The 43012-nt window shown below is 61.6% G+C and carries 35 protein-coding genes and 3 tRNA genes; 25 read left to right on the top strand and 13 right to left on the bottom strand.

Annotation, left to right across the window (positions count from 1 at the left end):
* Together AAGA68_23840 and AAGA68_23835 are read left to right on the top strand one after the other, a co-directional pair.
* A partial coding sequence (locus AAGA68_23840) for a hypothetical protein (protein MEM9388106.1) occupies positions 1–276 on the top strand: 276 nt, incomplete at its 5' end.
* 253 nt (positions 277–529) lie between these two features.
* Positions 530–2281, top strand: coding sequence for a DUF3604 domain-containing protein (locus AAGA68_23835; GenBank protein MEM9388105.1), 1752 nt, complete (start codon positions 530–532; stop codon positions 2279–2281).
* 101 nt (positions 2282–2382) lie between these two features.
* On the opposite strand, the gene AAGA68_23830 is transcribed toward AAGA68_23835, so the two are convergent.
* Together AAGA68_23830 and rssA are read right to left on the bottom strand one after the other, a co-directional pair.
* A complete protein-coding gene (locus AAGA68_23830; GenBank protein MEM9388104.1) occupies positions 2383–3141 on the bottom strand; it encodes a flavodoxin family protein in 759 nt (252 codons plus the stop codon).
* A 299-nt stretch (positions 3142–3440) separates the two neighbouring features.
* On the bottom strand, positions 3441–4454 hold the full coding sequence (gene rssA, locus AAGA68_23825) for a patatin-like phospholipase RssA (protein MEM9388103.1): 1014 nt from the start codon (positions 4452–4454) through the stop codon (positions 3441–3443).
* A 146-nt stretch (positions 4455–4600) separates the two neighbouring features.
* Here rssA and AAGA68_23820 point away from each other — a divergent pair, with 146 nt between their 5' ends.
* From AAGA68_23820 to msrB, 7 genes are all read left to right on the top strand, one after another.
* Positions 4601–6157, top strand: coding sequence for a malate synthase A (locus tag AAGA68_23820; protein ID MEM9388102.1), 1557 nt, complete (start codon positions 4601–4603; stop codon positions 6155–6157).
* Positions 6158–6317: 160 nt separating this feature from the next.
* Positions 6318–6962 carry a uracil-DNA glycosylase gene (locus AAGA68_23815; protein ID MEM9388101.1) on the top strand — a complete coding sequence of 215 codons (645 nt, stop codon included), beginning with the start codon at positions 6318–6320 and terminating at the stop codon, positions 6960–6962.
* Positions 6959–8839 (top strand): excinuclease ABC subunit UvrC, encoded by a 1881-nt coding sequence (gene uvrC / locus AAGA68_23810; protein MEM9388100.1) that lies wholly within the window; start codon positions 6959–6961, stop codon positions 8837–8839. The genes AAGA68_23815 and uvrC overlap by 4 nt, the downstream gene beginning before the upstream one ends.
* Positions 8829–9407, top strand: coding sequence for a CDP-diacylglycerol--glycerol-3-phosphate 3-phosphatidyltransferase (gene pgsA / locus AAGA68_23805; protein MEM9388099.1), 579 nt, complete (start codon positions 8829–8831; stop codon positions 9405–9407). The genes uvrC and pgsA overlap by 11 nt, the downstream gene beginning before the upstream one ends.
* 78 nt (positions 9408–9485) lie before the next feature.
* Positions 9486–9561 (top strand) — tRNA-Gly (locus AAGA68_23800).
* 272 nt (positions 9562–9833) lie between these two features.
* Positions 9834–9907: transfer RNA gene (locus AAGA68_23795), tRNA-Cys, on the top strand.
* Between the two features lie 125 nt (positions 9908–10032).
* Positions 10033–10470 (top strand): peptide-methionine (R)-S-oxide reductase MsrB, encoded by a 438-nt coding sequence (gene msrB / locus AAGA68_23790; GenBank protein ID MEM9388098.1) that lies wholly within the window; start codon positions 10033–10035, stop codon positions 10468–10470.
* A 46-nt stretch (positions 10471–10516) separates the two neighbouring features.
* Here msrB and AAGA68_23785 read toward each other — a convergent pair whose 3' ends face one another.
* The 8 genes from AAGA68_23785 to prpB form a co-directional block, all read right to left on the bottom strand.
* Positions 10517–12229, bottom strand: a complete 1713-nt coding sequence (locus tag AAGA68_23785; protein MEM9388097.1) for a S8 family serine peptidase — start codon at positions 12227–12229, stop codon at positions 10517–10519.
* Between the two features lie 173 nt (positions 12230–12402).
* The gene (locus AAGA68_23780; protein ID MEM9388096.1) at positions 12403–13437 is read right to left on the bottom strand and encodes a cyclopropane-fatty-acyl-phospholipid synthase family protein; all 1035 of its coding nucleotides are present in this window, start codon (positions 13435–13437) and stop codon (positions 12403–12405) included.
* 12 nt (positions 13438–13449) lie between these two features.
* Entirely contained in the window at positions 13450–14766 is a 1317-nt protein-coding gene (locus AAGA68_23775; protein ID MEM9388095.1) for a cyclopropane-fatty-acyl-phospholipid synthase family protein, read from the bottom strand.
* Positions 14766–15557 carry a DUF1365 domain-containing protein gene (locus AAGA68_23770; protein ID MEM9388094.1) on the bottom strand — a complete coding sequence of 264 codons (792 nt, stop codon included), beginning with the start codon at positions 15555–15557 and terminating at the stop codon, positions 14766–14768. The genes AAGA68_23775 and AAGA68_23770 overlap by 1 nt, the downstream gene beginning before the upstream one ends.
* On the bottom strand, positions 15526–16803 hold the full coding sequence (locus AAGA68_23765; GenBank protein ID MEM9388093.1) for an FAD-dependent oxidoreductase: 1278 nt from the start codon (positions 16801–16803) through the stop codon (positions 15526–15528). The genes AAGA68_23770 and AAGA68_23765 overlap by 32 nt, the downstream gene beginning before the upstream one ends.
* Complete coding sequence (locus tag AAGA68_23760) at positions 16800–17732, bottom strand: acyl-CoA desaturase (protein MEM9388092.1); 933 nt, start codon at positions 17730–17732, stop codon at positions 16800–16802. The genes AAGA68_23765 and AAGA68_23760 overlap by 4 nt, the downstream gene beginning before the upstream one ends.
* 1140 nt (positions 17733–18872) lie before the next feature.
* Complete coding sequence (gene prpC / locus AAGA68_23755) at positions 18873–20003, bottom strand: 2-methylcitrate synthase (protein MEM9388091.1); 1131 nt, start codon at positions 20001–20003, stop codon at positions 18873–18875.
* A 3-nt stretch (positions 20004–20006) separates the two neighbouring features.
* Positions 20007–20903 (bottom strand): methylisocitrate lyase, encoded by an 897-nt coding sequence (prpB, locus tag AAGA68_23750; GenBank protein ID MEM9388090.1) that lies wholly within the window; start codon positions 20901–20903, stop codon positions 20007–20009.
* A 133-nt stretch (positions 20904–21036) separates the two neighbouring features.
* Between prpB and AAGA68_23745 the strand changes: the two genes are divergently transcribed.
* The 6 genes from AAGA68_23745 (at position 21037) to AAGA68_23720 (ending at position 27325) form a co-directional block, all read left to right on the top strand.
* On the top strand, positions 21037–24498 hold the full coding sequence (locus AAGA68_23745; GenBank protein ID MEM9388089.1) for a pyruvate carboxylase: 3462 nt from the start codon (positions 21037–21039) through the stop codon (positions 24496–24498).
* A gap of 209 nt (positions 24499–24707) precedes the next feature.
* Positions 24708–25499: a hypothetical protein gene (locus AAGA68_23740; GenBank protein ID MEM9388088.1), complete on the top strand. Its 792-nt coding sequence runs from the start codon at positions 24708–24710 to the stop codon at positions 25497–25499.
* Positions 25500–25684: 185 nt separating this feature from the next.
* Entirely contained in the window at positions 25685–26290 is a 606-nt protein-coding gene (locus tag AAGA68_23735) for an ATP/GTP-binding protein (protein ID MEM9388087.1), read from the top strand.
* Positions 26287–26709: a roadblock/LC7 domain-containing protein gene (locus tag AAGA68_23730; protein ID MEM9388086.1), complete on the top strand. Its 423-nt coding sequence runs from the start codon at positions 26287–26289 to the stop codon at positions 26707–26709. The genes AAGA68_23735 and AAGA68_23730 overlap by 4 nt, the downstream gene beginning before the upstream one ends.
* 37 nt (positions 26710–26746) lie before the next feature.
* Positions 26747–27106 (top strand): roadblock/LC7 domain-containing protein, encoded by a 360-nt coding sequence (locus AAGA68_23725; GenBank protein MEM9388085.1) that lies wholly within the window; start codon positions 26747–26749, stop codon positions 27104–27106.
* Positions 27107–27238: 132 nt separating this feature from the next.
* A tRNA-Leu gene (locus AAGA68_23720) sits at positions 27239–27325 on the top strand.
* A 1525-nt stretch (positions 27326–28850) separates the two neighbouring features.
* Here AAGA68_23720 and AAGA68_23715 read toward each other — a convergent pair.
* Positions 28851–29183: a hypothetical protein gene (locus tag AAGA68_23715; GenBank protein MEM9388084.1), complete on the bottom strand. Its 333-nt coding sequence runs from the start codon at positions 29181–29183 to the stop codon at positions 28851–28853.
* 358 nt (positions 29184–29541) lie between these two features.
* On the opposite strand from AAGA68_23715, the gene AAGA68_23710 reads away from it, so the two are divergent.
* Complete coding sequence (locus tag AAGA68_23710; GenBank protein MEM9388083.1) at positions 29542–29991, top strand: hypothetical protein; 450 nt, start codon at positions 29542–29544, stop codon at positions 29989–29991.
* 79 nt (positions 29992–30070) lie between these two features.
* Here the strand turns inward: AAGA68_23710 and AAGA68_23705 are convergent, their stop codons facing one another.
* Entirely contained in the window at positions 30071–30349 is a 279-nt protein-coding gene (locus AAGA68_23705) for a hypothetical protein (GenBank protein MEM9388082.1), read from the bottom strand.
* Positions 30350–30616: 267 nt separating this feature from the next.
* Between AAGA68_23705 and AAGA68_23700 the strand changes: the two genes are divergently transcribed.
* From AAGA68_23700 to AAGA68_23670, 7 genes are all read left to right on the top strand, one after another.
* Entirely contained in the window at positions 30617–31684 is a 1068-nt protein-coding gene (locus AAGA68_23700) for a hypothetical protein (GenBank protein MEM9388081.1), read from the top strand.
* Between the two features lie 63 nt (positions 31685–31747).
* Complete coding sequence (locus tag AAGA68_23695; protein ID MEM9388080.1) at positions 31748–33082, top strand: hypothetical protein; 1335 nt, start codon at positions 31748–31750, stop codon at positions 33080–33082.
* Between the two features lie 3 nt (positions 33083–33085).
* On the top strand, positions 33086–34717 hold the full coding sequence (locus AAGA68_23690; GenBank protein MEM9388079.1) for a type IV secretory system conjugative DNA transfer family protein: 1632 nt from the start codon (positions 33086–33088) through the stop codon (positions 34715–34717).
* Positions 34718–34775: 58 nt separating this feature from the next.
* A complete protein-coding gene (locus AAGA68_23685; GenBank protein ID MEM9388078.1) occupies positions 34776–36677 on the top strand; it encodes an AAA family ATPase in 1902 nt (633 codons plus the stop codon).
* Positions 36674–38389, top strand: a complete 1716-nt coding sequence (locus AAGA68_23680) for an ATP-dependent helicase (protein ID MEM9388077.1) — start codon at positions 36674–36676, stop codon at positions 38387–38389. The genes AAGA68_23685 and AAGA68_23680 overlap by 4 nt, the downstream gene beginning before the upstream one ends.
* Positions 38390–39283: 894 nt before the next feature.
* Complete coding sequence (locus tag AAGA68_23675; GenBank protein ID MEM9388076.1) at positions 39284–39532, top strand: hypothetical protein; 249 nt, start codon at positions 39284–39286, stop codon at positions 39530–39532.
* Between the two features lie 31 nt (positions 39533–39563).
* A complete protein-coding gene (locus AAGA68_23670; GenBank protein MEM9388075.1) occupies positions 39564–40214 on the top strand; it encodes a DNA methyltransferase in 651 nt (216 codons plus the stop codon).
* Positions 40215–40265: 51 nt separating this feature from the next.
* Here the strand turns inward: AAGA68_23670 and AAGA68_23665 are convergent, their stop codons facing one another.
* On the bottom strand, positions 40266–40652 hold the full coding sequence (locus AAGA68_23665; protein ID MEM9388074.1) for a YegP family protein: 387 nt from the start codon (positions 40650–40652) through the stop codon (positions 40266–40268).
* Positions 40653–41333: 681 nt separating this feature from the next.
* Between AAGA68_23665 and AAGA68_23660 the strand changes: the two genes are divergently transcribed.
* Positions 41334–41678, top strand: coding sequence for a hypothetical protein (locus AAGA68_23660; protein MEM9388073.1), 345 nt, complete (start codon positions 41334–41336; stop codon positions 41676–41678).
* A 378-nt stretch (positions 41679–42056) separates the two neighbouring features.
* Positions 42057–42302 carry a hypothetical protein gene (locus AAGA68_23655; protein MEM9388072.1) on the top strand — a complete coding sequence of 82 codons (246 nt, stop codon included), beginning with the start codon at positions 42057–42059 and terminating at the stop codon, positions 42300–42302.
* Positions 42303–43012 lie beyond the last annotated feature (710 nt).

Genomic DNA, 43012 nt, shown 5'->3' with positions numbered 1-43012 from the left:
GCGTACCTAGTGGGCCGCTTGGAAAATATGGTAACGCTCAGTCTGCGTAGGGGCAGCGTCAGCATGGCGCGTCGCGCAGCCAATGGCTTTGCCATTGGAAAGCGTTGCAACGCCGCGGACGCTGCCCCTACGCAGACCCGAAGGGCGAGTAGCACGGGCGCCATCGCGGCGTTCGTCAAATGCAGCCATAGCTCGGCTATGGCTGCAATCGACCGCCTTGCCCTGGCGCCCGTGCTACTCGCTGAGCGTCACCTTAGTTACCAAGCGGCCCACTAGTCACGCTGCGGGGCGCATCGCAAAGCCCCTGGTAGCATCGGAGCGGCGGGACACCTGAATCGAACGCAAGGCGCTGGTTGTCTTGAGGCTTCGGCGTTAAGTCGGCAGTGATTGAGGTCGATGGGGCCGTCGCTGTCGGAAACATGCGTCTTGGCCGTCCGTAGAATGACGGACGCGATGCGGCAACACTTGAGATGTGTCCGCATACGCGAACGCCATAACAACGAGCAACGGACGGCCCGAGACCTACCCCATGCACCCGATACGAAGACCTTCATGCCCGTGCGCTGCAGGCGTACTGCTGGCTATCGCATTCACGAGCGTTGCCCACGATCCAGGGCTAGCACTCGACGTTCCGGCGACACCCGCACAGGTTGGCGCCGACTGTGCCGATCACAACCCTCTGCGCAACGTGTATTTCGGCGATCTGCACATTCACTCGGAGCTCTCCCATGACGCCTGGGTGTTTGGCACGCTAAACGGACCGGGGCAGGTTTACGCGCAGAGCGCCGACACCCTGGATTTCGCAGCAGTCACCGACCACGCTAGGTATCTCGCAGAGGTCAGCATGTGTAAGGATCCCGGCTCGCTTGCCTACCAGCATCCAGGCTGCGTGGAGTACCGCCAGGGCATTCTCAATCCCCTCAACCTGAACAGAATCTGCAAGGCGAGCGAGCCCGCCGTAGACCCGGCCACGTGCGATCGCGTTTCGCGCAAGGTCTGGCGCCGCATCAAGTTCCAAGCGGACGCGGCCAACGACCCCTGCGAGTTCACCACCTTCACTGCTTACGAATACACCCTAGGGTCACAGTTCAACGGCGGCAGCCTGCATCGTAATGTCTACTACGTCGGTGATGTTACGCCTAGGGTCGCGCACGACTCGTGGGACTACCGCTCGCGTGAGGCCTTGTGGTCAGCGCTGGAAGCTGAGTGTCTCGACGTGGCCGGCTGTGAGGTCATCGCCATCGCGCACAACCCCAACCAGAGCGAAGGCCTGGAGTTCGACAGCACCGACCTAACCGCCGACGTGGCCGAACAACGCCGACGCTTCGAGCCCCTAGTGGAGGTCTTCCAGCACAAGGGCAGTTCCGAATGCCATCCGACCTTGGCCGACGACGATTCGGAGTGCGCCTTCGAGCAGCCACCGGTGGATCGCCTGCTGCCGCCTGGCACGGATGAAGTGCCGCCAGGCTCCTTCGTCCGCACTGCCCTAAAGGACGGATTAGCGTTAGAGTCAGCGCTGGGCGTGAATCCCTTTCAGGTTGGGTTTATCGCCAGCACTGACTCCCACAACGGCATCGGCGGCACCACGGAGGAGGCCCTCTACTCGGGTAACTCCGGCGACCGCGACGACACGCCCCTGCGCCGCCTCGACGGCCCCTCCGCCTATTACAACGCGGGTGGCCTCACGGGCATCTGGGCCGAGGAGAACACGCGTGAGGCTTTGTTTGCCTCCCTCACGCAACGTGAGACCTTCGCTACCAGTGGTACGCGGTTGACCGTGCGCAGCTTCGCGGGCGAGAGCTTCGAAGAGGAGCTGTGTGGCGCATCGGATCTCCTGCAGCAGGCCTACGCAAATGGGGTGCCCATGGGAGGCGAGCTTTCCGAGCTCTCGGGCGCCGCCCCGGCCATCTTGCTGCTTGCCGAGGCCGACCCGGCGAGCGCGCCAATCCAGGAAGTGCAGATTGTGAAGGGATGGTATTCGGGCGGTGAGACGCACGAGCAAGTGATTCGGCTGGCGACCTACGCGCCCGGGCAGGAGGTCGCTGCCGACTGCCAGGTCTGGCGCGATCCGCAATTCGATCCTCTCGCGCCCGCCTTCTACTACCCGCGGGTCTTTGAAGCGCCAACGCCGAGATGGAGCACCCTTGACTGCGCAGCCGTGAACGCAGACTGCGATCGCCCAGAGGAGCTACCAGAGCCCTTCGCCGTGTGCTGTGACGGCAGCGTGCCGGAGACCATTCGTGAGCGCGCCTGGGGCTCACCGATCTGGTACTCGCCCTAGGCCAGTACGCGCACCTGCGATCATCGCCGCCTCGCTTAAGCGCCTGGACGTCTCGCTCTGGCGGGGGCTCGGCCAGGCCGTGTCGAGCACCCCACTTGGCCCTAACGCTTGTGCTCCGGACTCTGAAAATCAGAGTGGCATCCCGCCGCCCACACCTCCGGCTGATTGCCGTGGGCGGGAATGCCGCCCGCGTCCTTCAGCATTCTCGCCAGGTGCAGGCAGTTCCATACCAGGAACGTAGTGTTCCTGTTGGTGAAATCATTCTCCGGGCCGCCAGAGCCTTCGTCCATGTAGGAAGGGCCAGGGCCCGCTTCGCCCATCCACCCGGCGTCCGCCTGAGGTGGCACCGTGTAGCCGATGTGGGAGAGGGAGAAGAGAACGTTCATAGCGCAGTGCTTAACGCCGTCCTCGTTGCCGGTGATGAGCGTAGCGCCCACCTTGCCGTAGTCTCGGTACTGCCCCTTGTCGTTGAAGCTGTGTGTGTAGCCGTACATGCGCTCCAGAACGCGATTGCACACAGAGCTCTTCTCGCCGAGCCACACGGACGTGCCGATGATCAGGATGTCGCAGGCATCGACCTTGGCCTGGATGTTGGGCCAGTCATCGCGCGCGTAGCCGTCGACGCCGGTGTAGTCGTGGCCAAGGCCTGCCGGTAGCTCGTAGTCAACAGGGCGCAGGATCTCGGTCTTGACTCCGTTCGCCTCGAATACCCCTTGGGCAACGCGCAGCAAGCCCTCAGTGTGTGACAAGTTGGGGCTGCGCGTGAGCGTGCAGTTGAGCATCAACACGCTCAGGTCGCCGTAGGTGGCGGGCGCCTTCTGGCACTGCTCGCCTCTGATTCTCTCGTGCTGTTCGCTCATTGTGGTTGCCCCCGTTCATTGAGTGTGTGGTGCTCGGCAGCGCGATCTGCGCTGCGGACACCCGCTGCTGGGTCGCTATAGTCGATCCTAGAACCCATCAGTTCAATACCCGGTGCAGTGGCATGCGGGCGCGGCTTGGGTGGTGGGCACTTCGGCGCGTACGGCAGCTCCACGGATGGCAGGGCAGCGAGCGCTTCGAGGAACATCGAAACGGCGCCTTGGCCGCCGCTCACGATTTTGGGACCTAGCGGTTCTAGGGGCTGTTTGGTGCGGCAGGCCCGCACGAGGGCATCGCGTCCCTAGGCATTGGTTGGCGTGACGTCGTCATCTTGGTCGGCCGCCGAACGCTCGATGCTTGCGTCCTTCTTAACTGAGCCGAGCAGATTTCTAAGGTAATCGAGCTCTTCGGCCACCCGGTCGGTGGCCCGAAGGCCCTCGTCGATCGCCGGTTCGGCCTTGTGGAAATCCAAGATCTGCATACCACCGAGACGTGGGTTGATCTGCACGACGGGAGGCTCACCCGCCATCCGGCTGCGCGTGATGCGGTCCTGCATGATGGCGATCGTACCGGCCATCACGTCGAAGAGTGAGGGTTGCGCTGCTTTGTCTGCCTTGGCGTTGCCCCCGCTCGGCAGGAGGTTGCCGAGCATGTCTCCGAGACGCTCGAGTATCTCCCTTTCATCGCGCCGTTCCGCTTCGCGGGCGCTGGCAGTCGCTGACGGGGCGGGGCGCTCCTCGCGTTCGCGGCGATGTACGTCGAGCCCATCGGTGTTGAGGTTGACTGCGATCACCAGGTCCGCCCCTAGGGCGTGGCAGAGGGAGACGGGCACTGGATTGACCACTCCGCCGTCGATCAGCCAGCGACCGTCGCGCTGCACGGGCACGAACAGTCCGGGGAGGCCGCTGGAGGCGCGCACGGCGTCGAGCATAGAGCCCTGGCGCAGCCAGACTTCGCCGCCCGTTTGCAAATCCGTCGCCACAGCGCCGAAGCCGATAGGGAGCGATTCGATCGGATGATCTTCCAGCAGGCCGCTGATCGTGCTCATCAGCTTGTTGCCGGCGATAAACCCGCCGCGCCCGAGAGTGGTGTCGAACATGGTGAGCACATCGAGCCAGCGCAGCTTTGCGATCCACTCCTCGAGCACCGTGAGCTGGCCGCTGGCGTAGGCGGCGCCCACCAACGAGCCGATCGAGGCCCCCGTGACCACCTGCGGGCGCAGGCCGATCTCCTCCAGGCGGCGAATCACGCCGATGTGAGCCCAACCGCGCGCGGCGCCCGATCCAAGGGCCAGCCCCAGCTTCAGTGCTGTCATAAAAAGTGCTCGGAACCTCTTGATTTTCCGGAGTGACTGGTGTGCGACGCGGCCTAGCCACAGTTTTTGACAAGCTGCGAAGCGGCCAAGGATAATCGAGCGGCTGCGAACGCGGCACCCCTCCGATTTAACTCTAATGAGGCGCTATGGCCACTTGCGAAATGCGCGGGGAATTCAAGCCCGGGTTCGATGCTGTCCTCACTCCGCAGGCGCTGGAGTTCGTCGCTCGGCTGACCGAGCGCTTCGGCAGCCGGGTGGATGAGCTGCTTGCGACGCGCGAGCAGCGGCAGCAAGCCGTAGATGGCGGTGCGCTACCCTCGGTGGCGGTGCGTACGCGCGAGATCCGCGAATTGGACTGGATCATCGCCGATATTCCGGAGGATCTGCTCGATCGTCGCGTTGAGCTGCTTACCCCAGCGCGGCCCCAAGAAGTGCGAGATGCCCTGCGGTCCAGCGTCAGCGTCTGTATCGCCGACCTCGAGGACACGCTCTCGCCCACTTGGGACAACGTGATCCAGGGGCACCGCTGCCTGCAGGGCGCGGCTACCGGCACGCTACTGGACGGCGATGAAGGGGCAGAGCAAACGGAGGTCACCCTAGGCATGCGCCCGCGCGGTTGGCACATGCAGGAGAAGCATCTGTACGTGGGTGGCCGTCCCGTCCCTGCATCGCTCGCGGACTTTGGCCTGTACTTGTTCCACTGTGCTGAGGCACTCACTGGACGAGGCAGCGGACCCTACCTGTCCCTGCCGAAACTCGAGGGCCATCAGGAAGCGCGCCTGTGGGCATCGATCTTCGAGTTTGCCGAAAACGAGTTGGGTCTGCGTCAGTATTGCATCCGGGCAACTGCCTTTATTGAGACGGTGCCAGCGATCTTTGAGATCGACGAGATCCTCTATGTGCTGAAGGACTACCTGGTGGGCCTGGAGTGCGGCCCCGCCGATTACGTGTTCAGCTTCATCAAGACCCTGCACGCCCACCCGGACTTCGTCCTCCCAGACCAGCTGAACTTCGATCGTAGCGCCGAGTTCCTGCAGAGCTACAGCCGCCTTGCGGTGCATACGGCACACCAACGCAGCATCCTCGCCATCGGCGGCACCGCGGCAAGCTTGCAGGAGGGCGCGGCCCACGCGGAGAGTTTCCTCGCCAAAATCCGCGCGCAGAAGCAGCGCGAATTCGAGATGGGCTTCGATGGTACCTGGGTCGCCCAGCCCTCTATGGTCCCGTTGATTACGGAGATCCTCTCCGACCTGATGCCTGGCCCGAATCAGCTCAGCGTGACCGGCGGTGGCGAGGAGATTACCGCAGAGGCGCTCCTGACACCCCCGCAGGGTCCAGTGACGGAGCCCGGGGTGCGCCGGAACATCCGCTTCGCGTTACGCTACCTAGCTGCATGGTTAGGTGGAGAAGGCTGCATTTTCTTCAATAACCGTCGCGAGGATATGGCCACGGCCGAGTCCGCCCGCGCCCAGCTATGGCAGTGGGTGCATCACGATGTCACCCTAGAGACTGGCGAATCGATGGATGAGGCCTGCTTCCGTCGACTACTCGCCGAAGAGGTACCGCTCGCCGCGGGGGATCTAGCTGCCTTGGGCGTAGACAGTGAGCGACTGAGTCTGGCGGCAGACCTGATCAGCGACGTCGTGCTGCGTAAGGACTTCGTGCCGTTCCTATCGGTGCAGGCATACGCTCACCTTCCCTAGTGTCCTGAGTTAGAAGTTCGTTGATGAATCCGCGGCACCTTTTCGCCCCTGAACACGTTGCTCCTCCTCCCGTGGGACCTGCCACGCTCGTCGTCGCGCCGCGCTCAGGGACAAAGACTCGCGTGCGAATTCATCAACGAACTTCCAACCCAGGACACTAGTGACCGCCTTTGACCTGAGCTGCCGGCGTTGCGATCGACTGGCACAGTTTCTCGATAACGTTCGCAACGACTATCCTGACTACCACGCAGCGCCGGTCGCGGCCTTCGGCGTCAAGGTCCCTCGCTTGCTCATCGTCGGCCTCGCGCCGGGCATGCACGGCGCTAACCGCACGGGCCGCCCCTTTACCGGAGATCACGCCGGCACCCTGCTGTACGAGACCCTGCACGCGTACGGTTTCGCCTCCCAAGCGAAGGCTACGTCCGCGCACGACGGCATGGAGCTACTGGGCTGTCGAATCACCAATGCGGTCAAATGCCTACCGCCGTCGAACAAGCCACTTGGCGGCGAGGTGACCAAGTGCAATGGCTATCTGCGCACGGAGCTCTGCCAGCTGCCTTCGCCTGCTGTTGTGCTGGCCTTGGGCGCCATCGCCCATCAGGCGGTGATCAAAGCCATCGGCTTGCGTCAGAAGGATCACCCCTTTGGCCACGCGGCTGAGCACGCGTTGAGCGATGAGCTCACGCTAGTCGACTCCTATCACTGCAGCCGCTACAACACCCAGACTCGGCGCCTCACCCCAGGCATGTTTCGCGAGGTCTTCGCGCGTGTTCGCACGCTGATCGACGGTGGGTCGCGGCGATGAGCGAGCGCCCGGAGGATGGCCAGTCGGATCCGACGACTCTCGCGCTTGGTGTGGCCGAAGACGACACCTTCGAGCTCGAGTCCTTCCTGCGCAGTCTCACTCGCCGCTCCGGCGTGTACCGGATGATCGACGGCAAGGGTGATGTCATCTACGTTGGCAAGGCGCGCAATCTGCGCAACCGGGTGACGAGCTACTTCCGGGGTCAGGCCAGCTCCGGAAAGGTCTTCGCCTTGCGTAAGCATATGGCGCGCATCGAGGTGACCGTCACAGAGACGGAAGCTGAAGCGCTGATGCTCGAGTACAACCTCATCAAGCGTCACCGGCCACGCTTTAACGTGACCCTGCGCGACGACAAGAGCTTCCCCTACGTGCACCTCTCGAGCGACCATGAGTATCCGCGTCTATCGTTCTATCGCGGATCGCGCGCCGGCGCGGGGCGCTACTTCGGCCCATACCCCAACGCGTATGCTGTCCGGGAGACCCTCAGCGTTCTGCAGCGCTTGTTCCAGATCCGGCCGTGCCGCGACAGCTTCTTCCAAAACCGCACCCGCCCTTGTCTGCAGTACCAGATCAAGCGGTGCTCCGGTCCGTGCGTCGGGCTCGTCGATCGCGAGCGCTACGCCCGCGACATCGAGCACGCTGTGATGTTCCTCGAAGGCAATCACGACGAAGTCATCAACGATCTAGTTAGGCGTATGGAAGAGGCAGCGCAAGCTCGCGAGTATGAGCGTGCCGCTCAGTTCCGCGACCAAATCGCGACCCTGCGCAAGGTGCGCGAACGCGATGTGATCGCCGGAGATCGCGGGGACGCGGATGTGATCGCCGTGTACAGCGACGGCCGCGCACACGGTGTCGCCAACATGTTCATCCGCGGCGGTCGCAATCTTGGAACTCGCAACTGGTTCCCCCGAAGTGCAGCGCACGCGGATGCTCGCGAGGTGCTGTCGGCGTTCATCGCGCAGTACTACCTGAGCAACGATGCGCCCGCTGAAATACTCACCGCAATGCCCATTAGCAATGCGTCGTTGCTGGAGGAGGCCTTCGAGCAATCGAGCGGTCACAAGGTGTCGATCCGCTGGCGTTTGCGCGGGGTCCGAGCCCAGTGGGTGGCGGCGGCACGAGCCAATGCGGAGCAGGCGCTCAAGATGCGTCTGGCGAGCACGGCGGGCGTGGCGGCACAGCTCGAGGCCCTGCGCGAACTGGTCGGCTTGGACGAGGCACCGCAACGGATCGAGTGCTTCGATATTAGTCACACGGGCGGTGAGCAAACCGTCGCTTCCTGCGTGGTGTTCGGTAGCGAGGGTCCGTTGAAGAGCGACTACCGCCGCTTCAATATCACCGGCATCACCGGGGGCGATGACTACGCTGCCATGCGCCAGGCACTCACCCGGCGCTACACGCGGGTGAAACGGGGTGAATCGCCGGTGCCGGATCTACTAATCATTGATGGTGGCAAGGGGCAGATGAGTGAGGCGCGCGCCGTCTTGGAAGATCTGCAATTGGAGGAGATCGTCATGCTTGGGGTGGCCAAAGGCCCCACGCGTAAGTCCGGCTTCGAGCAGCTCTACCTCGATGATGCGCAGCGACCGCTCGCGCACCCGGAGGATGGCACCGCCCTACGCTTGATTCAGCAGGTGCGCGACGAAGCCCATCGCTTTGCGATTACCGGCCATCGTCAGCGGCGCTCGGCTGCACGTACCACCTCGGTGCTGGAGCGTATCCACGGCCTCGGCCCGAAGAGGCGGCGGGACCTGCTGCGCCATTTCGGTGGTCTACAGGGCGTAGCCCGGGCCGGCGTTGAAGAGTTGGTGAAGGTGCCGGGTATCAGCTACAAGTTGGCCGCCGCAATCCACGAGACCCTGCGGGATGGTCAATGAGCAGCGCGCCGGTATGAGCCTACCGATGGCGCTCACCTGGGCGCGTATGGGACTGGTGCCCGTGTGCGTATTCCTGTTTTACCTGCCGCTGCCATGGGGGCGCGCAGCGGCCGCGGGCGTCTTCGTGCTTGCGGGCCTCACGGACTGGCTGGATGGCTATCTGGCGCGTCGATGGCAGCAAACAAGCGCATTCGGTGCATTCCTGGATCCGGTGGCGGACAAGGTGATGGTGGCCGTGACGCTGGTGCTCGTGGTACAGGGCGCCGCAGGCGGGACGGTGGCCTTGCTCACCGCACTCGCGGCGATGGCGATCATCGCCCGCGAGTTGATGGTCAGCGCGCTGCGTGAATGGATGGCCACCCGTGGCGCCCGCGACGAGGTGGCGGTTTCCTGGCTCGGCAAGCTCAAGACTGCGGCGCAGATGGTGTCGCTCACTCTCCTACTGTACGGGGGGCCGATGCTGGGCTTGGATAGCCGGACGATCGGACTCCCCGTGCTCCTCCTGGCCACCGTCCTCGCCTACGCCTCCATGGCGGGGTACGTGGGGGCTGCGCGGCGCGCCGGCTAGGAAGCGGTGCCCGGACGCAAAACCGCGTCGTGGTGCTTGACAAGCAGCGCGGTGAAACTAAACTAGCCGGTCTTGCTCGCGGGAATAGCTCAGTTGGTAGAGCACAACCTTGCCAAGGTTGGGGTCGCCAGTTCGAATCTGGTTTCCCGCTCCAAACACAAGCCTCCGGACTCTCAATCCCCGGGGGCTTTTTCTTTTCTCGGTGCAGAACCAGGCCTAGCGCTCGAGCGCCCGGGCTCCCCGCGCGCCCGGGGCTCCCAACAGGTGGATTAGGTAGGCCGCTAATGCGGCGGTTCAAGGGATCGCCCTGTTCCCGCGTCTAGGGGCTTCAGCGACCCGTTGACCCTATTGTGGGATGACGACAGGCGGGTCCTCGGCGGCGGTTGTCAGCCTACGGCGGCTCCGCTATATTCCCGGCTCCGCGCTGGCTGGGTGGCAGAGTGGTTATGCAGCGGCCTGCAAAGCCGTGTACGCCGGTTCGATTCCGACCCCAGCCTCCATTCCCAATCCCGCCTTGACACTCGCTCTGAGCGCTGCGCACTGTGGCGCTTTCGCGTTACCTTGTGGGTGGTCGGCGCCACTTGATGATCAGGGCGCTGACACTAACCGCGAGGGACCCTTGACCATGAGCAAGTATGAGCGCAGCGAGGATGCGATCAAGTCACTGAACTCACAGCAGTTTCAGGTTACTCAGGAGGACGCGACGGAACGCGCATTCCACAATCAGTACTGGGATCATAAGGAGCCCGGTATCTACGTCGACGTGGTGAGCGGCGAACCGCTCTTTGCCTCCGTGCACAAGTACGACTCCGGCTCCGGCTGGCCGAGCTTCTGGCAGCCCTTGGTGGCCGACCACGTGCTCGAGCTGCAAGACCGTAGCCACGGCATGCTCCGCACGGAGGTGCGGTCCAAGCACGGCGATTCCCACCTGGGCCACTTATTCCCTGATGGTCCCAAACCGACGGGTATGCGCTACTGCATCAACTCAGCGTCTCTGCGCTTCGTGGCTGCAAACGACCTGCGGGATGCGGGGTACCAAGAGTTCCTCGCCCTCTTCGAGTAACGGGGGCCGATACCCCCGCTGCCTTGGTGACGTGCGCGAGCGTGGGTCACTCTTGAGGCACCCAGGCGTCGATCGCAGCAGACGACGAGTACAGGTCCTCGCTGCCGTCCAAGCCCTGACTCCATGTGTAACCCTGGCTCCAGGTATAGCCCTGACTCCAGGTGTAGCCCTGACTCCAGGTGTAGCCCTGACTCCAGGTGTAGCCCTGGCTCCAGGTGCAGCCCTGACTCCAGGTGTAGCCATTTCCCTCCAGTGGGGATCCGCTTCCGTCGTGCACGAAGAACGCGCCATCGCCAGTCATGCCCACGGGACCGCCAAAGTGGCGCTCACCAGTGAGGTCCGCTTGGATGTCGAGCCCGGTGTTGGCACAGCCATCAGCGCCGCTAGCAACCGCATCCACCGCATTTACCAATCCGGCCCCCTGTTGGAGCACACTGTAGGCGAGTTCGCCCTCCTCGATGGCGGGGCGGGCCGTGGCCATTAGGCGGCACTTCACCGTATCAGGCGTCAGCCATGGCGCTTCTTCCAACATGAGCGCCACCACGCCGCTGACGACAGCCGCCGCCTGGGAGGTGCCCGACATGCTGAAGTACTCCTCGCTCTTCTTCATGTCCGCAGCATGCGTGCGGGGGATCTTGGCGTCGTAAGGCATCCATGCGGTGACGTGGCCACCGGGAGCTACCAGGTCGGGTTTTACGAATCCCTCATGCGTGGGACCGGCAGAGGAAAAACTAGTGAGGTGATCGTCACTCGTGTCGAAAGGGGTGTAGGCATCGGTGACAGCACCGACCGTGATGATGTACGGCACGTTGCCGGGTACGCCGACCGTCATGGGATCCGGGCCGGTGTTGCCTGCCGAGGCCACTACAACGATACCGGCTTGCCACGCGGCCATGACCGCTTGGTTGAGGGGGTCGTCCCAGTAGTGCGAACGCGGTGTTGCGCTGAACGACAGATTTAACACGCGTATGTTGTACTCATCGCGATTACCGATGACCCAGTCTATGGCGCGGATGACGTCCATGTAGGCGGCGGCGCCGTTCGCATCAAAGGCCTGAATGGCGATAAGGTCTGCCTCCGGTGCGATACCCTCGCTGACACCATCGGCCTCCTTGTCAGCGGCGATGATGCCGGTGAGGTGAGTGCCGTGACCGTTCTCGTCCTTGACCTCCTTTTCAATCTTCGCCGGCTGTTTGGTCGCGTCTACGGTGGCGAGGATTCGCTTGTCGGAGTCCTTCTGCCGATCCTTCCAAAGGCCCGTATCGATGATCGCGATCGTAACGCCCTTGCCCTCGATGCCGGCGGAATGAAGTGTGTCCGCGCCCACCATAAGTGTGTGACCCACCTCCAGATCCGTGAGCTTCTTGTGCGCGTAGTTGCGGGATTTTCCCTCGTACTGCTCGTGCTCCTTTTTCTTCTTCTTGTCTTTCTTGCCGTTGACTTCGACCGACCAGTTTCGAGAAACACTAACGCTTTGCATCGCGGCCAGCGTAGCGTGCGCTTGCGGTGTGAGTGTCGCACCCACGGTGGCGAGGTGGGTGAGCGGCGAGTACCAGCTGCCGCCAGCGCTTGTCACCGCTTGCTTCGCAGCCTCCAGGGTCGGCGCCCTGACGATGTACTGCTGGGCGGAGGTTGCTGGGGCAGCTGGAGGCTGCGCGTTGGGCGGCGTCGCTGTCCCGGCAACAGCGCTGGGAGTGGTCACGGCTAGCAGTAGGGAGACGCCCAGCGCGGTGCTGTAGCGGAGGTGGCGCATGGTCATGGCGATGCTCTCATCAATGAATCGTGATGAAGCGTATTTCACAGCATGAGGCGCTCAGCTGGGCGCCCACAACAGCCGTTGACGCGGGGGGCGCCTGTGAGCGCCGTCCCATAAGCCGTGCGTTAACTTCAGGTCAGCTTTCTATGTCAAGCACGCGCTCGGGCCGGTCGCGGTTAGTCAGGACGTCGAAAGCGATAGTGGCCTACGAGCCACTCCCTCCCATTGTCGTAACCGAAGGTCTCCGCACAGGCCATGAAGAACATGCGCCAGCGTTGGAACCAGCGCGGCGCCTCGTCCATGCCGTACACGTCTTGCAGCACGGGCATGATCAGGTGCTTCTTTCTATCCTGACGCTGTAGCCACGCCTCCGCGGTTCTCTGGTAATGCACGCCGCTCACGCGCCATTGGGCGTCGAGCTTCAGCTTGTCTTGGAAGTGCAGCAGCGTGTCCGCCGCCGGCATCTGGCCGCCGGAGAAGAAATACCTGCCCATCCAGTCGTCCACCCCCTCTTCGTCGACGAACGGGTACAGGTGCTGGGCGTGACAGAAGATATGCACGAAGAGCGTGCCGCTGGGTTTGAGCCAGTCGTGGATGCGCGAAGTGAGGATCTTGTAGTTGCGCACGTGCTCGAACATCTCGATCGAGATGGCTCTGTCGAAGCGCTCCTGTGTGTCGAAGTCGTTTACGTCGCAGGTAATCACCTCCACGTTGTCGAGCTTGCGCAGGGCGGCCTGGTCCAAGATAAACCGGCGCTGGCTGGCGGAGTTTGAGACCGCGGTGATCTTCGCGTTCGGATAATGGGACGCCATCCACAGGGTAATTGAGCCCCAGCCGCAGCCAAGCTCCAAGACACGATCCCCGTCCTGCAGCTGGGCGCGTTCGCAGGTGAGTTCGAGCATGGCGTCTTCCGCGCTGTCGAGATCACCGACGCCGCTCGGCCAGTAGCAGGAGCTGTACTTGAGGTTCTTTCCCAGCACTTGCTGGAAGAAGGCGGCAGGCACCTCATAGTGCTGTTCGTTTGCGCGGTCTGTGTTTATCGCTACGGGACTTGAGCGCAGCGCTTCGATCCGCTCCTGGTAGCGCTCGAACTGGCGCTCCACGCTGCGCACGGTTTCCGTGTGCAGGCGCTGGCGGTTCGCCTGCCAGATACCGAAGCGGATCAGGAAGTCGGGCAGGACGCCGCGTTCAGCCAGATCGATTCCGTTCACGTCACGTGCTCCTCAGGGAGTGGTCGGGAGGGCGCTGATGGATCGTTGGGTCTGCACAAGCGTGGGCCATTCGAATCGAGCCGCAGGCTTGTGGAAAATCATGTGCACGTCACTGATGCGGCGCTCGAGGAAGCCAGCCTCGCAGTAGCACAGGTAGAATCGCCACATGCGCATAAAGCGCTCGTCGTAGCCGAGACGGCGGATCGTCTGCGCGTTCTCCTCGAAGCGTTCACGCCACAGCTGCAAGGTGCGGGCGTAGTGCAAGCCGATGTCCTCCACGTGGAAAATCGTCAGGTCCGAGGACTCTCGCACGCGGCGGCTAATCTCCTCGATCGAGGGTAGGAAGCTGCCGGGGAAGATGTAGCGCTTGATGAAGTCCACGGTGCGCCGTGCTCGGTCGTACTCGCGGTCGCGGATAGTGATCGCCTGCATCACCATCACCCCATCTGGCTTGAGGCGCGCGGCACACACTTGGAAGAACTTGCCGAGGTATTGGTGCCCGACGGCCTCGACCATCTCGATGGAGACGATCCGGTCGTACTCTCCCTCGAGGTCGCGGTAGTCTTCGAGGAGCACTTCGATGCGATCTTCGAGGCCCTGCGCTTTGACCCGCTCGCAAGCGAAGCGATGCTGTTCCTGGGAAATCGTGGTGGTGGTCACCCGGCAGCCAAAATACTTGGCAGCGTGGATCGCGAAGCCACCCCAGCCCGTGCCAACCTCCAGCACATGGGCACCTGGGCGAAGGTCGGCCTTGCGGCAGATCAGGTCGAGCTTGGCCCGCGAAGCTTCCTCCATCGAACTCTCGGGCGTGGGGAATACGCCGCAGGAGTACATCATGGTGGGATCGAGGAAGTGCTGGAACAGCTCGTTGCCAAGGTCATAGTGGCGAGCGATGTTGCGCTGGCTTCCCCTGCGAGTGTTGCGGTCTAGCCAGTAGAGCAGGCGCCGCGCGGGCTCGACGATGCCTGACCAACGAAAATCATAGGTAGTGGCCAGCTCCTCGTTGCTCGCGCAGATGCGGATGAGTTGGGTGAGGTCATCCACCTCCACCAGTCCGTTCATGTAGGCCTCGCCGAGGCCGACGCTGCCGCTCGCTGCTGCCGACCACAGGCCCGGGTCGAGCACGCGAACGTGCGCCTTCTGCTCAGTCTGCGGATCGCCGAACACGCGGTGCTCGCCGGCCTCCTCGATTGTGATGCAACCGCGGGTCAGCGCCGAAAGCTGCTCGAAGATCGCGCGGCGGCAGAAGCGCGCGATCATGCCGCCGCGGGCCCGGGCGGCGGAAATAGATCGTGCTGACTCGAGGGTCGGTCGATCGTGTTCAGTCATCAGCGGATCTCCGGCGTTTCCTTACGTCGCCCGATGTGTGGATCGGGGAAGAGCGGCGTGCGCTTGAGCCACAGCTTCAGCGCTTCAAAGTGAATGGACCCGATCACCTTCACGGTCATCAGCGGGAATCGAAGGAGTGCGGCCAGGGCGCTGCGCGCGTTGAGCGCTCGTCGCTCTAGCATGAGCGATGCGTCGAATAGGGGTGCCCCGGCGCCCTCCTGGCTGGCGGGGCGATTCTGCATGTGTAGGCCGAGGCTCTCGGCGGGATCGCGAAAGCGCCACTGGTAGTCGAGATCGATAGGCATGAAGGGGGAGACGTGCAGTTGCTTCGGGGTTTCCCAGTGCCACCAGCCACCCGGATGAGCAGTCGCCTCGGCCACGTCTAGCACGTAGCAATGGCGTTGGCCCCAGGTGTTGTTGACTTCGGCTACCACCACGTCTAGCCGATCGTCTTCGTCGTAGCAGTAGTAGCAGCTGATAGGATTGAAGCAGTAGCCGAAGTAGCGTAGGTGTGTGAGCAGTCTGATCGGCCCTCGCAGGGGGCGACCGAGGCTTTGCCCTACCAGTCGCTCGATCGTCTCGCGCAGAGGTACTTCTGCATCACCACAGTGGTCGGCGCGACGAAACCAGGCGAGGGCTGGGCCGCGGGCGGACCACCCGGGCAGGCCGTCGAAGGCATTCGGAAGTTCGTCCAGATCGAGTAGCACCATGAACAGACCGTAGCGGAACGCGTGCGTACGCGGCGCATGGCGTCGATGCTTAACCCACCCTTGGTAGAGCGCGCTCTTCATCGCAGTGTCGTTCCCTGAATGCGTGGACGGCGTCGAGCGCACTGCGCACGCCGTCCTCGTGAAATCCGTTTCGCCAATAGGCGCCGCAATAGGAGGTGCGGGGCGTGCCGTCGAGCTGTTGGGCCTTGGTCTTGGCTGCGTCGGCTCGAGCGTCGAGCACAGGGTGGGCATACTCGATGCGCTCGATCACCTTATTCTGATCGATTTGCCCCGCGTCGTTCAGCGTGACGCAGAATGGCACGGGCGCGCGCAAGCCCTGCAGGCGATTCATGTAGTAAGTCACCGCCACGCGGTCCTGCGCTGCGCGCGGGATGTGGTAGTTCCAAGACGCCCAAGCGCCAGTGCGCTTGGGCAGCACGGATGCGTCCGTATGCAGCACGGCCTCATTGGACTGGTAGCGGATAGCCTCCAGCGTCTCGCGCTCCAGGGGGCTCGGGTCCGCCAGCAGGCCCAAGGCCTGATCGCTGTGGCAAGCCATAAAGACATGGTCAAACATTGCGGTGTGCCCGTCTTCCAGGGTGAGGGCCACGCCCGCTTCCGTGCGTTGCACCCGCATCACTGCGTTGCCGGTGTGGATGCGCTTGGCCAGGGGGGCGCTTAGGGCCTTGGCGTAGGTGTGGGAGCCGCCAACGATCGTCCGCCAGAAGCGTCGGCGCTCTGGGTTCAGCATGCCGTGGTTGCGCAGGAAGCGGATGAAGAAGGCGGCGCCAAACTCGCCCATCGCGTCGGGCTGGGCAGACCAGATGGCCGCGCCCATGGGCACAACGTAGTGCTCGATGAAGGTCTTCGAGTAGCGATGCTGGGCTAGGAAGTCCCCCAGGGTTTGCTCCTGGGAGAGGGACTGGAGCAGCCGAGGCGCCTCGGCATTAAAGCGCAGGATGTCGCGCACCATCTGCCAGAAGGATGGCTGGAGCACATTGCGCTTTTGGATGAACAGATCGCTTGTCTGATCGCCCTTGTACTCGCGCCTGGTTCGATCACAGCGCACGCTGAAGCTCATCTCGGCCGCTCGCGAGGGCACGTCCAGATGACGGATGAGGGTGCTAAAGGCGGGATAAGTCCAGTCGTTGAAGACGATGAACCCGGTGTCTACGGGCCATAGCTGACCACCGATATCGACTTCCACCGTGTTCGTGTGGCCGCCGATCCTCGGGTCTCGTTCGAAGACCGTCACCTCGTGGTGCGGGTGCAGGCAGTGGGCGGCGGTGAGCCCCGAGATACCGCTGCCAACGATGGCGATCCTCAACGCGAGGTTCCTTCGGTGGCGGCGATGGTCTGGGTCAACGCATCTTGTGGTGGAGGCTTCAAGTCCCAGATTAGCCCGAGTCGCGCCATGACCCAAAGGGCGTAATAGGTGAGGTCGATCTCCCACCAGCGAAGACCCTGGCGCGCGGACCGCGGGAACTTGTGGTGATTGTTGTGCCACCCCTCGCCGAAGGTGATCAACGCCACGAACCAGTTGTTGCGGCTGTCCTCACCCGTCTCGTAGCGCCTGCGCCCGTAGATGTGACAGATCGAATTGACGCAGTAGGTTGCGTGGTAGAGCAGGGTAGTGCTTACGAAGAAGCCCCATACGAGCATTTGCCAAGCGCTCGTGCCCAGGCCGGGCGCGGCAATGCTCAGCACGAGGCCGAGCGCCCAAAGCAGCGCGGCGAAGGCGACGGAGATCCACAGGTCCCACTTGTCGAGCCAGCGCAGTTCGGGGAAGCGGGAGAAATCCTGGATGCGCTCTCCGCGGGTGACCAGGTTCTCCGGTGAGAGAAACCAGCCGATGTGGCTCCACACGAAGCCGTGGGCCTTTGGCGAATGCGCGTCGGCTTGGGTGTCTGTGTGCGCGTGGTGGTCGCGGTGATGGGCTGCCCACCAAAGGGGCCCGCGCTGTACCGCGGCGGTGGTGATCAGTCCGAACAGGAACTGCATCGGGCGCGAGGTCTTGAAGCTGCGATGGGAGAAGTAGCGGTGGAACCAGCCGGTGATGCCAAACATGCGCAGTGAATACGTCAGCACCGCGACCAGCACGGCCACGGGACTCACGCCGACGAGGAAAACGCCGATCAAGGCCGCCAGATGCATGAACACCATCAGGGCGACGCCCACCGGTTCGAGGCGCCGCGAGCGCGCCGTGACAACGAGCGCTTCGCGAGCGTCAGGATTTAGGGAAGCCGGGTCCGCCATAGGCCTTAGGGACACTCCTTCGGGTCGAGCGTCGTGGAAGCTCCAAAGTGATATGCAGGCTTACGTATCGCGGCCACTTCCGGTTTCACCCGGTGAGCGTTAGGGGCACGTCCAGACGGCGCCTGTCGGGGCCGCAGATCACCGGTGCGTCTGTGCCCGGTAGCCGGGGATACCCGATGCCGTACCGGGCGCTCTCGCATCCACCGCGGGCGGCTGGATGGCTCAGTTATCGCTGTCACTCTGGCCCGACCCCCCTGTGGGGGTCCTCGTGTCTACCGTGCGTGACACCGATGGTACTACTGAATGGGCGCGAATGGCGATTTGTTTCGTGTAATCAGAGGCCTAAATCTTTGACGTGAACTGCGCGCCCGTCGTCTTCGGCGTCAAGCGGCCGGTTCCACCGCAGGCGGTCGAGGGCCTAGCGCGTGCGATCGAATCCCTTAGTTCACGAAACGATCACGGCTGGGGCAGTGCGTAACCCCCTGCAGGCGCCAGTCAACTTGCGGTGTATGCAACCCAGGCATCGCCTACCCGAAGGAGACCGAAGTGACTCGAGTGACGATCCCGCTTAAGCCGCTTTGTTTGGCTCTGTTAGCGTCTTTCTTTGCTGCGGGTGCAGCCAACGCGGACTCAACGCTAGCAACGCCTGCCGTCGCCATCCAAGACGGGCAGTATGCGCATCTCGCGCAAGTTCACCATCGCACCAGCAGGCGCAGCCTGCGCCGAAGCGACCGGCGTTTCTTGCGTGGCCAGCGCTACCTCTACTCGTCACGCCACGGCCTGCGACGAGGCTACGGATACCGGCCCAACTATCACTACTATGATTACCGCCCTTACAGCTTCCGCTCACGTCGGTTTCGCTACGGCTATCGGTACTGATCGCAGGCCGCCGCTCGTGAACAGCCCCTTGCGCTTGGCGGCGCGCCGGCTAGGGCGGCTGGCACAGGAGCTACCAACGATAGCGCAGAGAAGTGTCGCTCGACTCATCCGTTTTCTCGCTCGGAAACTAATCAATCAACTAGGGCATGCTAGGGCACGTGGGGCGAGTGGCCGGGTCGCGCCGGCAGGCGCTTAGGCGCCGAGCAGCGCGCACGCTGCCCGGTCGGTAGGGGAGATCTGGCAGAGCTCGGCGTTTGTGAATCAGCCGCGCTGCTCGATCGGTGTGTACGCGCGCGCTTCGGCGCCCGTGTAGTCTGCACTTGGGCGGATGATGCGGTTGTTCGCACGCTGCTCGATCACATGGGCTGTCCAGCCGCTGGTGCGAGAGCACACGAAGATCGGTGTGAACAAGGGCGTCGGAATGCCTAGGAAGTGGTAGGACGGGGCGTGGAAGAAGTCCGCATTCGGGAACAGCTTCTTCTCATCCCACATCAGCTTGGCGATGGCGTCCGCCACGTGAAACATCTGCTCCCTCTCGGGCGAACCCTTGGCAAGCTTCTCTGACCAGTCTTTGATAATCGGGTTGCGGGGATCGAATTCGCGGTACACGGCGTGACCGAACCCCATGATCTTCTCTTTGCGCTCGAGCATCCCCTTGACCTCGTCCACGGCCTGCTCGGGAGAATCGAAGCGCTCGATCAGGGCCATCGCGGCCTCGTTCGCGCCACCGTGCAGCGGCCCGCGAAGGGAGCCGATGGCGCCCGTGACACACGAGTGCATGTCCGAGAGCGTCGACGCGCATACGCGCGCCGTGAAGGTGGAGGCGTTGAATTCGTGCTCGGCGTACAGGATTAGGGACACGTCCATCACGCGCTGGTGCATTGCCGAGGGTGGTTGTCCGGTGAGTAGGTGAAGGAAGTGACCGGCGATGGTCGGTTGCTCGGAGCGCGTGTCGATGCGCTCGCCGTGCTGTGCGTAGCGCCACCAGTAGGTGATGATCCCCGGGAATGCGGCGAGCAGGCGATCGGTCACCGCGTGCTGGTCCTGAAAGCTCAGCTCGGGCTCTAGGTTGCCGAGCATGCTGCAGCCCGTGCGCATGACATCCATCGGATGGGCTTCCGGGGGGATGCGCTCCAGCACTTCCAGGAGGCGGCGCGGCAGTTCCTGCATCGACTGCAAATGTTCGCGATAGGCGCTCAGCTGGGTCTGGGTGGGAAGCTCATCGTGGTGGAGCAGCCAAACCACTTCTTCGAAGGTGGCTTGAGCCGCCAGGTCGGCGATGTCGTAGCCGCAGTAGGTGAGTCCGGTGCCGCTCTGGCCCACCGTGCACAGGCGTGTCTCGCCGGCGCTCTGGCCGCGTAGGCCGGCGCCTCCAAGTTTCTTGTCCACCATGGGCTACTCCTCCTCCTTGTCTGAGCGGCTGAATAACGCGTCGAGCTTGTCCTCGTAGGCGTGGTAGTTCAGAACGTCGTAGAGCTCGGCGCGGGTCTGCATCGTGTCCACGATCGCCGGCTGCTGAACGCCGTGCTCGCGCAGCGATGCGTATACGTGCTCCGCCGCCTTACTCATGGTGCGGAAGGCCGAGAGCGGGTACAGCGCCATGGCGACGCCCACATCGGCGAGTTGCTCGCGCGTGTACAGGGGCGTCATGCCGAACTCCGTGAGGTTGGCTAGGACGGGCACGGGCACCGTGTCGGTAACACGGCGGTAGTGCTCGATCTCGGTCATCGCCTCGGCGAAGATCGCGTCGGCCCCGGCCTCGGCGTAGGCAGCGATACGCTCGAGCATGGGCTCCATACCCTCGACCGCGAGGGCGTCTGTGCGCGCCATGATCACAAAGGACTCGTCGATGCGCGCATCGACCGCCGCCTTGATTCGATCCACCATCTCCTCGGTGCTGACCAGGGCCTTGTTTGGGCGATGCCCACACCGCTTTTGGCCCACCTGATCTTCGATATGGAGCGCCGCCACGCCGGCGCGGTGCATCTCGCGCATCATGCGGGCAATGCTGAAGGCGCCACCCCAACCCGTGTCGACGTCGACGAGCAGGGGTACGTCCGTGGCGGCGGTGATACGGCGGGCATCCTCCGCGACGTCATCCAAGGTAGTGACGCCGAGGTCTGGCAAGCCAAAAGAAGCGTTGGCTACACCGGCACCGGAGAGGTAGATCGCGCGATAGCCCGCGCGTTCAGCGAGTAGGGCGCAGTAGGCGTTGATGGCGCCGACGATCTGCAGCGGTCGTTCGGCTGCCAGGGCTGCGCGAAACCGCGCCCCGGGCGAAGAAGTGCTCATGGGCGGTCTCCCACAGCGGTGAAGTGTCAAAAATCGGGAGCGGAGTTTACCGCAGTGCAGCGCGTAAGGCGATTCGCAAAAGGTGTGCGATGATCGAAGCGTCCCCTATGACCGACAACGGAATCCCCGCCTCATGCCGAACAGCACCCCGTTTCGCAAGCTATTGGTTGCGAACCGCAGCGAAATCGCCATTCGCATCATCCGCGCCGCAAGTGAACTCGGACTGCCCGCTGTCGGCATCTACGCCGAGCAAGACCACCTCACGCTGCACCGGTTCGCGGCAGCCGAGGCCTATCAGGTGGGGGCGGGGAAACGCCCCGTTGAGGCGTACCTCGACGTCGACAGCATCCTCGAGGTCGCCCTAGAGGCGGGGTGCGATGCGGTACACCCTGGCTACGGCTTCCTGTCGGAGAACCCTGAGTTTGCGGAGCGCTGTGCAGCCGCCGGCATCAAGTTCGTCGGCCCCGCGCCTAGCGTTATGCGCGCCCTGGGCAACAAGGTGCAGGCGCGCCAACTCGCCGAGCGGGCGAAGGTACCGGTGATGCCTGCTACCCCACCGCTGCCTACAGATGGCGATGAAATTCGCAAGGCCGCCGCCGTGATCGGCTACCCGGTAATGCTCAAGGCGAGTTGGGGCGGTGGTGGTCGCGGTATGCGCGTGATCGAGGGCGAGGAAGGTTTGCTCGATCAGGTGGCCTTGGCACGACGTGAGGCCAAGGCCGCCTTCGGCAATGACGAGGTCTACCTCGAGAAGCTCGTGCGTAAGGCGCGCCACGTTGAGGTGCAGATCGTCGCTGACGAGTACGGCAATATCGTGCACCTGTTCGAACGCGATTGCACCGTGCAGCGGCGGCACCAAAAGGTGGTCGAGCGCGCACCCGCCCCGTACCTGGATGACGCGAGCCGTCAGTCCCTGTGTGATGCAGCCCTGCGCCTCGCCCGTGAGGCAGGCTACCAAAACGCAGGGACCGTGGAGTTCCTCCAGGACGGTGAGACCGGAGAGTTCTACTTCATCGAGGTGAACCCTCGCGTGCAGGTCGAACACACGGTAACCGAGCAGGTCACGGGGCTAGACATCGTGAAATCTCAGATCCGCATCGCAAGCGGCGGCCGCGTCGGTGACTACAAGAGCTCGGGCATTCCCGCCCAGGAAGACATCAACCTGCTGGCCTCAGCGCTCCAGTGCCGGGTAACCACAGAAGACCCGCGTGACAACTTCATCCCAGACTACGGCTTGATCTCTGCCTACCGCTCGCCCTCGGGCCCGGGTATCCGCCTCGATGCGGGCACTGCCTACTCGGGGGCGGTCATTACCCGTCACTACGACAGTTTGCTGGTCAAGGTCACCGCGAGTGGTCGCGACGATGAGGAAGCGGTCAACCGCATGCGCCGCGCCCTCGGCGAGTTCCGCGTGAGGGGCGTCGAGACCAATTCCCTGTTCCTGCAGGCGCTGCTCGATCACCCGGCCTTCTTGAAAGCCGAGTACACCACGCGTTTCATCGATGAGACGCCTGAGCTGCTGCACGTTGGCGAGAGCGGCCCGCAGCTGAACAAGGTACTCGACTACATCGCCGATGTTATCGTCAACGGCAACGAACTGGTGAAGGACCGGGTGCAGCCAGAGGTACTGCGTTCGCCAGTGGTTCCCCGCGTTGCGACCGAGCAGGCGCCACCCGATGGCGTCCGCCAGCTATTGGAACGCGAAGGTCCCGAGGCGGTCGCCCGCTGGCTGAAGGCCCAGCCCTCACCGCTGGTTACGGACACGGCATTTCGCGATGCGCACCAATCGCTGCTCGCCACTCGCATGCGCTCCATCGACATGCTGCGGATCGGGCCTGCCTACGCGCGGCTGATGCCGCAGCTGTTCTCGGTGGAGTCCTGGGGTGGCGCCACCTTCGATGTAGCCATGCGTTTCCTCAAGGAAGATCCCTGGCAGCGTCTAGCGGATCTCGCCGAGTCTATGCCCAACCTTATGCAGCAGATGTTGCTGCGTGCGTCCAACGGCGTGGGGTACACCAATTACCCCGACAACGTGGTGCGCTACTTCGTCGATCAGTCAGCGCAGGCGGGCGTGCACGTGTTCCGCATCTTCGACTGCCTGAACTGGGTGGAGAACATGCGCTTGGCGATCGACGCGGTGGCGTCGACCGGACGCATCGCCGAAGCCGCGATTTGCTACACCGGGGACATCCTGGATCCGGCGCGGGACAAGTACTCCCTGAGCTACTACGTTGCGCTCGCTAAGGAACTGGAAGCGGCCGGCGCCCACATTTTGGCGATCAAGGATATGGCAGGGCTGCTGAAGCCGGCGGCGGCGACGCAGCTGGTGACGGCGCTCAAGCAGGAGATAGGACTCCCCATCCACCTGCACACGCACGATACGAGCGGCAATTCTGGGGCAAGCATCCTGGCGGCCGTAAACGCCGGAGTCGACGCCTTCGACGCGGCCATGGATTCGCTCAGCGGCCTCACCTCCCAGCCGAATCTCGGCTCCTTAGCGGCTGCCCTGCGCAACACGGACAAGGACACCGGCCTCGACGCTGCCAACATCCGCTTGCTGAGCGACTACTGGGAGCAGGTACGCCAGCAGTACACGGCCTTTGAGAGCGATCTGCGCTTCGGCGCCTCCGAGGTGTACCTGCACGAGATGCCGGGTGGGCAGTTCACCAATCTCAAAGAGCAAGCGAAATCACTAGGTATTGCCCGCCGCTGGCCAGAAGTGGCGAAGGCCTACGCAGAGGTGAACAAGGCCTTTGGCGATATCGTCAAGGTCACGCCCTCATCCAAGGTAGTGGGCGATATGGCGCTGATGATGGTGACCTCCAATATCACTATCGAGCAGCTCGTCGATCCTGGCTTCGAAGTAGCGTTCCCGGACTCCGTGGTCTCGTTCTTTATGGGCGAGCTGGGCCAACCGCCTGGGGGATTCCCGGAGTTGCTGGCCGCGAAGGTGCGTCGGGGTAAGGAGCCGTACACGGGGCGCCCCGGCGCCGAGATGTCGGCGATGGATCTAGAGGCGGAGCGGGCGAGCGTTGCCGAGGCCATCGGTCGCGAGCTGAGCGACCAGGATCTTGCCAGCCACACCATGTACCCGAAGGTCTTCGCGGAATTTGCGGGCCATCAGGCCAAGTTTGGTGACGTGAGTATCTTGCCGACTCACGTTTTTCTCTACGGTATGCAGTCGCGCGAAGAGCTTACGCTGGAGGAGGAGCCGGGCAAGCAAGTGCTGATCCGCTACCTCACGAAGTCCGAGCCCGATGACGATGGCGTTCGCCGGGTGTTCTTTGAAATCAACGGGGAGCCGCGCTCGGTCCGAGTGAATGACAGCTCCCTGGCGTACACGCGTCAGGTCCACGAGCAGGCGGATGCCTCAAACCCGCTTCACGTGGGCGCACCGATGCCGGGGCTAGTGGCGTCCGTCGCGGTCGGCGTGGGCGATACGGTCGCGCGCGGCGACACGCTGCTGACGCTCGAGGCGATGAAGATGGAAACCGCGGTCACCGCCGATCGGGCCGGCAAGGTGCAGCGGGTGGTCGCGCCGGTGGGTACGCAGGTGGACGTAAAGGACCTGCTGATAGAACTCAATGAGACCTAGGTCTCACACCCGTGGAGAGTGCCTCGCGATCATGCCGGGTGGCGCTCGACCGTGACTGCCACGAATCCCAGAAACCTCGATTAGGACAACGTTCGCCTCCATCGACTCCGGTGTAATCGCTCGTATCAATCCGCCGACCGAGGGCCGCGCTTGCAGTCCCTTCGGGTGCCTCAGGCTGGAGCTACGGAACCGGAATCGGAGGCGTCCGTATGAGTGTTCGACGTGCAGCTTCCCCCGAGGGCGGTAGCAAGAAAGCGCCGGAAAATCCCAAACCGCGATCCTCACAAGATCAGCGTTTAGCGCTGCCGAATGCCGCCGGGCTGCAGCGGTTGGTGGCTGGCCTGGGGCAGTGGTTGGGGGTTGGCAAGCAGGTGATCGCGCTCCACGACCGCACGCGCTGCGTGGCGCTGGTGGTGCCGATTTCCCCCCACGACCGGATCCTGGTGCCGCAGGTGGCGCTGTCAGTAGCGCAAGAGAGTCGCCCGGCCGCACCTCGCGGTGAGAAAGAGGGAGTGGCTGCCCCCGCAATCTCTCCCGAACTGATGGCAATCACGAGCCTGCGGCTCGCCCAGTACGCCCCGCCCCGTGAAGAGCTTCAGCGCGTGTCCGCCGATGGCTACGCCATGTTTCGCTCCTACGCGTGGTGGCTTGCCTTGCATGCGACCGCGGCCAAGGTGACCTCTGCCGATCCGAGGGAGCTCGTACGCCTGACCCGTTGGCCAGCCCTCGGCACGGAGGTCGATCGCAGTCGTGCCATGCGTCTGTGCACCGTGTTGTCCCGAGGGCCATTCTGCCCCCGCGACCTGGCCATCCTTTCACGCCAGTCACCCCTCGACACCGACGCTTTCGTCACCGCAGGGGCGATCCTGCGCTTTGTCGAACTGACCGGCGAGACCGTGCAAGGGCGGACGGACCGGGGCGCAGATGAGGGCGAGCGTCGCCATCCCCTGTCGGGCGTGTTCAGCAGCATTCGGCAACGCTTTCGCTTCGGTCGCGACTAGTGGGCCGCTTGGTAAATAAGGTAACCCTCAGTCTGCGTAGGGGCAGCGTCAGCAAGGCGCGTCGCGCAGCCAATGGCATCGCCATTGGCAAGCGATGCAACGCCGCGATGGCGCCCGTGCTACTCGCTGAGCGTCACCTTATTTGCCAAGCGGCCCACTAGGGCGGCGGGGCAGGCGTCGCGGGCATGCAAAGAGAGCTCAAGATCGTCATCGGCGGGCCTATGGGCGCCGGTAAGACCGCGCTGATCCGCGCCTTGAGCGACGTGCCCGTGGTAGCCACGGAGGCGTACAACACCCGTCGCGACGAAGCGGACAAGGCTACCACCACGGTGGCGATGGACTACGGGCGGATGGAACTCGAAGACGGGGTAGTTGTATCGCTGTTCGGCACGCCAGGTCAGGATCGCTTCAGCTACATGTGGGAGATCCTGGCGAAGGGCGCGCTAGGCGTAGTGGTGTTGGTGGATGCGAACCGCGAGGACGCCGAGCAGGCCCTACGCCGCTACGTGGGGATCTACGAGGAGCAACTCAAGGGGGGGGCGATGGTGGTCGGTCTGACCAAACTGGATCTCGCGTCACCCAATCGATTCGATGAGCTAGCGACAGTGATTGCTGAGCATTATGTCACTATCCCAGTGATCGCAGCAGATCCGCGCACACGAGAGGGCAGCGAGCAGCTCATGGAGCTGCTCCTCATGACCCTCGAGATGGCGGCGGAGCAAGACGACATGGGTGATTCCCCGGCGCCTGGAGGGCCACCCTTGGCGTTCGAAGTAGGGCCTAGCGTATGAGCGTAAGAGCAGCAACAGTGCGAGGAATCGCCCAAGCGATCACCGATGATCTGGTGGGATCTGAGCGCGGCATGCTCGGCGTGATGGTCTCGACGGAGGACGGCTTCGAGCTGTGCAGATCAGCGGCCCGAGAGTTCTCCGATCCCGGCCGCCTAGCCGCCGTTTCCAGCTCACTTCTCGCCCTCGCCGACAGCTCTGCCCAGACCGCCGAGATCGGCGCCTCTCAGTGCATGGTGGTCGAAGGCGAGGATGGCAGGGTGGTGCTCTACGCCGTGCCCTCCCTCAAACCCCGCCTAGTCCTGACCGTGCTCATGAAGGGCAGCAGCAACCTCGGCAATACCATTTACCTGGCGCGCGTCACTGCGCTGCGTATCGCCAGTGCCGTGGGCGAAGCGCAGCGTCGGGCGACCGGCACCTAGGGAACCACCAACAGACTTCTAACGGGAGACCCTGATCATGGACAAATACGACCTCACTGGCCTAACGCAAGTCGACGGATTCATCGGCGCCGCCCTCGTGGACGCCGAGAGCGGCATGCTCCTTGGCGCTACCCCCAACAGCGTCCTCGACCTAGAGGTGGCGGCGGCGGGCAACACCGACGTGGTCCGCGCCAAGCGCCGCGTGGCCAAGCAGCTCGGCGTGGCGGGCGACATCGAGGATGTGCTCATCACCCTCGATGAGCAGTACCACCTGATCCGCCCGCTGGCGAAGAACCCGGAGCTTTTCTTCTATTTGGCGCTGAATCGAAAGCAAGCGAACCTCGCCATGGCGCGCCGCTCGCTGAAGGACTTCGAGGCAGAGGGGATCGCCGCCTGATCGGCGTTGGCCGCCGCAGGGCGAGTTCGCCTCGGTGGGCGGGTTACCGGCTTGGGGCATCGGTTGCTATCGACTCGGGGTAGAATTGGCTCGCGTGAGCGGATGACCGGCGTCATCTGCCAGCGCCAGCTGGCCCGGGTGGCGGAATTGGTAGACGCAGCGGACTTAAAATCCGCTTTCCGTAAGGAAGTGCGGGTTCAAGTCCCGCCCCGGGCACCATCAGGGGACTCTCTTGTGAAAACGCCCCCAAAACCCTGAAAGGCAGGGAAAGAGACGGGGTTCGATACCCACGTTCTCGGTCGTACACCAAGCGTTCGGTGAAGGTCAGCTTTAGTACTGCTCGTTTCTCCTCAAACCCGCCAAATTCCCAGACCTTATGCGGGTTGCTGAGGTAGTGCATCGAAGTTCGATACATAGCCTCAAACGACCTCTGCGGTTTCCCAGAACTCTCCCTTTTGGACACCAACACACGCTTGCGCTCTTCAAGGGCTTCGACCCGTTCCTCAAGGGCGTTCATGACTGTGCTACTACGTGCATCGACAAGGCGGTCCACAACGAGTTGAAGCTGTTTATCCAACTCACGCATCTGCTGATCCAATGATTGGCGTCGCAGCCGTTGCCTCTCACCTTCCCTGTCCCAAAGCGCTCGGAACATCGTGCCGGCTACACTGAGGAGTGGTTTTGATGGACTCAAAGCCTTCAGCAGTTCGGCGAACTCGCCCTCAAGCTTATCTCGGCGAATTGACTTCCCTTTTAGGCCACAAGTCCTTGTTTGGCATACATAATATGGGTGGCGCTTACCCGTCTTGCTTCTGGACCACCCTGCGGTCAGCGCGTTGCCGCAACCGCTGCACGACACGCCACCCCGACATGCAAAATCCAGATTGAGGTCCTTGCGTTCTGGTGCATGTGAGCGCTCGACCAGACGTTCTTGGATGCGGGCGAATGTCTCGTAGCTAATGAGACCCTTGTGCTGTCCCTTCCGCCGTGTAACGCCCCACGGCAGGTATTCTACTTGGCCTGCGTATACAGGGTTGATCAGAAGGCGATGCACGTGGCTGTTGCCGACCTTCCCCGTCGATCTGGACTTGGGGTAATCAGGGTGGTTCTCAAGGAACACCCTTGCTGCTTCCTTCGTCTGAAACCGGCCGGAGGCAAATCCTTCCATCATCTCCGTTAGGATCGGTGCCACACGCTCATCATGAACGAGCAGTTTTCCGGTGGACTTTGCTTTGGTGAAGCGAAACCCTATCGGCGCGGTGAACGCATAGAATCCAGCTTCGAGTCGTGCCTTCGTCTTCTGGCGCGTCTGTCGACCGATCTGTTTGCGCTCGAGTTGCCCCTGGGCGGCAAACAGGGTCTCCATAAACTCGCCTTCAGGCGTGTCGTCGAACCTGTAGTTCAGGCAAACGACTCGTGCACCGAGATCGGACATCAGTTCCCGTAGCATCAGATGATGCTTGGTCGACCTCGACAAGCGCTTCAGGTCGTCAAAGAAAACGACGTACCGACGGTGGGGGTTGTTTCTCAGATGCTGCAACAGGGCAACCATTCCTGGCCGCTCCTCAACCTCGCTTCCGCCCGATATCTCATCGCGGAATACGTCTTCTACAACAAGGCCCATTTCGGTCGCTGCGACCCGGCAACGTTGCTCCTGACTAAGCAATCCGCTGCCTTCACGGCCCTGTTTGGGATCCGAAATTCTGCAGTATAAAAGTGCGCGTTCTTTTTCTTCATTGGTCATTCAAACCTCCTTCGTTTTCGGTGTTGTTTCTCCTTGGTGGGGTGCGTCTTCATCCTGCTCAAGCGCCTGGGATGTGTCCAGCACATTCTGCGTGAGAAGCTGGGGGATCATCATCTGAACCGGCTGAACGCCCCAGCCGATCTCGACAAAGATGTGCATGATCTCCCATAGCGCCTGTAGGAGGGCGTTCTCCTGCTCCTCGCTCAGCGAAAGTTCCTCCAGCGCATCTCGATAAATCGCTGGATCTAGTGTCAGTCGCTCCCCCGCGTTAAGCGGGGGCACGCTCGTTGAAGCCGGCTCTGCGGCTTCTAGGGTGTCGATGTCTATAGTCATCGTCTCCTTTCCTTTCTGATATATGCACGGACGCAAAGGCCCACGCGGGGCCTTGCGGTCATGCGTCGTCGGTTTGTGGGTTTCAGGGGTAAAAATACCCACGTGCCCGCAGGCACGTGGGAAATAGGTGGCTCGATCCGGTTGAGAGGCGATCCGTTGGGGCGACATCGGAATCGCAGATCGAGCGATTTGCGTATGTTTATAGAACTATTCGGTAGTACAAAACAAGAACATTCGAACGAAACGCATCAATTACACACCATCGTGTGTATGTCTCGATGAGGTGCTGCTGTTTCCCACGCTGCTTTCGTGCGTTGCCTACCCTGTCTCCACGTTGCTCACGACCAAGGAGATGCTTATGGCCCAACGCACCATCTTTGCGACGTCGAAGGAAGAGTTGATCGACAAGCCTTGTTCACGTCGGCGGTGGATCGCCGCCCGTAATCTGAAAGTCCCCCGCAGACAATGGCCGGATCTGCTCGCGACATCGATCTACGAGTTTGAGGGAACGATCTTGTGTCCGAACCGCCTGCTCTGGCCGATCCCGGATATCGACAAGATCCTGGGCGAGGATCCGCGATGGTTCTCCCACTACCTTGAGGCAGTAGATGGAGAGCCGCGCCGCACGCCCCGCTTGCTAGAGCGTGTGCGGTTGATTGATCTGTTTTTTCGGATTGAGAAGCCAGCAATCGCCCGGCACTTCGCGCTTGGCCCGACTGAGGCCTCGCCAGTCCTACCGGGAGGCAGAAAACCGCCCGATGCTGATGGGGGAACGACGGTGGGGGTGTTCCACGAGACGCCGTTCTAGACGGTCGGCACCTTCACAGTCCCCAGACAGGGCCTGGCCAGGCGTTTTGCTGGCCAGGCCTTCTTTTGTGTCAGCTTCCTTAGCTTGCCTGAGCGAGTGTCTGCCACGTCGCAACGGTGGCCTTGACCTCCTCGCTGACGGTGTATTGCTCACCATCCCATTCGACCCAGCCATCCGCGCGCAGGGACGACCACAGCACGTGCAGCGTGCGCAATGGAATGTCCAACAGCGCGGAGAGATGCGCGCTCGTTCCTTCCTCACCAAGCGCGAGCGCTGTGATCACTGCACGTTTCTGCGGTGATGGCCATTTGTGAACCTTGATGGCGTTGATGGTCTTTAAGAGTTTTGATTTGGTCATGTGTTACCCCGGTCATTGGTTGCGGCCGCACGGCCGATAAGATCTGTCAGCGTTCCTGCCGCACGGCCTCCCTGGCCAGGTGTGCGCGCAGCGGCCGGATTCTATCCTGTTTCCCGAAGTCAGCGCGACCGTTCGCTACGCTTAAGGGTTCGCTAGCGCAGCGTAACAACTTGCCTGTGCCTTGAATCGCCTCCGATAGCCGCTGTTTCCCACCTTTTGCTTTCCCTATCCGCACACTCGTCTCCACGGTCTAACTGAGGAGGCGCCATGCCGCGCAAGAAAACCACCACGCAAGACAAACTCGCCGCGGCGGGCGCCCGTGTCGCTGCACGCCCGGCCGGAGCGCAGGCTGACGAGATGATGCGCGCATTGGCGCTACATGCCTCAAGTCAAGAAGCATGTGCGCTGATCGCGGAACAGGCCGGTCACACCTACGATGCCGCACACGGTCATACAATCGTGCAGCTTAGACTTGAATGCGAGGAGGTTAATGGGCGCTATGCTGACTCTCTTGCCCGGCAAAAAGCCCTGGAAGCCAAGTGCGCAAACACGACGCAGTTCATCAAATCAGCCACCGCGCACCTCACTGCCGGCATAAGCAGTGCACCCGGCAACGATGCGACCGCCGCGGAAGGCACTGATGCTGGGGCGCTGACCCCAGCGCCCAAGCCGGTGAGGTTTCGCAAATGGCGGTTCCAGGATCAGATCTCCTTTTGCCTAATCCTGCCGGGCCTCGCTGCCGCCCTGGGCATGGGCGCAGTGAATGTCTACGCCAATCTCATGGCTTCGGGACAACCCGTCTTTATTGAGCAACCCTGGCTCGCCGCGTTTCTTTCCGGGCTGCTGCCCGCGGGTTCGACGGCCCTCAAGTTTGTGTCCGGCTTTTTCGAGTACAGCCGCACGAAGAAGCGCTACGCGCTGGTGGTGTACATCCTCACCGGCGTTGCGCTCTTGGCCTGGTGCATCACCTTCGCCATGAACTTCTCTGGCGTGAGCGGCGGTATTGACTGGGACACGCTCGGCAAGTCCAACGGAAAGGGCTCACTCCTGGTGGGACTGCAGCTCACCGCTGAACTGCTCGCAGCGACGGCCCTGTTCCTTGCAGCGGAAGACATCGCTTTGCGCTACGCCCCTGACAGCTATGTCGAGAGCCCTGATTTCATCAACGCAACACGGGTGCTCAGGGCCCATCGCACGGGCCATGAGGCATTGGCTGCCCGCCGCAGCGATCTCCAAGGCCGGCTGAAGGCAGAGGAAGCGAAGCGTGATGCGGCGATCAATGATCGCGTCGCGGCCTTCCTCTCCTATCGCGCCCGTATGCAGCAGAGCGCGTAGCGCGTCTTCGCATCTCTTCTCCAACCGTATTTAACGTCTTTCCACACAAGAGGAGTCTCCCTCATGATCTCTGATCGTTTTGCAGTTGGCTTTCTGTTCGGTTTGCTGTGGTTCATCGTTGCCCCGTCCTGCGCAGCGCGGGAAACAGCTGTCGGTATCTCTCCCTATCAGGAGCCGATCCAGGTCCGTCAAGTCATCACCACCACGCTCCAGCATTTTGTCGCGCAAGAGCCCGGCGATACGACGACCTTTATTGACGCCTGGTCCAACCAGACCATTGCGATCTTTACCATTCCAGAAGGGCGGGCCTATGCAAGCCCAAAGGCGCGACTAACCTACAACGGACAGGCGGTGGCCGCGCTAATGCGTTTTGCGGACGCTGCGCGGCCCCCATCGGGTGCATCAGAGCCTGCGCTGCTCGGTGCAATCCGCCTACCGCAGTTCCTAAGTCATGTGCAGGACACCAACACGGCGGACGCACCTCTGGAGATGATCGTCTTCGGCTCTCCGTTCTACGATGACCGGGCCGATGCGGCCGTCTCGATGGCGACGGGTCTAGTGCCGTCCGACGGGCACATCAATAGCAGCCGCGCCGATACGCCTTTCGGTACCAAGAACACTGCACCGCGATCTCAGCCAATGCGTCTGCATTGGGCGCTGGATCCTTCCGCGCAGTGGAACAGCGATCGCCACCGTTTCTTCGTTCAGCGCTTCTGGACGCTCTACGTAGAGGCGCGTGGCATGAGCCTCGCGAGCTTTAACACTGATCGCACAGCATTGCTCCGGCGTGCGAGCAAGGGAGCCAATGCGCCTGCCCATGGCTACGTGCTTGAGGAGGGTGAGAAGCGTGAGATGATCCGACTGCGTCCGGCTGATATCCCGCAGCGCCTCTATGACGCTGAGCCAACTACGACCCCGCCGCGGGCCGACATGATCGGTGCGGCGACCAATGTGGAGGTTGGGTTGACCTGGGATTGCGCGCGCTGCGATCTCGACATCTATGCCAGACCGCACCGGCAGGCTCAGGTGCTGTACTACGGGCAGAGCATTACGCCGGAAGGGCATCATTGGAAAGACCATGTGCGCGCCCCACGCGGCGGACGTGAGAACGGTCCGGCCAACGGGTACGAGACGATTGGCTTCACGGGCACCGTGGATCTCCATCAGCTTGAGATCGCGATCAGCTTCTATAGCGGCACCGCCCTTGCTGGGGTTCAGGCTGAACTGCGCCTTAGTGCCAACGGACAGACCTGGTCCTATCCGTTCCGCCTTGACGCAAGGCGCGGCAAGAAAGGGGAGGGCGTCGCCGAGGCGTTTGCCTCTGGCGTAACCACGGCACCCCATCTCGCCATCATCGACCCGTTGGCTGTCATGGGGCTATCCCCCGACGGGTCCTGATCGATGAGCAAGGAGCAACCAACCTTCAGCGGTACGCTGCTCGCGACCATTTTCTGCGCAGCGGCCCTCTACTACACGCTACCTTGGATCTACAGCAGGGCCTTCTGGGTTGTCCCCGTGATCTTCGGGCTTGCTGTCGTTCTGAAGACGCTCAGCCTCTGTATCTTCATCCTGCGAGCAATCCCGCAGGCCTGGATCTACAGCCGTGTATTTCGAAAGAAGGGCCTTGGCGGCACCGCCGGCTGGGCCTCGGAGAAAGAGGTCAGGAAGGCTGGCCTCTACAACCCAAAAGGCTTCTTCGCCGGGCGGCACAATAAACGTAAGGTGTTCGTGGAGATCGAGTGTTCCGGGCTGGTGCTAGCACCAGCCGGGGAGGGCAAGACCACCTGCTTCGTCATTCCCGCGCTTTGCCATGCCGTCATGAGCATGATCGTGCCTGACCTTAAAGGGACGCTCGCGGTGATGACCGCGAAGATGCGTCGCCGCAAGTTCGGCCACAAGACCCATATCCTTAATCCTGGCCGGGTGCATGCGAAGAAGGGGGAGAAATTCGCTCGCTACAACCCGCTCATCATCCTGATCGAAGCGTGGCGTGATGCTAGGCGCCATCGCGACTTGATGCCGGATACCGCGGCCTTGGCGAAGCAAATCCTCCCGGAGCCGCCGCAACCCGGCGAGAACCAGTTCTGGCGCAACGGCTCACGCAAGTTCCTGCGTTTCGTCTTCCTGTATTTGGTCACGATGGTCGAGCAACCTGCCGGCTCCAAGGACGATGTTGCGACCCTGCCGGCGGCCTTCACGCTGCTGAGTGACAAGGCCAAGCTGATGGCATCGCTTGAAGCCGCCCGTACGAGCACGATCCTCAATGGCGATCTCGCCTCGTTGGCCAATGACATCCTGCTCAAGCTCGAGGAGGGCGATCCCCGTCAGATCGAGTCCTTCCGCGAGGGTGCCATTCAGGCGGTGGACGTCTTCGCTCCCAGCGGTGCCCTGGCCGAAAGCGTCAGTGGCACGGATTTCCGCTTCGGTGAGCTGAAGCGAAAGAAGGGCACGGTCTATGTTGTGGCCGATCCGACCCGCATCGAGGTCTACAAGCCTTGGGTGGGTCTGGTGATGTGGTGTGCCTTCACCGAGCTCATGCGCTCACGCCACCGAAAGCCGGTCTGTGTCCTGTGCGACGAGGCAACCAACTTCCGTATTGACGGCCTGCCGCGCCTGCTCACGCTGGCTCGCGAGTTCAAGATCATCCTGTGGTTGATCATCCAGGAGCTGGAGGAATGGTCCCACGCCTATGGTCGCGAGAGCCTTGAGACGTTGCTGTCCCAGACCGAAGCGAAGCTGATCTTCGGTGTCCGCTCCCAAACGACGGCCAAGCTCGTATCCGACATGCTAGGCGAGGCCTCCGTGAAGGTCGTGAACCACAATATCGGCTCCTCCTTCTTCGACCCTGTCACCCGCTCCGTCCACGAAACCAGCCGCAAGATCCTCACGGAGGATGAAGTGCGGCGCGCCGAGCAGGCGATTCTCCTTCCAGGCGACGGCCGAGCCGTTCAAGTCCAGCGGCTACCGTACTTTCGCGTTTGGTGCTGGAAGTGGGCAGCTGCACCAAATCCACTTGGCAGGCACACCATATAACTAGTATCTGAATAGTAATTGTGTTAGCAATTAAGTTCCGATGACGGATGGGGCGAACATGAAAGTATGCCGGTTGCATATTGAGAACTTCAGAGGAGTTCGAGCGGGAACGATCGACTTTGCCGGGCACACCCTATTGGTCGGCGGCAACAACGTCGGTAAGTCGTCGGTCTGCGAAGCTCTCGATCTCTTGCTTGGCCCGGAGCGCCTATTCAGGAGACCGGTAATCAACGAGCACGATTTCCACCAGGGCGCCTACCTAGATGCCGAGAGTAACCCGGTCGAGATCGTGATCCGTGCGCTACTATCTGAGCTTTCGGAGCAAGCGGAGGCAAGGTTCCATAGCCACCTACGTCGCTGGGACGCGGCGTCATCGAAGCTGATCGATGAGTCGGACGCAGGCCTATCGCTTGCTGATAGCCCGGATGCTCAGTGGGTCTTGCCCGTTGTCTTCATCGGTCGATACGACCGCAAAGAAGACGATTTCATCGCCAATACTTTTTTCGATCACCCCGTGGATCCGGTAGACGAAGATGCCGATGAAGGCAGTGAGCTACGCCTCGGTGCCGGCCGCCGGGTTTTCGGACGAGATCAGAAGCGCGACTGCGGCTTTCTCTTCCTCCGCACGCAGAGAACTGGTTCCCGCGCACTCAGTCTTCAACGCGGCTCCCTGCTGGACACTATCCTGCGAATTGGAAGCGCCGGAGATGGGGATTCATCCGGACTCACGGAAATGTGGGAGGAGACTCTGCAAGCGCTTAGAAACCTCTCGCCCCCAATTGGGAAGATCAGTCAACTGAGCCGTATTAGAACGGAAATCGAAGAGAGACTGTCTCGATTCGTAAACTTAGATGCGCAGTCTGATCCAACAGCGTTCTTCGCATCTAACCTCACCCGCGAGAATCTGCGCGAAGTCGTGCGGCTGTTTGTTGCTACGCATCCAGCTCCGCATCAGCTTCCCTTTGAGCGATTGGGTACCGGATCCATCAACTTGCTTGTCTTCTCTCTGCTCACCTTCATAGCAGATCTGAGAGGCGGGACATCGGTGATCTTCGCTATGGAAGAGCCTGAGATCGCGATACCGCCGCATGTACAACGAAGGGTGTGCAAGTACGTCCTAGATAGGATGGGACAGTCGATCGTTACCTCTCACTCCCCTTACATTATTGAGCAGTTTCAGCCGGGTCAGGTGTTGGCCTTGAGTCGGTCATCGGATGCGGAGCTTACAGGGAGCTACCTCCCGGTCGATACGGTCGGTGGCAAAGTGCTCCGTCGTAACCGCTGGCCTTTGGCAGAAGCCGTCTTAAGTCGAGGCGTGTTGGTCGTCGAAGGACCGACGGAAGCTGCCATGTTTGTCCAAGCCTCAACCGTCCTTGAAGGAGCTACCCCAAACGACTATGAACACCTGGACCTGGCTGGTGTATCGGTCTTTAGTGTCGATGCCGACAATGCAGTTCCGGATCTTGGGCCCTTCTTCAAGGCTCTTGGTAAACCTGCGTTCGCATTCTACGACAAGCAAAAGACGCCATTCTCTAGCGAGAAAGCGGAGAAGCTGAATGACTATGTTCAACAGTGGGAATCGCCCTACCTAGGTATCGAGAGCCTAATCGCGGCGGAGATGCCGATTCACAGACTCCGGGGATTCCTGTCGGCCGCGACGAGTTATGGGGATTACCCTGAACAGGCCGGAGTCTATAAGGCGGAGATGGACGACGCGAGCGTCCGAGCCCTTGCGTCGAAGGTGCTGAAGGCCCGCAAGGGGGCAAACCGCCCCTACGCCGCCTTCGCAGTTGGTGCATGTCAGACTGAGAAGGAGCTCCCTTCCAGCATTGTGGAAGTTTTGAGGGCCGTACACCAAGAAACGCGTGAAGCACCACCAACAAACACCGCCGGTGGAAGTGATACCTCGGATGTTGCCGCAAGTGCTTCCAAAGAGAACCCTGGGAAGGGCTCAACTTGACGATACAGCTTGATGCAACTCGACAGAGAATTCTCGACACAGAAGGCCATCTTCTCGTCTTGGGAGGGCCGGGGTCAGGTAAGACGACGATAGCGCTGCTTAAAGCGAAGAAATTGTGTCAGTGGCTGCTACCTGAGCAGCGCGTGCTCTTTCTGAGCTTCTCGCGAGCGGCCGTCAAACAGGTATCGAAGCGTAGTGCAGACCTGCTCTCGCAGAGTGAGCGGCGACAGATCGAAGTCAATACCTATCATGCATTCTGCCTCGACTTTCTGCGATCTCATGGCCGGCTGCTCACACGCAAACCGGTAAAAATCGTGTATCCAAGCAACGCACGAGTTTTGGAAGCAGACTTTGGAGGGCCGAACTGGCGAACTGAACAGGAGCGCCTTCTTGCTGAAGAGTCTCGTGCAACTTTCGATGTCTTCGCGCACGGAGTAAGTACGCTACTTGAGCGTTGTAGGGCATTGCGATGCCTAGTGTCTAATCGGTATCCAATCATTATCGTTGATGAGTTTCAGGACACCGACGATGACCAGTGGCGCATGGTACACGCACTTCGGGACCATGCGACACTGATCTGCCTGGCCGATCCCGACCAGCGCATATTTGACTATCAGAGCACCATCGATCCCAAGCGGGTGGAGATGTCCAAGGATGCGCTTGCCCCGACGGTGTTCGATCTCGGCGCTGACAACCATAGAAGCCCAGGCGGTAGAATCCTCGATTTCGCCAACGCGGTCTTGAGGAATCGCTCGCCGAAAGCACCATGCAAAGAGGTAACAGTCTCAACGTGCTACGAGAATGCGTTTCCAAGTACCGTCCATGCGGAGGTGGTGTTCACTTTCTCCAAGCTGCGCCAACAGGGCGTGGAGAACCCCACCGTGGTGGTGCTCGCGCGGTCGAATCCTCTGGTGGCAACTATATCCAGCATTCTAAGTGAAACGCATCAGTACAACAGGAGGGAACTCCGTCCGATATTCCACACTGTTGTGTGGGACGCCGAAGTAGCAGCCGCTGCGGGTACTGTGATTGCGTCAGTGATGGAATGGCGCGAGGGCACCATCAGCGAGGATGTCGCGCGCACATTCGAGGCACTCGCAGCCTATTACAGGCTGAAAGTGGCGCTGCGACCGGACAAAAGCAAAGGTGCGGCGGACAAGGCTCGCAAGTACCGCGAAAGCGCGGACCGCGTGCGTGCCGAGAGGAGCCCGAGGCTGAACGTCGAACGCGCCCTGCTCACTTGTTGGAGGGAGAAGAAAGAGCTCTTGCGGGGGGATCCCGTGGAGGACTGGAGAAGGTCTCGAGACGTGTTGGATCGATCTTCGCTACCAGACATAGTCCAGGAATCCAGGATGCTGCGACTGTTTCGCATGACAGATGAGTTAGGACTAGGCCTCGCTGATCGTTGGGATGAGGTCGGTAGGTGCTACCCAGGCGCGAAGTTGTTCGTCTCAAGGACTCTGGAGACCCAGCGGTTGCTTGCACCCGATCTGGAACCCCGAGGGTGTGTGCTCATGTCGATGCACAAATCTAAGGGAAAAGAATTCGATGGGGTCGTGATCGCGGAGCGACAGCACGCAGGGGTGCTGTTCGATCCAAAGAAGGAAGAGCCACCCTTCGAGAGTACGCGCCGCCTCCTGCGGGTGGCCATTACACGAGCGCGGCATAGAGTGACAATCGTGCGCCCGAAGAACTGCTATCCCCTCTACTGACTGACTCACTAACACTTCGCCGCTCAGGCCCTGGCACCCCATTCGCCAAACTTCGAACCTCAGAAGCAGGACTTGGATGAACTGCAAAACTCCGGTTGCACGAGCCAACTATGTCGATCTAGCGCTCTGGGCGACTGCGAGGTTCCGTGCTTGAGGGTTAGGGGCGCCTCGCGCTCGCCTCACGTGTAGCGATGCATCTGTCCGTCAACATTGTCTCCGTATTCGAGGGCAACGTATCTCATTCCTTCGCCTTCTCTGCAATGAAACTCGTGAAGAACCCCACCTGGGATAACGATGGTGTCTCCCTGACTCATATCCGAAACACATCCGTGCGGTTAAGTCAAGGTCTTTGAGGGGGCCGCGGATCAGTTCCGGTATTCCGCTTTTGGTCAAAGGTCTGTAACTAGATCGGCATTGAATTGCACGGTTATCTTCGCGCGTCCTCGATATGCTGGGCTAGATGGAGCGGTGCCCTAGTGGGCGATCTGGATTACTGCGATGTGCACGGTCACTGGTTACGTTGGCTTTTGCATTCGACACGACCGCTAGCGCTCCGCTGCGTACGCTGATCGGCACAAGATCCGGGCCGTGTTCTGCTACTGACTTGTAAGATTTCCCTGTCAGCGCATTGCGGCATCCTCCGCCCTTCCTCTCCCCGGGCCGCGCACCACCATCTCCAGCCTCTTAACTGCCAGTCTGGCAGACAGGCGGCCGCCATCAACCTGTTTTACCCGTAAGCCGCACAGCACCGAGTCGCTGACGCGACACGGGTGCGGCTAAACGGTCCCCCACAAAACAGGCTGACACCGTCCTTTCTCCTGTCCGCCGGTCGTCTGGCACGAGGCCGGAATGGTCCGGCCCGTACAAAAGAGAAACAGCGAAAGGAGCACTCTCATGACCAACACAACCGAAACCACCACCACGCCCTACGAGCAGCCACCCGTGCCCGAGGACAGCAATCGCCCGACTCACATCGTCCGTAAGAAGCGTGGACCTGGCCGCAAGTCCGACTTCGAGACCCTCGGCGTCGCCTGGGCCCACGAGGACGGCAAGTTCTACGTGAAGCTCTACGGTACCCAGGTTATCGAAGGCGGGTTCTACGTCTTTCCCAACAGAAACGACAACCCGGAGGCGGGCCGCTAGGCCCCCTCCCTACCAAGGAAGGAGAGATGTCATGGACGACAACACCATCATCTGCGGCGACGCGATCACTATTCTGCCGAGCCGCGCCAGCGAAACCGTTGACCTCGTGGTCACAGACCCGCCTTACCTTTGCAACTATCGCGACCGATACGACCGCGCTGTGCGCAACGATACAGAGCCTAACGGGGTGCTCCCGGTCTTTCCGGAGCTCTACCGCGTCCTCAAGCTCAACAGCTTCTGCATCAGCTTTTGCGGCTGGAGTGCGATGCCTCGGTTCGCCACCGCCTGGGAGCGATCCGGCTTCAAAATTGCCGGTCGGATTGTCTGGGCCAAACGCTATGCCTCAAGCAGCCACCACACACGCTATTGTCACGAAGCCGCCTATGTGCTGACCAAGGGCAAACCACGCCCGCCGCAAGATCCGATCGCCGACATTCAGCATTGGACCGATACGGGCAACCGGCTGCACCCAACACAAAAAGCAGAAGAGGTGATCGCGCCGCTGATCACGGCCTTCTCCCAGCCGGGCGATGTGGTTCTGGACCCGTTCCTCGGCTCTGGTACCACAGCCGTCGCCGCGGCCAACCTTGGACGCCGTTACCTTGGCATCGAGCTGGAACCAGGCTACTGCGATATCGCCCGCCAACGCCTCATGGAGACCGATCTGCCACGAGCCGCGTAACGCCCAAGCCGAAGCCGAGCGCGTTGTCTTGTCACAACGCGCTGGCCTCGGCTACGGAGTCTGTTCAGCCAGGCTCGCCTGCGCGGCCCAGCGCTTCACATCCGCGATGGCTGCATTCCGGCTCGCCACCTCCGCGTAGTGGGATGACGTCCCGATGATCTGCCTGTTGCCTGCCTTGAGGTTGAAGTAGTACATGCCGTTCGATGCGGTGCTAGGGACAAAGCGCTCATCCTGCATCGCGTTCTCGCGTACCGATGCAATCCCGTTGCGGGCACCTCGCTCGGATGTGTAGCCCTGGCTCTTGAGCAGAATCTGTTGCTCCTCACCCGTAAGACGGAAACGGTACGCCCCAGCCTTGTCGGTAAAGAGTTCGAAGGTCAGGGGGTTGGCGGTGATGGTCTTTACAACCCCCAACCCCGCGAGCGCTGTGAGGAGCATGACAGAACCGCCGGCCAATATGCGTCGCCGTATGGGCGATCGCGGAGCCGAAGCCTCGGCAAAAGAAGCGGGGCGCATGTTCGGTTCCGGGGCTGTGGGCTGCGCATCCGAAGCGATCAGCAGCGCCACTGCCTGAGCTACGGCTGGCCAGTTCTTGGATTTCGTAGGATCAGTGCAGTCCGAGAGATCAAGCGCGTGCCGTCCTGACAGATCCACGGTCAGGCGCGTGCGATCCAATCGCGCTAGCACAAGCTTATCGAGGCCCGCTGCGACGTTGCACTCGTTTTGGACCCAGTACCGACTGAGTGCTTCGGCCGACCATAGCCCAACGGTTGCCGTGCAAGCCTGCAGCTCGGTGTCAATGGTGCTGAGGAAGTGCGCACCGGCCCGAAGGGAGCTGGATGCCAGAAACACGGACCATCCCCGCTTGCGTAACGCAGCAGCAACCTGCTCCGCCTTTACGTGTTCTTCAGTCGCATGAGAGATAAAGACGTCGTGCATGGACCTGGCGGGTGGATGGCAGGAGAACGAGCTGTTATGAGTATTAGTCCTTTGCAAGTGCGATAACGCCCCGGTTATTCGCACCACGTTTATGGGTGGCTGCACGACTAGCCCTGATTGGCCTGCAACGGGAAAAGCACAAGAATGGGAAGAAGACGAGGAAGAAACACGGGTCTGCGGATGCTGCCTATCGATTTTGCGCGCGCCGCGATTAATTGGCTTCCCGACGGGATACTTGTCGTTGGGGGCACCCCCGCGATCGTGTTCTTTTTCCCGCTCCCGATGATGATTGGTGCGCTGACGCCTGACCCCCAGGCTGCTACGGGAAGCTCGAGTGCACTTTTACCAGTGCTGGAGGTTCGGTTTGCGCGGCTGGAGCGGCTCGTGCACTGGTCAGGTCTATCCATTGCGCTGGTGACACTGGCGCTGGCCCTACGCAACAGTTGGCCGCTCCATGGTGGGAGCCGCAATGAAGCAACTCTGATCGGCTACATCGCACGACTGCTCACGCGCCGCCTCGACTGACGTAACGTTCTATCGGTGTTTCCGCTGCCAAGAGGGCACCCCAGCCGCTGTTCAGGAAACACACTAACTGCATGACCTGTCCTTCTCGGTGCAGATCCGATAGGTCTCGGTGGCCGACCGCGTGCTCGCCGTTTCTCTCCCTCGGTCCCAGACACGCCATCTCCAGCCTCCTAACTGCCAGTCTGGCAGACAGGCGGCCGCCCTCAACCTATTTTCCTCGTAAGCCGCACAGCACCGAGTCGCGAGCGCGACACGGGTGCGGCTAACCGGTCCCCCAACAAAACAGGCTGACACCGGCCTTTCTCCTGTCCGCCAGACTGGCACGAGGCCGGAATGGTCCGACCCGTGAAGAAGAGAAACAGCGAAAGGAGCACTCTCATGACCCACACCACAGACTTGCCATCACCAGAAACAGACTGGGTGACTGTATCGCGGGCTGAATACCTAGAACGCGTCCTAATTGTCCTCAAGGAGAGGATCGGATTCACGAGGCTCTGTATAGACGCGTCGTTTGAGACGGATATCTCGATCCGGATCGACGTAGACGGTATCGATGAGGCACAACAGCGGGGCCACAACCCGTACTTGTTCCTTCAGTACAATCTTCTGCATTACTTGCGCTGAGTGCTCTGCGGCTGGCCAGCCAGGCCCGCCGCTCCGTGTCCCACGCAAGGAGGTTGACCTGCCTCCTACGAGACCATCTGGCGCGCACGTGCCGCAGCCTCTACCTAAGCCGCTCACGCGATCAGATATTCTCGCCGACCGACGAAGATGCAGCCTACAACATTCCGAATACCGACTGCGCTCGCTTAAGAAAGGGACAGGAACGTCGCAGCACTGAGCTGTGTCGGAACGTAGGGCGCGCGACGGTCCCGTGGCCGGTGTTTCTCCGAACCCTCCCGTGCGACTTCATTCCGCGTCTTTGGTTGGACGGCCCCATCCGTACGGTACCGTACGCAAGCTGCATAGCAATGGAGTAGCGAATGCTCTGAGGAACCTAGGAATATGTTCTTGTTGATTAAATCAGGTCGTCATCGTAAGTGGTGGCTTGGGAACATCATCTCGAGGTTGCGTAGCTGTGCCTGCTTCTCGGCAGAGCACACGTAGCGTCAAGCACCGGCAGTGTCCCGTCATCGCTAAAAGAGCGTTCAACGCAGGAAGAAGAAGAGCCAATGAGCAAGGGACCAACAGTAGAACTTAGCGAAGATGATCACCTTACCTGTGCTAGTTCCGACTTGATCTGACACCTGACTTGAAAAAAGTGAGGGTTATCGACTTTGATGGAAGTGCGAACTTTCAATCAAAACCATGGAGATAACCCTCGTGATTGAGTC

This window comes from Pseudomonadota bacterium (assembly GCA_039193195.1).
Lineage (GTDB): Bacteria > Pseudomonadota > Gammaproteobacteria > Steroidobacterales > JBCBZW01 > JBCBZW01.
This window is presented reverse-complemented; position numbering and strand designations above follow the sequence as displayed.

What these genes read in the sequence shown, in the direction of transcription:
- AAGA68_23675 (MEM9388076.1), top strand. Translation starts at nt 39,284, where the DNA reads ATGACCAACACAACCGAAACCACCACCACGCCCTACGAGCAGCCACCC.
- AAGA68_23665 (MEM9388074.1), bottom strand. Translation starts at nt 40,652, where the DNA reads ATGCTCCTCACAGCGCTCGCGGGGTTGGGGGTTGTAAAGACCATCACC.
- AAGA68_23745 (MEM9388089.1), top strand. Translation starts at nt 21,037, where the DNA reads ATGCCGAACAGCACCCCGTTTCGCAAGCTATTGGTTGCGAACCGCAGC.
- AAGA68_23695 (MEM9388080.1), top strand. Translation starts at nt 31,748, where the DNA reads ATGATCTCTGATCGTTTTGCAGTTGGCTTTCTGTTCGGTTTGCTGTGG.
- prpB (MEM9388090.1), bottom strand. Translation starts at nt 20,903, where the DNA reads ATGAGCACTTCTTCGCCCGGGGCGCGGTTTCGCGCAGCCCTGGCAGCC.
- AAGA68_23685 (MEM9388078.1), top strand. Translation starts at nt 34,776, where the DNA reads ATGAAAGTATGCCGGTTGCATATTGAGAACTTCAGAGGAGTTCGAGCG.
- AAGA68_23690 (MEM9388079.1), top strand. Translation starts at nt 33,086, where the DNA reads ATGAGCAAGGAGCAACCAACCTTCAGCGGTACGCTGCTCGCGACCATT.
- AAGA68_23740 (MEM9388088.1), top strand. Translation starts at nt 24,708, where the DNA reads ATGAGTGTTCGACGTGCAGCTTCCCCCGAGGGCGGTAGCAAGAAAGCG.
- rssA (MEM9388103.1), bottom strand. Translation starts at nt 4,454, where the DNA reads ATGACAGCACTGAAGCTGGGGCTGGCCCTTGGATCGGGCGCCGCGCGC.
- AAGA68_23700 (MEM9388081.1), top strand. Translation starts at nt 30,617, where the DNA reads ATGCCGCGCAAGAAAACCACCACGCAAGACAAACTCGCCGCGGCGGGC.
- msrB (MEM9388098.1), top strand. Translation starts at nt 10,033, where the DNA reads ATGAGCAAGTATGAGCGCAGCGAGGATGCGATCAAGTCACTGAACTCA.
- AAGA68_23715 (MEM9388084.1), bottom strand. Translation starts at nt 29,183, where the DNA reads ATGACTATAGACATCGACACCCTAGAAGCCGCAGAGCCGGCTTCAACG.
- AAGA68_23705 (MEM9388082.1), bottom strand. Translation starts at nt 30,349, where the DNA reads ATGACCAAATCAAAACTCTTAAAGACCATCAACGCCATCAAGGTTCAC.
- AAGA68_23770 (MEM9388094.1), bottom strand. Translation starts at nt 15,557, where the DNA reads ATGAAGAGCGCGCTCTACCAAGGGTGGGTTAAGCATCGACGCCATGCG.
- AAGA68_23835 (MEM9388105.1), top strand. Translation starts at nt 530, where the DNA reads ATGCACCCGATACGAAGACCTTCATGCCCGTGCGCTGCAGGCGTACTG.
- AAGA68_23730 (MEM9388086.1), top strand. Translation starts at nt 26,287, where the DNA reads ATGAGCGTAAGAGCAGCAACAGTGCGAGGAATCGCCCAAGCGATCACC.
- AAGA68_23725 (MEM9388085.1), top strand. Translation starts at nt 26,747, where the DNA reads ATGGACAAATACGACCTCACTGGCCTAACGCAAGTCGACGGATTCATC.
- AAGA68_23660 (MEM9388073.1), top strand. Translation starts at nt 41,334, where the DNA reads ATGCTGCCTATCGATTTTGCGCGCGCCGCGATTAATTGGCTTCCCGAC.
- AAGA68_23735 (MEM9388087.1), top strand. Translation starts at nt 25,685, where the DNA reads ATGCAAAGAGAGCTCAAGATCGTCATCGGCGGGCCTATGGGCGCCGGT.
- prpC (MEM9388091.1), bottom strand. Translation starts at nt 20,003, where the DNA reads ATGGTGGACAAGAAACTTGGAGGCGCCGGCCTACGCGGCCAGAGCGCC.
- AAGA68_23655 (MEM9388072.1), top strand. Translation starts at nt 42,057, where the DNA reads ATGACCCACACCACAGACTTGCCATCACCAGAAACAGACTGGGTGACT.
- AAGA68_23775 (MEM9388095.1), bottom strand. Translation starts at nt 14,766, where the DNA reads ATGACTGAACACGATCGACCGACCCTCGAGTCAGCACGATCTATTTCC.
- AAGA68_23670 (MEM9388075.1), top strand. Translation starts at nt 39,564, where the DNA reads ATGGACGACAACACCATCATCTGCGGCGACGCGATCACTATTCTGCCG.
- AAGA68_23710 (MEM9388083.1), top strand. Translation starts at nt 29,542, where the DNA reads ATGGCCCAACGCACCATCTTTGCGACGTCGAAGGAAGAGTTGATCGAC.
- AAGA68_23760 (MEM9388092.1), bottom strand. Translation starts at nt 17,732, where the DNA reads ATGGCGGACCCGGCTTCCCTAAATCCTGACGCTCGCGAAGCGCTCGTT.
- AAGA68_23830 (MEM9388104.1), bottom strand. Translation starts at nt 3,141, where the DNA reads ATGAGCGAACAGCACGAGAGAATCAGAGGCGAGCAGTGCCAGAAGGCG.
- AAGA68_23820 (MEM9388102.1), top strand. Translation starts at nt 4,601, where the DNA reads ATGGCCACTTGCGAAATGCGCGGGGAATTCAAGCCCGGGTTCGATGCT.
- uvrC (MEM9388100.1), top strand. Translation starts at nt 6,959, where the DNA reads ATGAGCGAGCGCCCGGAGGATGGCCAGTCGGATCCGACGACTCTCGCG.
- AAGA68_23785 (MEM9388097.1), bottom strand. Translation starts at nt 12,229, where the DNA reads ATGACCATGCGCCACCTCCGCTACAGCACCGCGCTGGGCGTCTCCCTA.
- pgsA (MEM9388099.1), top strand. Translation starts at nt 8,829, where the DNA reads ATGGTCAATGAGCAGCGCGCCGGTATGAGCCTACCGATGGCGCTCACC.